At 47.3% G+C, this 43,621-nt stretch carries 31 protein-coding genes (1 of these 31 cut by a window edge); 14 read left to right on the forward strand and 17 right to left on the reverse strand.

The genetic code is table 11. The annotated features are described in order from the left end of the window. The 15 genes from D2V93_RS11310 to D2V93_RS11380 all read right to left on the reverse strand — a co-directional run. Positions 1-901, reverse strand: the 5' portion of a protein-coding gene (locus D2V93_RS11310; protein ID WP_119619572.1) for an alpha-hydroxy acid oxidase. Its footprint begins 257 nt before the window's first position; only the first 901 of its 1,158 coding nucleotides appear in the window; the start codon lies at positions 899-901; the stop codon falls past the left edge of the window. Between the two features lie 4 nt (positions 902-905). Further along, positions 906-1,244 carry an L-rhamnose mutarotase gene (locus D2V93_RS11315; protein ID WP_119619573.1) on the reverse strand — a complete coding sequence of 113 codons (339 nt, stop codon included), beginning with the start codon at positions 1,242-1,244 and terminating at the stop codon, positions 906-908. Beyond that, positions 1,232-2,539, reverse strand: coding sequence for an L-fucose:H+ symporter permease (fucP, locus tag D2V93_RS11320; RefSeq protein WP_119619574.1), 1,308 nt, complete (start codon positions 2,537-2,539; stop codon positions 1,232-1,234). The genes D2V93_RS11315 and fucP overlap by 13 nt, the downstream gene beginning before the upstream one ends. Positions 2,540-2,548: 9 nt before the next feature. After that, positions 2,549-3,328: an L-fucose dehydrogenase gene (locus D2V93_RS11325; RefSeq protein WP_119619575.1), complete on the reverse strand. Its 780-nt coding sequence runs from the start codon at positions 3,326-3,328 to the stop codon at positions 2,549-2,551. Between the two features lie 3 nt (positions 3,329-3,331). Then, positions 3,332-5,428 carry an alpha-L-fucosidase gene (locus D2V93_RS11330; RefSeq protein WP_119619576.1) on the reverse strand — a complete coding sequence of 699 codons (2,097 nt, stop codon included), beginning with the start codon at positions 5,426-5,428 and terminating at the stop codon, positions 3,332-3,334. Positions 5,429-5,599: 171 nt separating this feature from the next. After that, a complete protein-coding gene (locus D2V93_RS11335) occupies positions 5,600-6,988 on the reverse strand; it encodes an alpha-L-fucosidase (protein ID WP_245978199.1) in 1,389 nt (462 codons plus the stop codon). Further along, positions 6,989-9,394, reverse strand: coding sequence for a glycoside hydrolase family 95 protein (locus tag D2V93_RS11340; protein ID WP_119619577.1), 2,406 nt, complete (start codon positions 9,392-9,394; stop codon positions 6,989-6,991). It abuts the gene before it with no gap. Continuing rightward, entirely contained in the window at positions 9,391-10,227 is an 837-nt protein-coding gene (locus D2V93_RS11345) for an amidohydrolase family protein (protein WP_119619578.1), read from the reverse strand. The genes D2V93_RS11340 and D2V93_RS11345 overlap by 4 nt, the downstream gene beginning before the upstream one ends. A 103-nt stretch (positions 10,228-10,330) precedes the next feature. Next, complete coding sequence (locus D2V93_RS11350) at positions 10,331-13,009, reverse strand: glycoside hydrolase family 3 N-terminal domain-containing protein (RefSeq protein WP_245978200.1); 2,679 nt, start codon at positions 13,007-13,009, stop codon at positions 10,331-10,333. Positions 13,010-13,072: 63 nt separating this feature from the next. Continuing rightward, a complete protein-coding gene (locus D2V93_RS11355) occupies positions 13,073-13,930 on the reverse strand; it encodes a fumarylacetoacetate hydrolase family protein (RefSeq protein ID WP_119619579.1) in 858 nt (285 codons plus the stop codon). 38 nt (positions 13,931-13,968) lie between these two features. After that, positions 13,969-15,456: an alpha-L-fucosidase gene (locus D2V93_RS11360; RefSeq protein ID WP_119619580.1), complete on the reverse strand. Its 1,488-nt coding sequence runs from the start codon at positions 15,454-15,456 to the stop codon at positions 13,969-13,971. A 12-nt stretch (positions 15,457-15,468) separates the two neighbouring features. Beyond that, entirely contained in the window at positions 15,469-16,248 is a 780-nt protein-coding gene (locus tag D2V93_RS11365; RefSeq protein WP_119619581.1) for an SDR family NAD(P)-dependent oxidoreductase, read from the reverse strand. A 2-nt stretch (positions 16,249-16,250) separates the two neighbouring features. Further along, on the reverse strand, positions 16,251-17,591 hold the full coding sequence (locus tag D2V93_RS11370; protein WP_245978203.1) for an alpha-L-fucosidase: 1,341 nt from the start codon (positions 17,589-17,591) through the stop codon (positions 16,251-16,253). Further along, positions 17,588-18,904, reverse strand: a complete 1,317-nt coding sequence (locus D2V93_RS11375; RefSeq protein ID WP_119619583.1) for an L-fuconate dehydratase — start codon at positions 18,902-18,904, stop codon at positions 17,588-17,590. The genes D2V93_RS11370 and D2V93_RS11375 overlap by 4 nt, the downstream gene beginning before the upstream one ends. A 102-nt stretch (positions 18,905-19,006) precedes the next feature. Then, positions 19,007-19,876: an AraC family transcriptional regulator gene (locus D2V93_RS11380; RefSeq protein WP_119619584.1), complete on the reverse strand. Its 870-nt coding sequence runs from the start codon at positions 19,874-19,876 to the stop codon at positions 19,007-19,009. 372 nt (positions 19,877-20,248) lie between these two features. Between D2V93_RS11380 and D2V93_RS11385 the strand changes: the two genes are divergently transcribed. The 5 genes from D2V93_RS11385 (at position 20,249) to D2V93_RS11405 (ending at position 28,682) form a co-directional block, all read left to right on the forward strand. Then, the gene (locus D2V93_RS11385) at positions 20,249-23,566 is read left to right on the forward strand and encodes a SusC/RagA family TonB-linked outer membrane protein (protein ID WP_119619585.1); all 3,318 of its coding nucleotides are present in this window, start codon (positions 20,249-20,251) and stop codon (positions 23,564-23,566) included. A gap of 34 nt (positions 23,567-23,600) precedes the next feature. Continuing rightward, on the forward strand, positions 23,601-25,187 hold the full coding sequence (locus D2V93_RS11390; protein WP_119619607.1) for a SusD/RagB family nutrient-binding outer membrane lipoprotein: 1,587 nt from the start codon (positions 23,601-23,603) through the stop codon (positions 25,185-25,187). Between the two features lie 239 nt (positions 25,188-25,426). Next, complete coding sequence (locus D2V93_RS11395; RefSeq protein ID WP_119619586.1) at positions 25,427-26,350, forward strand: hydroxypyruvate isomerase family protein; 924 nt, start codon at positions 25,427-25,429, stop codon at positions 26,348-26,350. Positions 26,351-26,410: 60 nt separating this feature from the next. Next, positions 26,411-27,325 carry a formylglycine-generating enzyme family protein gene (locus D2V93_RS11400; RefSeq protein ID WP_245978204.1) on the forward strand — a complete coding sequence of 305 codons (915 nt, stop codon included), beginning with the start codon at positions 26,411-26,413 and terminating at the stop codon, positions 27,323-27,325. Positions 27,326-27,350: 25 nt separating this feature from the next. Then, positions 27,351-28,682, forward strand: a complete 1,332-nt coding sequence (locus D2V93_RS11405) for a Gfo/Idh/MocA family protein (protein ID WP_119619588.1) — start codon at positions 27,351-27,353, stop codon at positions 28,680-28,682. 363 nt (positions 28,683-29,045) lie between these two features. On the opposite strand, the gene D2V93_RS11410 is transcribed toward D2V93_RS11405, so the two are convergent. Both D2V93_RS11410 and D2V93_RS11415 read right to left on the reverse strand, forming a co-directional pair. After that, positions 29,046-29,624, reverse strand: a complete 579-nt coding sequence (locus D2V93_RS11410) for an AAA family ATPase (RefSeq protein WP_245978206.1) — start codon at positions 29,622-29,624, stop codon at positions 29,046-29,048. 366 nt (positions 29,625-29,990) lie between these two features. Beyond that, positions 29,991-31,022: a GntR family transcriptional regulator gene (locus tag D2V93_RS11415; protein ID WP_119619589.1), complete on the reverse strand. Its 1,032-nt coding sequence runs from the start codon at positions 31,020-31,022 to the stop codon at positions 29,991-29,993. A 171-nt stretch (positions 31,023-31,193) separates the two neighbouring features. On the opposite strand from D2V93_RS11415, the gene D2V93_RS11420 reads away from it, so the two are divergent. From D2V93_RS11420 to D2V93_RS11460, 9 genes are all read left to right on the forward strand, one after another. Next, positions 31,194-34,274 carry a SusC/RagA family TonB-linked outer membrane protein gene (locus D2V93_RS11420; RefSeq protein WP_119619590.1) on the forward strand — a complete coding sequence of 1,027 codons (3,081 nt, stop codon included), beginning with the start codon at positions 31,194-31,196 and terminating at the stop codon, positions 34,272-34,274. An 18-nt stretch (positions 34,275-34,292) separates the two neighbouring features. Beyond that, positions 34,293-35,768: a RagB/SusD family nutrient uptake outer membrane protein gene (locus D2V93_RS11425; protein WP_119619591.1), complete on the forward strand. Its 1,476-nt coding sequence runs from the start codon at positions 34,293-34,295 to the stop codon at positions 35,766-35,768. 63 nt (positions 35,769-35,831) lie between these two features. Beyond that, complete coding sequence (locus tag D2V93_RS11430) at positions 35,832-37,355, forward strand: GH39 family glycosyl hydrolase (RefSeq protein WP_119619592.1); 1,524 nt, start codon at positions 35,832-35,834, stop codon at positions 37,353-37,355. A gap of 87 nt (positions 37,356-37,442) precedes the next feature. After that, entirely contained in the window at positions 37,443-38,699 is a 1,257-nt protein-coding gene (locus D2V93_RS11435; protein ID WP_119619593.1) for an MFS transporter, read from the forward strand. A 25-nt stretch (positions 38,700-38,724) separates the two neighbouring features. Next, positions 38,725-39,501 carry an SDR family NAD(P)-dependent oxidoreductase gene (locus D2V93_RS11440; RefSeq protein ID WP_119619594.1) on the forward strand — a complete coding sequence of 259 codons (777 nt, stop codon included), beginning with the start codon at positions 38,725-38,727 and terminating at the stop codon, positions 39,499-39,501. 3 nt (positions 39,502-39,504) lie between these two features. After that, a complete protein-coding gene (locus D2V93_RS11445) occupies positions 39,505-40,239 on the forward strand; it encodes an MBL fold metallo-hydrolase (RefSeq protein ID WP_119619595.1) in 735 nt (244 codons plus the stop codon). Beyond that, a complete protein-coding gene (gene dgoD, locus D2V93_RS11450) occupies positions 40,236-41,405 on the forward strand; it encodes a galactonate dehydratase (RefSeq protein WP_119619596.1) in 1,170 nt (389 codons plus the stop codon). Before D2V93_RS11445 ends, dgoD begins: the two co-directional genes overlap by 4 nt. Positions 41,406-41,455: 50 nt before the next feature. Then, positions 41,456-42,604, forward strand: coding sequence for an alpha-hydroxy acid oxidase (locus tag D2V93_RS11455; protein WP_119619597.1), 1,149 nt, complete (start codon positions 41,456-41,458; stop codon positions 42,602-42,604). Between the two features lie 19 nt (positions 42,605-42,623). Next, positions 42,624-43,621: sugar kinase (locus D2V93_RS11460; RefSeq protein ID WP_147377402.1), on the forward strand; the 998-nt coding region annotated here is incomplete at its 3' end.

A 43,621-nucleotide genomic window follows, 5' to 3' on the forward strand; every position in this document is an offset into this window, starting at 1 on the left:
CCAATGGCTTTATGGTGGATTCCCCGGCATCCAATTGCCTCCCTCCATGATTGGATACAATGATGCCATCCAGTCCCAGGGATACTGCTTTTTCGGCATCGGCCTCAGTGATCACCCCCTTCAATACCAATTTGCCTTTCCATAGGTCCCTGATGGAAGCAATCTTTTCCATGTCCATACGCTTGCTAAAGGTCTGGTCCATGAACTGTCCCAACTGTTTTAGGTTGAGCCCTTTGGGCATGTACGGTTTAAGCACTTCAAAATTGGGTTGCCCATGCCGTAAAGTCTCAAAGGCCCATTGGGGCTTTCCCAATATCTGAAGGATGTTGGAAAAGCTCATTTTTGGGGGCATGGAAAGTCCGTTCTTTATTTCTTTGGGACGGAAACCAAAAACCGGGGTGTCGCAAAGCAACACGAGAACGGGGCAACCAGCAACTTGGGCCCGATGGATCAGGTCATTTCGAACGGATTCCTTCGTGGGATGGTACAATTGAAACCAAGCATTTCCCTCAGTGATCTCGCTGATACGTTCGATGCTGGAAGTGCCCACGGTACTCAGAATAAAGGGAATATTGTGTTGAAATGCGGCTTTGGCCAGGATTTCGGAAGAGTTGGGCCACATGAGCCCTTGGAGACCAATGGGGGCAATCCCAAAAGGGGCATCGTATCTTTTTCCAAAGATTTCTGTAGTCATGTTGGCCTCTTTGTAGGTATCCAGATATCTGGGCAACAATTCAACCTCTCTGATTTCACCAGTGTTCTTTCGGAGGTTCACCTCTTCATTGCACCCCCCGTCCAGATATTCAAAGGCAAATCTGGGAATACGCTTGCGGGCTTTTTCTCGAAGATCTTCGATGGAGGGGTATTTGGGGTTGAATGTGATTTGTTTTTGGTTGCGCATACGATTACAACTTGAATATTTTTTTCATGGGCAGCCATTTTTCACCTTTTTGGGCAAAGGGAAGTGGTTTTTGGAACGTCCACATAAACTCTTCCCATTCCTGCACCTTGGGATTTTGGGCATCGGCCTGTTGTTTTTTCTCAAAGGAAAACGAATCATCCACCTCCATGATCATGGACAGCCGATTGCCTACTCTATATATTTCCATGTTTTGGATGCCAGATTCCTTGATGCTCTCCAAAATTTCGGGCCATACATTTTTATGATGCTCTTCATAGGCCATGATGCTTTGCTCGTCATCCACAAGATCAAGTGCCAAGCAATATCTTTTTAGATTTCCCATATGCGTTCATTTTTTAAAGTGTCAAAACCGAACCAGGCAATGTAGGCGAAACAGAACAAGGGGAGGGTAAAGGAATAATTCACCTCGGCCACTCCCATGATTTGGGTATCGGCCACCCCATGGCCCCCAATATCAATGATCATTCCCTGTAATTTGGGCATCAGGGCTCCCCCAACAATGGCCATGACCAATCCGGCCGCACCCAATTTGGATTCCTCCTCGGTCAATCCGTTCAAGGCAATTCCATAAATGGTCGGAAACATGGGCGACATGAAGAACGAAATGCCCACTAACGAAAGTAACCCCAAATGGCCTTCAATGAAAATGGCGGCTAAGGAACAGATTCCGGCCATGAGGGAAAACCACATCAATAGTTTGCCCGGACTGAGAAAACGTAACAGATACGTGCCGATGGCCCGACCCACCAAAAACAAAATGAACGCCGCAAACTGGTAATTGGCTGCCATATCGCTTGCCATACCCATGGCTTCGGCATATTGATAGATGTAGGTCCAGCACATGATCTGCGCACCGACATATAGGATCTGTGCCAATACCCCCAACCTGTAACGGGGCCTTTGGAACAGTAGCCTGCCTGTTTCTTTCAAGGACGGAATTGTTCCGTTTCCTTTGGCCTGGGGCATCTTGTTGACCATTATGAGAACGAATACCGCCAGAATGACCAATCCCAGAACCACATACGGGTCCCTGATCACCATGAGATCCGAAGTACGGATCATAGCTTTTTTGACAGGGTCCAAGGATGAATAATCCACGATGTCATCCGATTGTAGTTTTTTGAGCACAAATTGCTGCGCAATGAGCAATCCCAATAGCAACCCTACAGGATTGAACACCTGGGCCAGGTTCAGGCGCTGCGTTGCCGTTTCCCTTGCACCCATGGCCAATATGTAGGGATTGGCCGTTGTTTCCAAAAAAGCAAGTCCAAAGGTAAGCACATATAGGCCAAGGCAAAAAAACCAAAACTTTTCCATGATGGCCGCTGGATAAAACATGAGCGCCCCTACTGCATAAAGGGCCAGCCCTATCAATATCCCTACCTTATAAGAGTATTTCCGGACAAAAAGTGCCGCGGGCAAAGCCATGCAAAAATAACCGCCATAAAAAGCCATTTGGACCCAAGCGGCTTGGGAATTGGAAAGCTCCAATACTTTTTTGAATGCCTGTACCATAGGGTCCGTAACGGCATTGGCAAAACCCCAAAGCGCAAACAGGGAAGTAATCAGGACGAAGGGCAAAAGTGCTTTTTTGGATACAATTTTTGGTCTGGTCATGGCTATAGGTTAAAGTGAACGATCCAGATGGGTGTAGCCCCCATCCACAAAGATCAGTTGGCCAGTAGTATGGCTGGATTTTTCGGAAAGAAGAAAGGCCACCGTGTTGGCAATTTCTTCTGCGGTTGTCATTCTATTCCCCAAGGGGATGTTATCCATAATTTCCTTGAGTTTTTCTTCAGGATTATCAAATGAATTTATCCAATTCTTGTACAATGGGGTATAACATTCAGCGACAATTACGGCATTCACCCGAATGGAATAGGGAAGAAGTTCTAGCGCCCATTCCCTGGTAAGTGAATTTCGGGCCCCGTTCGCTGCCGCATAACCCGAAGTATTGCCCTGGCCTGTCACCGATGTTTTGGAACCGATGTTCACAATGCTGCCTTTGCGTTTCTTCAAGTGGGGCAAGGCATGGTGGGCCATCAGATAATAATGTCCCACATTGCGCTCCAAGGAACGTTTAAAATCGGCATAATTGCCATTTTCGAGCCCCACTCCGTCATTGATCCCGGCATTGTTCACCAATCCATCTATTCTTCCGAGCTCTTGAAAGGTTCTTTCAACGGCATTTTTGCATTGCATAGGGTCGGTAAGTTCTGCAAGGGCGTAAAAGGCTTTGCCTCCCTTGTCCTTGATTTCTCCCACAGTGGAAAGTACGTCGGCCTCATTTCGCCCAATAATGACAGGGACGGCATTTTCTTCGGCCAAAACACAGGAAATCCCTTTCCCAATTCCTTTGTCACCCCCTGTGACCAATATGACCTTGTCCTTCAATCTTAAATCCATATATCATTGATTTGTGGTGAACACACCGATTTCAGCAAAGGAAGTCCTGGTATCACCATTGTGTTTTTCCAAAGCATTCAATTTTATATATCTGGCCAATGTTGGATTGAAATTTATTTTTTGTTCAATGCGATTGTTGGCCACATTGCTGAACTCCCCTTCTGATACTGACTTCCATGTTCGGTTATCCTGACTTACCCAAAATTCATACTTGGTGATGATTCCAAACGGATAGCGTTCTTGGATGGGCCAATAGCTAAATCCAGTAAGTGTATGGGATGCTCCCAAATCTATGGTGATCTCGTTGCTGTTCGAAGAATTTTCATCCGTTGCCCAAAAAGTATTGGGATCATCATCCATAAGTTTAACCATATCGGTATCATTTTGAAGGGCCCCAACCACTTTCCAATCTTTTTTGGCCAGATCAAAGTATTGGCTCACCGTCTGTGTTTGTTGTCCATTGTTCGGGTCCACGGCAATGACCTTTACGTTTGTTGGGGTCAAAACAGAAAATGGGGCGTCATATTTTTTGGAGGTCGTTGTTGGTTCCTTCCCATCGGTGGTCACATAGACATCCACTTCATCGTCCGGTATTTCAATGGAGACCATCCCATCCCTATTTCTGGTGATTTTAGGGTCCACCAAAAGGGGAGGGGCATTATAGAGCTCAAGCGTGGAGAGTGTAATTGGGCCTTTGGCGTCCAAAACATCCACTTTGATTTGGGTAGCGGTAACGGTTTCAAATCTAAGAATACGTTTGTACCCCACAGTGGTCTGTTCATCCAAAACTTGCCATGTTCCATCCACTTCGGCACTTACCGTGAATTTTTTGATGCGTTGTCCCAAAGGAATATACTCTTGGAGCAGTATGCGGTTGACTTTGGTGGGCTTATCCAAACTGATGGTGATGGAAGCCTGTGTTGTTCCGTCATCTGTGGCCCAATAGGTTTCAAAATCCCCATCGATGGCCTTTTCGGCATTGAAGGTGGAACTGTTGCCACGGACATTCGAGGCACTGGCAGTATTTCCCTGTGCCAGTTCTTGGGCAAAATCGGTATCGATTTGTGCTTTCAGGGCCATCAATTGTTGTACATCGTTTTCATGCACCAAACCTCTATCGTCCACCGGAAGGTTCAACAAAAAGTTTCCGTTCCTGCCGATGGATTCGTAATAGGTTTGCACCAAACGGGGCAAAGTTTTTACCTGATGGTCCTCACCGGGATGGTAGTACCACCCAGGACGTATGGAGGTATTTACCTCTGCGGGCAGCCAATGTGTCCCATCTTCATGGCCCGAACGCAACTCCACATATCGCGGCCATCCAGGATGGATCTCATCCCTTCGCATCACGCTCCAGTTGGTCTCGTTGGCCCAACCTTCCTCGTTGCCGACCCAGCGTATATCCGGTCCGCCATCACTGAAAATGACCGCATTGGGCTGTAATTCCCGAATCATCTCGGTGGTCTTTTCCCATTCGTAATAGGTTTTGTTGTCTATTTTTCGGGTTTCGTTGGCACCTCCGTAGTATCCGGAACCTCCATTGGCACCATCAAACCATACCTCGAAGAGTTCCCCGTAATTGGTCAATAGTTCCCGTAACTGTTCATGGAAGATCTTCACATATTCCGGTTTCCCATAATGTTCGTTGTTGCGGTCCCAAGGGGAAAGATATAATCCCAATTTTAGACCATGCTCTTTGCAGGCATCGGCCAATTCTTGGACCACGTCCCCTTTTCCATCTTTCCAAGGTGAATTTTTAACGGAATGTTCCGTGGTCTTGGTGGGCCACAAACAGAATCCATCATGGTGCTTTGCAGTTAAAATGATTCCCTTCATCCCGGCATCTTTGGCCACTTTGGCCCACTGTCGGGTGTCCAGTTGGGTAGGGTTGAAAAGGGCAGGGGATTCTCCTCCTGTGCCCCATTCCATATCGGTAAAGGTGTTCATGTTGAAATGGACAAAGGCATAATATTGCAGTTCATGCCAATCCATTTGCCGTTGTGAAGGGGTTGGGCCAACAGCTTTGGGCGGTTCCACAGTCTGGCAAGCTACAAAGAGCAAGACCAGGGGCAAGGTTAGGATGTAGGCTTTTCGAATCATTTTTTCAAAGGTTTATTTTTAAGAAACACAATCTCCTTCGCTACCCATTTTCAGGTGTGGAGCAGGTTGTTTTCAGGGTTGGATTTTTGATTTTCAAAAGGGTCAAATTGTCGCACAACCCCATTTTCCGAAGTATTGCGCAACATACGATTTCTTGTGACCCTCATCATTTTAATTGCTTTCAATTACTGAACCATCTTCCCGGTACAACTCTATTTCACCATCCAAGAGCACGGCCAGCACGGTCATGTTTTTGTCCAAAACGTAGTCCGGGACCTGGATGTATTTGATGCCTGGATAATGGCTCCAATAAATTTTTCCCACTACTTTGTGGGAGAGTTTGGTGCCATCACCCACAACCCATATCCGATTGATTTTGTTCTTTATTCCACGGAGCACAATTTCCCCGTTCGGATTTCCTTTTACGAAAAGGTACAGGATACTTTTATCTTTTGAAAGCGTAGTGGGACCATAGAAATGTTCTTTTGGGATACCGGCAACAGTACCAAAAATGGCCTCTTTGTGCTTTTGGGTCCAACGTCCCAAACCGGTCAACAGTTCTTCCTGTTCCTTTGGGATGGAACCATCTCCTTTGGGGCCAATGTCCAACAATAAGTTTCCACCCGCAGAAATGACATCGGTGAAAATACCGATCAACTGATCCAGGCTTTTGTAGTCATGGTCATTTTTTTGATACCCCCACGAATTATTCATGGTCATACAGAGTTCCCAATAGTCGTCCTTGGGGCGGGTGACGGGCATGCCTTGCTCGGGAGTGGCATAATCCCCATGTCCCTGTAATCTGGAATTGATGATGGTCTGGGGATTTTGATCAAGCAGCATTTGTCGTACCTTGGGGGCTTCCCACTCTGCAGAAGTGTGCTCCCAATCCCCGTCAAACCACCAAAGGTCTGGATTGTAGGTTTTTGAAAGTTCTGTGAGCTGTCCTTGGTAATAGTGTAAAAAGGTGTTCCATCGTTTGGGGTCGTCCGCGAGTTTGTACCGCATGGAATCCCGGGTGTGGTGGGTGTAGTCTTGATAGGACCAATCGGGAAGCGAATAATAGATGCCCACTTTTATTCCTTCTTTTCTAATGGCATCCACAAAAGGGGAGAGTACGTTCCTTTTGGCCGCCGAGGCCTTTTTGGCATTGAAATCCCCAAATTTGCTGTCCCAAAGGGCAAATCCGTCATGGTGTTTTGAGGTAATGACGGAGTAACGGGCCCCACTTTTTTTGATGAGATCGGCCCAGGCCAAAGGGTCATAGTTTTTGGCCGTAAATCCATCGGTCTGTTTCAGGTAATCGTTATGCGAAATATATCCGTTGAAAAAAGACCAAGACTCATCAATCCCATTTACGGCGTATAGGCCCCAATGGATGAAAATACCCAATTTGGCATCTTGGAACCACTGCATTTTCTCTTCAGTTTGCAAATTATTTTGTGCCGTTCCAGGGACCGATATCAAAAAGAACAAGATGATAAGACCCAATGGGGTCAACTTGTTGACCACTTGTACAATGTTCTTTTGAAATGGCAATGTCATGTTATGTAGGGTCATTTAATCGTTCTGTTTTTTAAGCATTGCATTTAGCTGGATTTCCTCATTGGCTCTTAGTTGTAGGTCAACGAAGGACGAGCCATATTTTACGGAAATGTTTGTGTCTGATGGGGAACGAAAGGCAACTTCCTCCAAGGTACCATTCTTCCAACTCATATCCACTTCAACATTGCCCCTGGCCTTTAGGCCAGTTATTTTTCCGTTCTTCCAGTTGGGAGGGAGGGCAGGCAACAATCGGATGAATCCTTCGTGCGATTGGATCAGCAGTTCTGCCACCCCGGCGGTATAGCCAAAGTTACCATCGATTTGAAAAGGGGGGTGCATATCGAACATATTGTCCGCCAAAGAGATCTGGAAAAATTTTTGGATGTTTTCCTCCGCAGAGGCGCCATCCAGCAAACGGGCGTTCATATTGATCATCCAGACACGGCTCCAACCGGTTCCGGCACCGCCATGCTCCAATCGGTAATCTATGGTTTTTTGGGCAGCGGCAAAGGCTTCGGGATTGTTTTCCGTAATGTCATCACCTGGGTGTAGGGCATAGAGGTGAGACACGTGGCGATGTCCTTTTTCGGGTTCGTCATACGGTTCGTTCCATTCCAAGATACGACCATCTTTTCCAACAACTACCCCGGGATGAAGGGAAGCCTTTTTGGTTTTCACCTCTTCCACAAGTTCGTCTTCGATACCCAATATTTGGGCCGTTTCCAGAAAATTATCGAACACCTCTCCAATAATTTGATGTCCCATGGCACTCCCCATGGAAACCGCGGCAGATTTGCCCTCTTGGTTGTAATAGGAATTTTCCGGGGAGGTTTCCGGTGTGGAAATCCATTTTTGGCTTTTGGTGTCCCAAGTCAACCAATCCAGATAAAAAGAAGCAATGTCCTTAAAGATAGGATAGGCCCTATTCCTTAAAAAATCTTTGTCTTGGGTGAATTGGTAATGCTCCCAATAGTGCTGTGCACACCATCCGCCCCCATGGATCCACGATCCCCAATAGGCTCTTTCGGCCCTCATGAATGGGGTGGCCCAAAGATCTGTGGTATGGTGGGCCATGCTGCCCCGGGTAATGCCATATTGCCCCTTGGCGGTCTTTCGCCCTCTTTCCAATACCCTGTCGATCAGATTGAAAAAGGGTTGGTGGAGCTCACTGAGATTGGTGACCTCGGCCGGCCAATAGTTCATTTGTAGGTTGATGTTGAGGTGGTAATCGGCATTCCAGGGTGCTTCAAGATGTTCGTTCCAAATCCCTTGCAGATTGGCAGGATTGGTATTGGGGCGCGAAGAGGAAATCAGCAAATACCTTCCATATTGAAAGAGCAGGGATTGCAATCCTAAATCAGTGCTTCCTTCTTTGCAGCGTTGTAGGCGTTCATCCGTAGGAAGATGGGCCATGTTGCTTTCATCCAGCTCAAAATCGACCCTATGGTAGAGTTGTTGGTAGTCTGAAATATGTCGCTCCAATAGCGATTCAAATGATTGTTGGGTGATGTTGGAAAGGGTCTCCTTATTTTTTTCAGCAAAGCTGTCCCCATGATAGAAGGAAGTATTGCCCACGATAAAGATCAAAACCTTTCTTGCCCCTTTGACGGAGACCTTGCCTTCCTTGGCTGTGATTTTTCCATCAGGAGCCACAACTTGTAACCGTACCTCAAAACGTACCCCATGATCAATGGGCAAGGGTTTGGAGAACCGCTTACCGCCATATTGGGTCACTTGCCCCACCATGCTGATTTGATTTGGGGAAGGGTTGGAGACACTCACCGTGGGTTTGCCGTGGTCTTCGGGTCTGCTTAGGGAAAGTTCGAGGTTCAAACCTTTCGGGGATGTGGTGGTGAGCTCCATGACCATGGCATCATCGGGTTGGGAAGCAAATACTTTTTGGGTATAATGATCACCGTTAAGGGTATAGGAGGTAGATGCCAACGCTTGGTCGAGGTCGAGTTCCCTTCGGTAGTTGGAAATTTCCCCGGTTTCTTTAAAATCAATGAAAAGGTCGCCCATGGTTTGATGGGAGCGGAGGATGGTCTTGTTGGAGAATTTTTCAACAATCAGGCTATCCACCTCTGTAGTTTTGCCCTCACGCAGTAATTGTCGCAACTCCTCCAGATTTTCGGGGGTTCCCCGTGTGTCTTCCCAATCCGGTCCTCCCGCCCACATGGAGTCCTCGTTGAGTTGAAGGTGTTCCTTGAATGGATTTCCAAAGACCATGGCCCCAAAACGGCCGTTGCCAATAGGAAGGGCCTGCATCCATTCTTTGGCTGGGGCGGAATACCATAAAACTTTTCCGGAATCCTGTGCTTTCAAGCTGGAAAAGATAGTGGCCAAAACGAAGACCAGCACCCATGTCGATTTTGACACAAAGGATTTCGTCGTGAGAGAAGTATTGGGTTTGGCGATCATATTCTATAAAATTTTTGGGCGTTTCCTCCCATGATCTGTTCTTGGGTTTCCTTCGGATATTTGGTCAGATATTGGATCAAAATATCTTTTACTTGTTCGTATTCGGCAGAGAGCAGACAAACGGGCCAATCCGAACCGAACATGATTCGCTCAGCACCAAAGGAATCGAACACCACATCCAGATAGGGGATGAAATCACTTTTGGACCATTTTCCCCAAGCCGCTTCCGTGACCATTCCAGAAGCCTTGCAATACACATTCTTCCGTTTGCCAAGTTCACCCATATAGTGTTCCCAGTTAGGATCTATCTTTCCATTGATATTTGGCTTGGCGATGTGGTCCAAGACAAAAGATTGGTCAGGGAACAGTTTTACAAGTTCCAATGCAGGGGACAAATGCTTCGGATAGATAAGAATGTCATAAGTGAGGTCATATTTTTCCAATAGGGATAGCCCTCTTTGGAATTCGGGGCGGAGCATAAAATAGTCGTCCGGTTCATCCTGGACAACATGCCGTAATCCTTTCAACAATGGATTTTTTGCATACTCCTGTAGTTTTTCCCCGATATCCTCGGCACATAGGTCCAGCCAGCCCACAACTCCCTTTATAAACGGATGTTGCTTTGCAAGGTCCAGCAAAAACAAGGTTTCAGTTTCGGATTGCTGTGCCTGGATGGCAATACAGCCATCCATGGTATTTTTTTGCAGCAAGGGATATAGGTCCGCAGGTAAAAAATCTTTTTTAATGGCCTCCATGGAAGGACCGATCCATTCATGTGTGTTTGGATGGTATTTCCAAAAATGCTGGTGACTGTCGATTTTTACGTTGCTCATAAATTTTCTGTCTTCAAGGTTGACAGCAGTTCCGTTTCGCTGGTGTCGGATGCTCCAACAAGTTGGACCATGACCTATATTGATTGTTCAAGGCACCCACCGATCAGGGCAATACCGTGAAATTGGTTCTGATCAAATCCGTACTGTTTCCTCCGATCATCACCTCAAACTTGCCCGGTTCGACCACATATTCCATTTCCTTGTTCCAGACGGCAAGTTCTTCAGGTGTGAGGGTGAAGGTGACTTTTTTGGTCTCTCCCTTCTTGAGAAAGATCCGTTTAAATCCCTTCAATGTTTTTTCGGGGGTGGTCACACTGCTATATACATCATTGATGTAAAGTTGTACCACCTCTTCTCCGTCTAAATCCCCCGTATTCTTTACGGATACGGAAACCGTGACATTTCCATCTTTTTGTATCTCTGGAGCATCCACTTTGATATCGGAATATTCAAAAGTGGTATAGCTCAAACCATGGCCAAAGACATATAATGGATTTTCACTCTCGCTCACATATCTATGGATGGCAGAGGGTTTTTGATTGTAATAGATGGGCAGTTGTCCCACGGATTTGGGGAAGGTGACAGGTAACTTCCCGCCGGGATTGTACTCCCCAAAAAGCACTTGTGCAACCGCTTTTCCTCCAAGTTCCCCAGGAAACCATGCTTCCACTATGGCCGGAACATTGTTCTGGACCCAGTTGATGGATAGGGGGCGTCCGTTGAGCAGGACACACACGACGGGTTTTCCGGTCTGTTGTATCGCCTGTATGAGTTCGTTTTGCATGCCGTGAAGATCCAAAGTGGCGACATCCCTGTTCTCTTCCACCAATTCCTTGGATTCTCCCAAGACTACGATGGCCACATCGGACTTTTTCACCAGATCCAGGGCAGGTTGAAAATTGACCTTTTCCCTGTTCCAGCGCAAATGTGCCCTAGCTCCCCAGCCTCCTTCCCACATTTCAATGCGGACTTTATAGGTTTTGCCAGCCTCTATTTTTTGGGGTACTGTGACAATGTTTGTGCTTCCCTTTCTCCAATTGTCAATGACCAATTGATCGTCCAACCACATTCGGATGCCATCATCTGAACTCAATCCCAGCCAGCCATCAAATGCCTTGTCACTTTTTATATAACCGGTCCACCGGATGGAAAAGTTATCATCGTCCACACCAATACCGGGCGACCAGGGCCAATCAAAGCCTAGTTGCTTGTCTATCCTTACCAAGTCCGGCTCACCTTCTAGGTTTCTGTTGTTGAAATACTCACCCTTCAGGCCGTTCTGCGATCCATCCGGAACAAACAAATATTCGGATGGAATGACCTGCCCTTTTACAATCAGGGGAACGCCCTCTTCATACTGCACAAGGGTATTGGGGCCAACGGTCTGTTTGATTCCTTCAAGAACGGTTGTTGCCACCTTATTTTTAACAGCGTACCCTCCCAATCTCGATTGGTCCGCATTGGGGCCTATGACAGCTATCGATTTGATGTTTTTGTCCAAAGGCAGAAGACCGTCTTGGTTTTTGAGCAATACAATCGACTTGAGGGCAGCTTCCAAGGCAATTTTTTGATGCTCTTCTGAGTGGAACCTTTCCTGGATCAATTTTTCACTGGTGTACGGATTTTCAAAAAGCCCTAGCATAAATTTAAGTCGAAGTACGCCCCCAACGGCCCTGTCAATAGCTTTCATGCTCAATTGGCCTTCGTTGACCAATGCTATCAAGGTCTCTTGCCAAAACTCATTGCTGAAATCATAAAATTGCATGTCCACTCCAGCCGATACTGCTTGTCGAATGCTCTCTTTTGGGGAATCGGAAACCTTATGTGTGGTCTGAAGGTATTTGATGGCCCCTAGATCAGAAACCACGATGCCCTTAAAACCATATTCATTTCGTAGGACCTCTGTCAACAGCCAATGGTTCGAGGCACAAGGAATACCATCCAACTCGGAATAGGCACACATGGTACCGAGGGCACCCCCTTTCATGAAGGCTTTTTGAAAGGATGGCAGGAAACTTTCCCGCGCCGTACGTTCGCCGACCAGGGCAGGGGAGGAGTTTCCACCAGCCTGAGGTATGCCGTGCACGGCAAAATGCTTGGGTTCGGCAATAATGGAGCGATTGGAGGCCAAACTTTCACCTTGAAGCCCTTGGACCATGGCGGTTCCCAATTCACCGGCCAAATACACATCTTCCCCAAAGGTTTCGGCAATCCTTCCCCAACGGGGTTCCAGACCAATATCCAAGTTTGGGCCAAGACCAAAGTGGACCCCATGTTCCCTTGCTTCCGTAGCGATCACTTCCCCGACCTTCTTCAAGAGTTCCGTGTCCCATGTGGCCCCTAAGCCAATGTTCATGGGAAAGGCGGTACTTCCCTCCGCCATATAGCCATGGAGCATTTCTTCCATGATAAGGGCCGGTATGCCCCATCTGTTGCTTTCGATCACAAATTTTTGAAGGTCGTTAATGGTCTGCGCGGATTCTGGATAAAGGTCATGGATGGCGCCCACGCCCAAACTGCCTATTTTATTTTTTGCCTTATCCACGGAAAAATTCTGTCCGTCCACGAAAAATTCCCCCTTGTACATATCCATTTGGCGGACTTTTTCTTCAAGGCTCATTTTGGACAACAGATCGGTCACACGCTCTTCCACAGAAAGTTCAGGGTTTTTGTAGCGATTCCCCGTCTGTCCGAAAAGGTTTGGGGACAGAACAGAGGTCAATAAGCAAAGGGTGACGATTGTTTTCCTAATGTTGGCCTTATCCATAATTGAAATGATCACTATTGATTTTTTACTGGACATTTTTGAAAAATGTGTTGGATAACTCTTGAGATGTCCAAGTTCCTATTTTTTATATGCAATACAGGTTTGTTTTGATTTTCCCAGACCTTCAATCCCCAGCTCCATACGATCTCCTGGTTTGAGATATCTGGGAGGGGTAAAGCCAAGACCAACACCAAAAGGGGTCCCGGTGGAAATAACATCCCCTGGTAATAGGGTCATATATTGGCTGATGTAGGAAACCACTTCTTGGACATTGAAAACAAAATCAGATGTGGATGAATGTTGCAAACGCTCCCCATTGACGTCCAGCCACAGTTCCAAATTGTTCGGGTCCTTGATCTCATCGGTGGTGGCAATGTAGGGACCAAGTGGCGCGAATGTGTCACAGCCCTTTCCTTTGCACCATTGTCCCCCCTTCTCGATCTGGAAGGTTCTTTCACTGATATCGTTGTGAAGCACGTAACCGGCAATATGATCAAAGGCTTCCGATTCTTCAATATAGGAAGCTTTTTTGCCCATTACGATGGCCAGTTCCACTTCCCAATCGGTCTTTACACTGTTTTTGGGGATGATGACCTCGTCATAGGGGCCGCATATGGCGGTTGTCGATTTAAAAAAAAGTACAGGTTCCGTCGGAACGGCCATCCCTGACTCTTCGGCATGCTTTGCATAGTTCAATCCCACACACACAAGCTTGGAAGGTCTGGCCAATGGCGGTCCCAATCGGGTTTCCTTTGGAATTTCGGGACAATGGGCGGCATTTTTTCCGAGCCATTCCCTCAAATGGGCAATGCCATCATCCCCGAAGAATGCTTCGTCATAATCCTGGACAAAGGCCGAGACATCCAACCATTTTCCATCTTCGGTCTGTATCCCCGGTTTTTCTTTTCCTGTTTCTCCAAATCGTATCAGTTTCATATATCTTTTCTGGCTTTGGTTATTATTTTATTTTTGACTTAGTTCAACTTGATCGTAAATGCCACGGTTCCCTTCAGGCTGTTCTTGGCCGATGATGGAATGATGAAAACTGTGGTGTCGCCTTCTTTTTTCCATTTGACCTTCCCAGAGCTTCCCAAGATGGTGGCCTTTCTGATGCTTTCCTTGGGAAGACCCACAAATTCAATGGTATCGGGAAGCGTCTCCTCATTCTCATCCATCAAATAGATCAGATAAAGGGTGTCGTCCGGTTTTGAGGTGAGACAGACCTTTTCATATTTATAGGGAGCGATGGCCTCCGTGCTGTAGACTGCCTCGCTATTGGTGTCCATCCAGTTCCCAATGCCCTGTAGGAGGTTATAGGCCCCCTGGTCCCATTCGCCTTCTGGGCTAGGGGCAATGTTCAACAGCAGGTTGCCCCCTTTGGCCACAATATCGACCAAGGTGTGAACGGCCTTTTTGGTGCTCATATAGTTGGCATTGAAGGCATAGGACCAACCACCACCGGCAATCATACACGATTCCCAAGGGTAGGGAAGGGCCTTTTCGGGTACACGGTTCTCCGGGGTCAAGTAGTTTTGGTTTTTTCCGTGCACGGCCCTGTCCACTACGATAAGACCGGGCTGTTTTTCGCGGGCCTTTTCCACCAACTCGTCCATATGGATGTCCTGGTTCACGATACGGTGTTTGAGATACCCATTGTGATTGTTCACAAGTTGTTGGTCGTACCAGCTGGTGATCTCGGATTTGGGTGTTTGTGCCACCCAACCCCCATCGAGCCATAAAATGTCCACTTTACCGTAATCCGTGAGCAGTTCCAAGATCTGGTTGTGGGTAAACTCCACGAATTTGTTCCATTTTTCGGGATTGGCCTCTGGTTCGTAATTCACGTTCCGGTCCCTTGGAGGATAGTAGGGATCCCAATAATTGGGATTGTGCCAATCAGGTTTTGAAAAATAGGCGCCGGCCCAAAGCCCCTCTCCCCGAAAGGCATCAAAGACCTCCTTGGTTATATTGGCCCTGGGATTTTTACTGAAAGGGGTCTTGGGGTCGGTGATTTTATAATCCGTGTATTTTGAATCGAACATGCTGAAGCCATCGTGGTGCTTGGTGGTAAAGACCACGTATTTCATGCCGGCATTTTTGGCGGCCTTGGCCCATTTTTCGGGATTGAACTTGACCGGGTCGAAAGTGGACTGCAAACCTTCATACTCTTTTTTGTACGCAAAGTAATTAGTGGGATTGGAACCTTTTTTTCGTTCACACCAACCATATTCCTCTGGACAAATCGACCAAGATTCCACGATACCCCACTGACTGTAGGGCCCCCAGTGCATGAGCAATCCAAATTTCAGGTCCTGCCATTCCTCCAATTTTTCAAGGACCAAAGGATCGGTCTCAGGAACATAGCGTTCGTCCTCATAAACGGCTTGGGCCGAAAGTTGCCCAAAAATCATCAAAAGGAGTAGGATCAAAGAGCTGTTGAATGTTGCTCTGCTATGGGTCATATTCTTCTTGTTTTATGCATTCAATTTGATGAATCCCCCGTCTATCGGAAAGTCGGTGCCTGTTATGAACGAAGCTTCATCCGAACAGAGGTAAAGGGCCAGATTGGCCACTTCCTCTGGTTTTCCCATACGGCCAATGGGTTGGGTCTTGGAGAGTTTTTCAAACATCTCCTGTTCCTTGCCTGGATAGTTTTTGGAAATGAAACCATCCACAAAAGGGGTATGCACGCGAGCAGGGGAGATACTGTTGCAGCGGATGCCATGTCCCACATAGTCCTTGGCCACGGAATAGGTCATGGTCAATACGGCACCCTTGGTCATGGAGTAGGCAAACCTCTCCGGAATACCCACTGAGGCAGCAATCGATGCCATGTTGAGGATGACCCCCGAGTCCCGTTCTTTCATTTTTCCAATAACGGCATACATGCAATTAAAGACCCCTTTGATGTTCACTTCATACAGTCGGTCGAGGTCAGATTCCGAGGTGTCTTCAATGTTGCCCACATGGGCAATGCCTGCATTGTTGATGAGTACGTCCAATGAATGGTCGGCGGCAATGTAGTCGATTACCTTTTGGACCTGACCATGATTGGAAACATCGCATAGATGCGCTTGGGCCTTATGGCCCAAGTTGGTTATTTCTTCAACGACGTGTTGGGCCCTTTCCCATTGAAAGTCCAAAATATGTACGTTGGCCCCATTGATGGCAAACTGTTTGGAGAGGGCTTCGCCTATTCCGCTGCCGCCCCCTGTGATCAATACCGTTTTATTGTTATAGTTGAAGGATGCCATTTTTATTTCAAGGTGATTTCTATGATAGTGTCCAAGGGATCTAACTTGTCTTTTGGGATTTGGACCAGCAATCCAAAACCGTTTTTTTGATGCACCAAGGTACTTTTGTCCTTGTAGAGTTTGACCGTTTTGATGTTGAGGTCAAAATCCTTCACGAACACTTTGTCGTCCTGCTCCAGTAGGTGCAGGTATATTGTTTTTTCTTTTTGGGTAGAGGCCATTTCTTCGGTAGGAGGGACAGGTCCTGCTGATGTGGCATAGATGGTTTCCCCGTTTTCACGCATCCATTGCCCCATTTTTTTGAGGGATTCCTTGTGCTCTTCCTGAATTTTCCCATTGGGCATGGGGCCAACATTGAGCAACAAGTTGCTTCCATGACCTGCGGCCTTTACCATATAGTGAACCAACTCTTTTTCCGATTTATGGCTTCTGTCCTGAAGGTTAAAGCCCCATGATCCGTTGATGGTCTCGCAGACTTCCAAGGGCAACTGCCCAATATCCGATGCCGGGGTGCCAAAGCCGGTAGTGTTCTTTCCGGGCAGGTCTTTTTCGAACATCTGGAAATCCTCTCCTTCTATCGGGGCCAAATGATGGTTGTTTCCGATAAGACACTGGGGCTGAAGATCATGGATCAATTTATAGATTTCATCATAATGCCAATCCACTTGGAGTTTTCCAAATTTTTTGCCGTCCCATTCTTTTTGGTCCCAATGCCCATCGAACCAAATGCCGGCAATGTCCCCATAATTGGTCAAAAGCTCTGTGAGCTGGGCCTTCATAAAGTTGATGTACTTGTCCCAATCGCCCGTACCCCTGCCGGGAATATTGGTCCCTGTCCTTCCCCTTGGATAGTAATCATCTTCGTGCCAGTCCAGCAGGGAATAGTAAAAGAACAGTTTGATTCCCTCTTTATGGCAAGCATCGGCCAACTGTTTCAAAACATCCTTTCCATAAGGAGTGCTGTCCACAATATCGTAAGAACTGGCCTTGGTGTCGAACATGGAGAAGCCATCGTGGTGCCTACTGGTAATGGTAATGTATTTCATGCCCGCATCCTTGGCCATTTTTACCCATTCCTCCGCATCAAAGGCTACTGGATTGAAGAACGTGGGCAACTTTTCATAGGCATCAATGGAAATGTTCTGGTTGTTCATGACCCATTCGCCATCACCCAAAATACTGTACACGCCCCAATGGATGAACAGCCCGAACCTGGCCTCTTGAAACCAATGCCTTGTTTCCAGGTTTTCTGGGGAAGGGCTATAATCCTTCTGTCCTTGGCCATGTGCCAATGTGCTGAGGAAAAGTAACAGAACCACGGAATTTTTCATTATATACCTCATAAGGTTGCTGTTTGATGGGAGGACCACACTTTTCCCTGCGGGAAGGTGTGGTCCTTCAAGGATTCTTTTTTCATTTGGATGCTATACCCAGGCATGAGCGGGAGCATGTATGCTCCATTTTTAATGGTCACCGGGTCCAAAAAATGTTCGTGGAGGTGGTCCACATACTCAATGACGCGACCCTCCATGCTGCCACTGATGCTTATATAATCCACCATGGACAGGTGCTGTACGTATTCGCAGAGACCAACACCTCCGGCATGGGGGCATATGGGAATTTGGAACTTGGCAGCCATGAGCATTATGGCCAAGTTTTCATTTACACCGCCCACCCTACAGCTGTCTATCTGGCAGATTTCAAAGGATTTTGCCTGCATCAATTGTTTGAAGATGACACGGTTTTGGCAATGCTCACCCGTGGCCACTTTAATGGGGGCAATGGCTTTGGCGATTCTGGCATGCCCTAGGACATCGTCTGGGCTTGTGGGTTCCTCGATCCACCATGGGTCAAATTTTTTCAATTGTGCAAGATTGTCAATGGCCTCCTGGACATCCCATTTTTGGTTGGCATCCATCATCAATTTGATGTCATGGCCAATTTCTTCCCGAATTAGGGCAGCCCGGCGCATATCGTCCTCAAGGCTGGAGCCCACTTTCATTTTGAGGTGTTTGAAACCTTCTTCCTTTGCCTCGCGGCACAATCGCCTCACTTTCTCGTCCGAATATCCCAACCAACCAGCTGAGGTGGTGTAGGCAGGATACCCGTGTGCCATGAGATGGTCGATACGTTCTTGCTTGGTCGCCTCAATTTTTTTGAGGAGATTCAAAGCCTCATCGGGGGTAATGGCATCGGTGATGTAGGTGAAATCCACGCAGGATACCAATTCTTCAGGTGTCATATCGGCCAAAAGTCTCCAAAGGGGTTTTTCCTCTATTTTGGCATATAGGTCCCAAACGGCATTGACCAAGGCCCCGGTCGCCAGATGGATGACCCCTTTTTCTGGTCCAAGCCATCTCAATTGACTATCGCTGGTCATCATTTTCCAAAAGGCACCCATGTCCGAGGTGAAACTTTCGAGACTTTTTCCCACAACTAAATGCGACATTGCCTTGATGGCAGCCACACATACCTCATTGCCACGGCCTATGGTAAAGGTGAGCCCATGACCTTCAATCTGTTGGGGATGGTCTGTCTGTAGGATAACGTAGGCGGCAGAATAATCGGGATCGGGATTTGTTGCATCCGACCCATCCAGTGTCAGGCTGGTGGGAAAACGGATGTCTTTTACTTTAATGTCTGTAATTGTGGTCATAGTTTTGGTATGGGAAAATTCCCGCATAAAATTAGAAGTACATTTGATGATGGGCTACCAAAAAAAACACCAAAAACGGTACTTTTTTTGCCTTTTTATCATTTATTCTGATTTTTTGTAAGATTTAATATAGTCTTTTGGGGACATCTTCTTTATGGTCCTGAACTGACGGTTAAAATTTGAAATGTTGTTAAAACCTGATTCATAAGCGGTTCCCGTGATATTGTTTTCGTTTTCCAGTAATAGTTTGCAGGCATACCCTATCCTGACCTCATTAAGGTACCGCGTGAAGGTTTTTCGGTGTGTCCTTTTAAAAAAACGACTGAAAGCAGATGGATTCATTCCTATGAGTTGGGCCACCTCACCTAAATTGACCTCATTTTTAAAGTTATCAAAAATATATCCATAGACCTTGCGGAGCTTTTTGTTTTCATTTTGTTCAAAATTGTCCATGTACCCTATACTGGACAAGAATTCATGGTCTTTATGCTTGGTCAATTTGTTCAATAGTTCAATCAAGGCAATGGTCTTTGAAAATGAATCCATGACGGGCATGTTTTCAAAGTATTTTTGGATGTCTGTACCTGTTGATTGGAACTTAATGCCCCTTATGGCTGTCTCCAGCATGAGGCCAATATGGGAAAGTTCAACAGACTTGAAAAAGGCTTCCCCCAAAAAGTCTTCTGTAAAATGGATGGCCACGGCTTCGGCGGCATTGGGGTCTTCGGCTTCAAAATAGTGGTCATCGTTCAGCCACATATGGGGAAGGTTCTTGCCCAAGAGCACCACTTCCCCTGGCTGGAACTTTTGGATGCTGTCCCCAATAAATCTTGTGCCTGTACTCTTTTTGATAAAGACCAATTCAAGCTCAGGATGGTAATGCCAAACTTTTAAAAAGTAGGGGTAACTATTTTGGGTGACGGAAAACGATGAACTGGCATCACTTTTACGGTTCAATAAATGAAGCTTCATACCATTCTGCTTTTAAACCAATTTATAAACATATTGAATAGCTGCTTTTTCTGTTTCTATGCCCATATGGCACCTTTCAAAAACCGGGGACTTGGAATCTTGTTTGGGGTCTTGTCCAAAGCTTTGATTCAAAACTTCTTAGACTCGTTTTACATGCTATATTTCCAAAAATAAAGGTAATGAGGTATAATGGGCAAAAAAAGTATCATTTTATGTCAAATAAGAGGTGGTGAATGTTTTTTTTTAACAATTCATTTGCATTAATCATCGGAAGGACACGATGAATTTGATGTATAAAATCATCAAAATATACAATTAAAATTCACTAACAACTCAAAATTTTAACCAGTACACTAAACAACTCGCAATCTTATGAAAAAAAAGCTAATCTTGATTTTAATGCTTGCGCTAAGCTCAGGGTATGTGTTTGGCCAGAGCATTACAGTGACGGGATCGATAGTCGATGCCGAGACGAACCAACCCGTACCAGGCGTTACTGTCTTGCAAATGGGAGCCGCCAATGGCGCTTCGTCCGATTTTGATGGGAACTATTCCATAGAAGTGCCCTCGAATGCCACGTTGAGGTTCACCGCCATTGGGTACGAATCCCAAGAAATAGTGGTCAATGGAAGAACCGTTATCAATGTGGTGATGTCCATAAATACGGAACAACTAAATGAAGTAGTGGTGACGGGTTTGGGCATTACCAGGGAGAAAAAAGCCTTGGGCTATGCAACGGCAACCGTAGAGGCCGAGGCCCTTACAGAGGTGGCCACTCCCAACATTGCTGCAGCGCTTTATGGTAGGGCCCCAGGGGTGCAGATCTCAGCAACTCCGGGAGGCGCCACCAGTGCCGTCAATATCACGATTCGCGGTGCACAGTCCATTACAGGGACCAGTACTCCCTTGATCATTAAAGATGGTATCCCGATCAGGAATGGGGACGTGAACAACGGTAACTATTGGGACGATCAACGGATACGTGGAAACGGCCTTAATGACATCAACCCAGAAGATATTGAAAGCATTTCCATTCTAAAAGGGGCTTCGGCAGCTGCGCTTTATGGGTCTGAAGCCACCAACGGGGTAGTGCTCATTACCACAAAGAAAGGAAAAGGAAGAGGCTGGAGCGCTGATTTCAACACGGCCTACAATTTTGACAGGGTGGCGTATCTGCCAGAATTTCAAAATGAAAGAGGGCCGGGCTACCCCTTAAGCATTTCAGATGCTGGACAGGATGAGAACTTGTTCCTGTACTACGATCTGGATGGAGATAATGTGAACGAGACCAGGGGCCTCATAGGCACCACGTTGAACTTTGGTCCTCGGTTCGATGGACAACCCACTTTGGCCTGGGATGGAAAAATACGTCCCTATTTGCCCCAGGACAGTTACTCTGGATTGTTCAATACGGCACATACCACAAGGTACAATACATCGGTATCGAACGTTACCGAAAATTCGAATACACGTTTTTCCTTTACACGCTCGGACAATGGTTCCATTGTTCCCAATTCAAGCAGCTACAAGAACATATTTAACTTGAATACCACGATCAATTGGACAGAGGGGTTCCGATCTACGTTGGTTGTTGATTATATCAATGGCAGAGTGAACAACCGTCCTTACAAAATTGATCGGCTTATGAACAATTTTGGCGGGATGATGAGCCGTTTTGACAGTGCCGAATGGTACAAGGACAGATACCAAACCAGTTTGGGATATCGTTGGGTCACCGGGGCCAACCAAAGTCTTACACCCGATGAAAACATTATTTATGGTGGCTATAAGGAGCCTGTGCTGGAATACTTGTACAGAGCGAACAGGTTCCAATCCGAAGAAAGGAGCGATAGGGTGATCGGTAACTTGACCCTGGAGTGGGACCTGGCCGATAACCTTACCCTAAGGGGAAGGGTCTCCAATGATTTTACTACGGAATACATTGAGAACAGAAATCCAAACGAGGTACCCATCGCTTTTGGCAACTCGGGCTATTTTAGCATGTCCACCCGAACCAATTCCATCAAATATGGGGAGCTTTTGTTGAGCTATACCGCCCAAATCAATGATGACTTTTCCCTTTTGGCACGCTTGGGCTATAATGCAACAGAACAAAAAATGAGATATACCAGCGCCTTCACGGATGGAGGGTTGAGTGTTGAAAATTGGTTCGATGTTGCTGCCAGTGTCAATCAAGCCAGACAGGACAATGATAGGGAAAACCTGATCAAGGATGCCATGATCGGTCTGCTCAATCTGGACTATAAGGGTATTTTTTATGTTGAAGGAACGATAAGAAGGGATAGGACCTCTACCATGTCACCACAGAACAACAGCTTTATCTACCCGTCGGTGAACAGTAGTTTCATCCTTTCTGACGCGTTCGCAATGCCCGAAGCGATCAATCTTTTGAAAATACGCGGTTCTTGGGGAATTGTGGGTAACTATCCCAGCATTTATAGCGCCAATATTGCCTATAATCAAAACAACCTTGGCGTACAGGGCGGTGGTTCCTCCATACTCTACACCACCTTGCCCACCGATTTTGGGAATGATAACATAAAGCCCGAGGAAAAGCACGAATATGAGTTTGGAGTGGAAGCCAATTTGTTCGACAATAGGTTCATTTTTGAAACGACCTATTACAATGCTCAGATCCAAGACCAGATTTTGGGGCTCACCATTCCCATAACCGCTGGGGGCTCATCAGTCCTCTCAAATGTGGGGACCTTGCGAAACTCGGGTATTGAAGTGGGATTGACATATTTTCCCATACGCGGCCAAAACGTGAACTGGGAATTGGGGATCACAGGTTCCAGACAATGGAACAAGGTAGAAAAATTGGCGCCCGGGCTCGATGAGATCATCCATGCGGATTATGATGGAAATGCGGCCCAATTGGTTTCAAGGGTAGGGCAGCCCATGGGAGATCTGTTGGCCCACCCGGTAGCTACAGACAGCCAGGGCAGAAAGATTGTTGACCCCAACGGGATGTATAAAGTAGATCCAGATACCCTTGTGACGGTTGGAAATGCCCAACCCAAAGTGATTGGAGGTATCCGTTCTGGGTTGACCATCAAGAATTTCAGCCTGAATGTATTGGCCGATTATAGGATTGGGGGGCATGTGATGCCCACGGCCCTTAATTGGATGACATCACGCGGTCTAACCGAAGAAAGTTTGAACTACAGTACATCGGAAAGAGGGGGACTCAGCTATTATGAAACCAACGATGGCACCCGTGTCCAGATAGCGGCCAATGCCACTTCCGGGCCTAACGGGGAGCAGGTATTCCATGATGGTATCCTTTTGGAAGGGGTACAGGCCGATGGCTCTGAGAACGATGTGATCGTTTCAAATCCTGAGTACTATTTTACAGTCTATAATTGGGGAGGACCACAGTATAGCCCCAATACGCGCTACGAACTGTACATACAAGAGAACAATTATCTGAAACTAAGAGAGATATCATTGGGGTATTCGCTAGCAAGGAAAGTGGTGGATAAAATAGGATTGAAGTCCCTTGATCTTTCCCTATTTGGCAGAAACCTCTTTTATATCTATAGGAGTATAAAGAATATGGATGCCGAGCAGACCACCGCCGGTTCAAATTGGTTCCAGAACGTGAACAATGTGGGGAACGGTTTTTCTACCCGTTCATTTGGACTCCAAGTAAGGGCGAGATTATAATATAAAGTTGAACAACTGAATTATGAAAAATTTTATGAAACAGATATCAAAAACAATCGTTTCGATGTTGGTGTTGGTTGTGCTTGTCTCTTGTACCGAGGACAAATTTGCAAACTACTACCCAGATCCGTCAAAATTATCACAGGGTACTGTGGACAAGCAGTTCACAGGATTTCTTCAGACCAATAGGGAATATGTATTGCCTGCCTATTGGAACTATTTTGTTGTGTTGCGCAATACCTTACAATATTACAACCAAGCCGTAGGGTGGATAAACGCCAATAACCAATATGTGCCCGGGGCCGCTTCGATCAGTGATCGATGGAGCAACTATTATCAGCTGTTGTCCCAGTACAGGGAATTGGAGAAGATATACAACAATCTTTCGCCGGAAGAGCAGGCGTTGAACGAAATCTATATGATCACGGCAACGATTTACCTGTATGACTTTACCCAAGTGACCATCGACCTCCATGGGGACATCCCTTTCACCGAAGCGGGCAAACTGAGCCAGAACGGTGGCGATTATATCGCTTCCTTGGCCCCTTACGATAGTGCGGAAGACCTCTATACCATGATGCTGGATGATTTGAGTGACTTTTCCCGAAAGTTGGGAACCATAAATGTCAACCCAGGCATCTTGGTGGGTTTCGGGGCCCAGGACTATATCAACAAAGGAGATATTGAAAAATGGCAAAAATTCTGCAATTCGTTACGGTTGCGGATGTTGACAAGGGTTTCCGGAGCAGGGGAGTTTTCAAGCAGGGCGCAGGCAGAGATCAATGAGATCCTGAACGATCCCACTACTTATCCAATTGTGGAGACGAATGATGAAAACATCCAGATCACCGTCTATGACTTGAGTACCCCATTGGATTCCGAAGGCTTCCAGACCGGTTTGGAGGATTGGAACGGAAACATTGCAGGAAAAGCAATGATTGACCACATGCTGGCCAATGGTGACCCAAGACTACGTGCCATGTTCGAGCCGGGCGAGAACAATGCCGAGGAGGAATATATCGGATTGGACCCCTTGCTGAATCCGGGCACCCAGGAAACCTTGATCAACTCTGGTGAATTGACCATTTACAATCGGTCCACCCTCAGTAGGAACGATTATTTCCCTGGATTGATCATCACGGCATGGGAAGTGAACTTCTTGAAGGCCGAAGCCTATATGGGTGTGAACGATGCCATGGCAAAAGAGGCTTATGAAAGAGGAATCACGGAATCCATCAATTTTTACTATCAGGTAAGGGAGTTGAGCAATGATGCAACCTCACCCGAACTGGTGGCCCTAGGGGATACCGAAATATCGGATTACCTCGCATCCGCGGCGGTCAGTTGGGACAATGCCACAAGTGAAGAGGAAAAAATGAACCTTATTGCAACCCAAAAATGGCTCAGTTTCAATGTTATCCAACCCTATGAAAACTGGGCAGAACTTAGAAGGCTGAACGCCCCTGAACTGGATTTTTGGGTCGACCCGGCCAATGCCCAATCCCTTCCACCCAATCGCTGGATCTATCCGAACAGCGAATTGGTGTACAACACTGAAAATTACAATGCCGTCAAGAGCAACGATAACCTATCCACTAAAATATTTTGGGACATAGATTGATGAGTTTAGTTTTTTTGATTTAGTTTTTTTAATTCATGCCCGGTGGTAAATCTCCCTTACTGCCGGGCATTTTTAATAAGATAGCGACTATGGTAGGGACAGTCCGATCGATATTTGAAAATACCTGCTCTTATGATCCGATACGGGGAGATGCTTATTGTGAAAATCCAGAAATGTAACGTATAAGTCAGATGAAGGTTGTAATATAGATGTAAATAAAGGTGAAAGACCATCCAAATATGAAACGAAGAGATTTTGTAAAGAACAAGATGATTGCTTCCACTGCTTTGGGTTTGGGAGGAATCGGGGTACTGTCAGCTTTTAGGGAGAGTCCCGAACAGGTGAAGACAGGGTTCAAGCTCAAGTATGCCCCACACCTCGGAATGTTCAAGGAATCGGCAGGGGAAGACCCTATTGACCAGTTGAATTTTATGGCCGATATCGGCTTTACCGCCTTTGAGGACAATGGCATGAAGGGCAGGCCCCAACACCTGCAAGAAAAAATGGCCGCTACCATGGCCAAACGGGGCATTTCAATGGGTGTGTTTGTGGCACATACAATTTCTTGGGACAAGCCCAATCTTGCCAATGGCGATGCTTCACTTCGTGAAAAGTTTCTTGCGGAGATAAAGGAATCCATTGAGGTTGCCAAAAGAGTGAATGCCACATGGATGACCGTGGTCCCAGGCCATGTGGACCTAAGGTTGAGAAAAGAGTTTCAAACGGCCCATGTGGTGGAAACCCTCAAACGGGCCAGTACCCTTTTGGAACCCCATGGCTTGGTAATGGTACTGGAACCGTTGAATTTCCGTGACCATCCCGGCCTGTTTTTAACGGATAGCCCTCAGGCATATGAGGTATGCAAAGCCGTGGACAGCCCTTCGTGCAAGATTCTCTTCGATATTTACCATCAACAGATCCAAGAGGGAAACCTTATTCCCAATATCGATGCATGCTGGGACGAAATTGCCTATTTTCAAGTTGGGGACAACCCCGGAAGAAATGAGCCCACCACAGGTGAGATCAATTATAGGAATGTCTTCAAACATATCCATTCCAAAGGGTTTGAAGGTATCGTGGGTATGGAGCATGGCAATTCCAGGAAAGGCAAGGAAGGGGAACAGGCCGTGATCGAGGCTTATAAAAGCAGTGATACATTTTGATTTGTTTTAGATGAGATGAAGCAATCGATCATTACACCCCTATTTTGGCTATTGTGCGCCATGGGCACCCTATATTCCCAGAGCGAATCAAACTATACCCAGGGCATTCCGGGTGTGGATATAGGTCTGGAAATGGTGGCCATACCATCGGGTACATTTGAAATGGGCAGTGCCTTGGATGAGGAGGGAAGAAAAAGTGATGAAGGCCCCGTCCGCGAAATTGAGATGAACGGTTTCTGGATTTCCAAATATGAGATCACATGGGAACTGTATAATCTTTTCATCGAACGGGCCATCGACCAACTCGAAAATGAACACAAGGCCGTGGATGTTGACCTGGACGTTGATGCAGTGTCGGGAGCTACCACACCCTATGTAGATATGAGCCTTGGTATGGGAAGGGGAGAAGGTTTTCCAGTGGTGAACATCACGCAAAAAGCAGCTTCTACCTTCTGTGAATGGCTTTCTGCCTTAACGGGCCATTTTTACCGTCTTCCCACAGAGGCGGAATGGGAATATGCCGCACGGGCGGGAAGTGATGGACCGTATTATTTTGGGGAAGATCTCTCAAAATTGGAAGATCATGCATGGTTTGAGAAGAACAGTGAAGGAAAGTATCATAAAGTTGGCCTCAAAAATCCAAACCCATGGGGACTGTACGATATCTACGGAAACGTTGCGGAATGGACACTGGACCAATATAGTGAGGAAGGTTATACCGATACCACTTTACCCTTTGAGCCTACAGTGAGAGAATATCCTGTGGCTGTTAGGGGCGGTTCCTTCAACAGTACATCCGATGAATTGCGCAGTGCTTCCCGAATGGCATCAGATCCCGTGTGGAAGGAGCGTGACCCACAATTCCCCCGGAGTAAATGGTGGTTTACCGATGCCGGATTTGTGGGATTTAGGGTAGTAAGGCCAATGGAGACCCCTTCCCCTGACGAATATTCCCGTTATTGGGGAAAAGAATAAAATGAGTATTCAAACAAATAGATAGATGAAACCAAAAAACCAATCCAAGATCAAAGCAAGACGAGAGTTCATAAAAAAAGCCTCATTGGTATCAGGGGCTATGGTTCTTCCCTCACTGGGCACAAGTGCCATGGCAAATGTGTTCAACGAAAAAAAATTGAAGATAGCCCTTGTGGGCTGTGGAGGCCGGGGCACTGGTGCGGCCAACCAAGCGTTGGAGGCCGATAATCATGTAGAGCTGGTTGCCATGGCAGACCTGTTTGAAGACCAATTGAATTCCAGCTATGGACACCTTTATGAAAAATATAAGGATACTGAAAAGATGCAGGTAAAACAGGAACACAAATTTATCGGCTTTGATGGTTACAAGAAAGCCATAGATCTTGCCGATGTGGTCATCCTTGCCACACCACCTGGATTCAGACCCTATCATTTTGCCTATGCCATTGAAAACGACAAGCACGTATTCATGGAAAAACCAGTAGCAACGGATGTTCCTGGAATAAGAAAAGTGCTTGAGGCTGCCAAATTGGCCGATCAAAAAAAAATGAACGTAGTGGTCGGCCTGCAGCGCCATTACCAAGAAAATTATATAAAGACCCATGAGCTCATCAAAAGTGGAAGTTTGGGTAAAATAGTGGCAGGACAGGTATATTGGAACAGTGAAGGGGTATGGGTACGACCCAGAAAATCTGGACAATCGGAGTTGGAATACCAAATGAGGAACTGGTATTATTTTAACTGGATATGTGGAGACCATATTCTCGAACAGCATATACACAATATTGATGTTGCCAATTGGTTTATTGGGGAATACCCGCTGTCGGCACAGGGTATGGGAGGAAGAATGGTAAGGACCGGGCCGGACCATGGCGAAATATTTGACCATCATTTTGTTGAATTTACATATCCGAGCGGAGCGGTCATATCAAGTCAGTGCCGCCACCAGCCCAACACCATGTACAAGGTCGGTGAAGCTTTTCAGTTGACCAATGGTACCGTGGTGACCAACGATGCCGGTGCGGCCAAGATATATGACCTCTCTGGTAAGGAAATGGAATCCATAAGCAATCCAAAAGGGCACAATCCTTATCAAGAAGAGCACAACAGATTGTTTGCATCCATTCGAGAGAAGGGTGCCATCAATGATGCAGAGAATGGGGCGAAAAGCACCATGAGCGCAATTTTGGGACGAATGGCCACCTACAGTGGAAAAGTAATCAGATGGGAGGAGGCCATGAACTCCAACCTTCAACTTATGCCTGAGGCTTTGACATGGGATTCTCCCACGCCAACAAAACCAGATCATGAGGGAAAATATCCCATACCTATACCAGGCAAGGCCATTATCCTTTGAAAAAGCATTCTAAAGATTGGGGAATCTACATCCAAAATGTCAATGAAGAGATAAAACCCTCGTAAATGCTATATATACGAGGGTGTTTCAGTGGAGCCGGAGGCACCAGAACCTACCTTTTAAAAACCTAGTAAATAAGGGGTTTCAAGCCTTTCGAAATTTTATGCTCACCGAATAGGTACTTTACGCGAAAACCCGTGTTATTTTACCACCTAGAATAATTTTGGTCAAAATTTATTTTAAATATTCGGTTTTGATAAAAAGACGGCAGGTCTGACTCTAAATGAACCCTTTTCTTTCTCAAGTTTTTGTAAAATTCAATATTCTTTTTGGTGTCCCAAAGGGCAATAAAAGGATGAGGGATTACATAGGATTGTTCTTTATGAAACCCATGATAAAGTCGCCTCTTTCTTGAACCGACATTTTTGGTACTTCAACGAGGTCGTATTGATAACTTCGATAGGTTTCGATCATTTTGTTATAGGTAAAGACAGCCTCGTTCCAATCCTGCTTCCTCTGCTCATCGGTCCGATAAATTTCCCTCCAAGGCGGTAAGATGAACACATTGGGATTGTACCTTAATATTTCACATAAGGTTTTCATTTCCTGACCAATGGGAATGCCCTCGAGGGCAGCATAACAAATGGCATCCAAGAAACCACGGTCAAAGAATATTGGAGTACTGCCCTTTGAACTTTGGATAGTTGTTTCAAAACTTTCCACGGAACGGTGGAACATCAATTCCATGTACAATTTTTTGTCTCTCCATGGTAGTGCGGAGCCATCAATATCCTGTTGTTCCTTGATCAGTTCCCGTGCAATTTCGGGAACCACGGTCATGCCCCTACTATGTAGTTCATCCAGCAGGGTTGTTTTACCAACTCCAGGCCCGCCAGTGATAATATAAAATGATGTATGGCCTTTGTTACTTTTCAATGGCAATTGGAAATGGTTTTGTCGGGTAAGTATTCAATGGTCGGCAATATTACAAACTTATTGGGAATCGAAGGGGTCATATCTGTGGCTAAGCCAACTGTTCTGATGTTTTACCAGAGCTATATTTTAGTATTCATGTCCTTGTGTTAGAATAAAACCGTTTTGCAATTTTTAGACTGAGTGTAGATACTCCGATCTTTAGGGCAGATTTTCCACAAAACTGATATTAATATCTACCCGCTCTTTTAAATAGATAGATTGGTCTTTCATGGTCAATGGACTGGAGTCTTCTTTCAAAGATTGTTTTGGAAAAGGGAACTAGCAGTATAAGTACACAGTATAAAGATCAAACGGATTTTTTCCAAAACTCCGCTAAAAACTGTTCCTGCGGACCAATTTGTAGTCACACTTGATTTTCTTCAAGGATTTTTCCAAGATCATCTTTCCAGCCAGTTCCCCCATCTGTTGGAAGTTGGTGGAAAGGGCGGTCAGGCCATCAAGGATGATCTCATTGATCGGGGAGTCGTTATAGGAGATGATCCCTATGTTCTTCCCGATGACATAGTCCTTGGATTTGGCCACCCGTGCCAGTTCGATCAATTCCTCGTCCAACTGTCCATTGAGGATAAGGAAGGCCTCATTCTCTCGGATTTTGGAGGGAACGATCTCTTGGTGCATTTCATAGGGGACCCCATAATCTTGGCAAAACTTTTTGATGCCCTTCTGGATCTGCGGGGCATAGAGACTTCCCGCCATGGAGATGACATTGAGTTTTTTGAATTTCTTGAGGGTGTCCAGCCCCTGTAAAAGACCCAAATAGGTATCCTCTTCATAGTCTTGGTAAATGGAACCAAAATTACCGGGCAGGTGCTCCAGATTGTGGTCCAATAGGATGAGCTTTCGGTTCGGTATCCTGCCCACTATGGACAGTACTTTTTTTTGGATCTTGTCCGTTAAGGGGAAGTGGGGGGTGATCACATAGTAGTCGTAATGATCAAGCCCATCCTCCAAAAGCTCTTCGAAGGCCACAATGTCCTGGTTATGTAGCCTGATGACAATTTCTGCGGTAGTGCCCAATTCCTTGACAAAGGCATTGAACATTTCCTGTTTGTAGGTACCCAATTTATCAAACAACAGGAGAATCTTGATCTTGCCGTTCCCGTTGTTGGTGACATAGTAGCCCTTTCCGTGTGCGGATTCCAAAACCCCTCTTTTCCGCAATAGGGAATAGGCTTTTTTTACGGTTTCCTTGGAGATGTCCAGTTCGGCGGCCAAATCGTTCAGGGAGGGCAAAAAGTCGCCCGATTTATAGATGCCGCTCTCGATTAAGTACTGAATGTTGTTGACCAGCTGTTTGTAAAAGGGTTCATTGGAATCTAAAAGGATTTCTATCTGAGACTTCATATTATCGATTGTTGCATTTTGATGCTCATATTATCAATATCAAGCAAATTATGACTTTAATATTTGAATAATTAATATTTTCATTTATATTTGACACCACACTACACCACAGCACTGGTATAGTACAAATTAACTAAAGGTCTTGGACCGACCATTACAAACACAAAAAGTATGAAAAAATTAGTAGAACTATCAAACACAATCGGTTTTATTGGCTGTTGCCGGACCGTTGTGTCTTGTCTTGTTGTTGTACTGTTCTCCAGTTGGAGCCTTGTTGCCCAGGCACAGGTGAGCGGTACGGTGACCGACAACACTGGCTTACCCATGATCGGTGCCACCGTTCTGGTCAAGGGTACCACCCAAGGGACCGTCACCGATTTTGATGGAAAGTACAGCATCCAAGCAGGACCGGCCGATGTTTTGGTCTTCAGTTTTGTGGGCTTCCTTAAAACGGAAAGGACTGTCGGTGACCAAACTGTGGTCGATGTGGTCTTGGAAGTGGACTCACAACAACTCGATGAAGTGGTGTTGGTAGGTTATGGAACCCAAAAGAAGAGTGATCTTTCAGGAAGTGTGGCCTCCATCAAGGAGGACGAGATCAAAAGTTTTCCGGTGGCATCCGCAGAACAGACCCTTCAGGGTAAGGTATCCGGAGTACAGATCATCCAATCCAATGCCGCTCCCGGTGGGGCGGCCACGGTACGTATCCGGGGCGGGAACTCGGTATTGGGCAGCAGTGAGCCCCTCTATGTCATTGATGGGTATCCTGTCAGTACCACAGGCTCCGATGCAGGTGGAGTCCAGCCTCCCAGTATCCTTTCCTCCATCAACCCGGAGGATATCACCTCCATTGAGGTGCTCAAGGATGCTTCCGCTACCGCTATATATGGGGCTAGGGGTGCCAATGGGGTAATCATCATTTCCACCAAGCGTGGTACGATGGGCAAACCTTCGGTTTCCTTTCAGACCTATGCGGGCATGCAGACCGTTCGGGAAAAGCTCGACCTGATGAATGCCCAGGAATATATGGCCCTCTATAATGAAAAGGCAACCAATTTGGGCCAGACCCTTCCCTATCCTACAGGGGTGGACTATGTGGCCACCGATTGGCAGGACGAGATCTTTCGCACTGCGCCCATTCAAAACTATGCCCTATCCATCAATGGTGGAGGGGAGAGCAATAAGTATTTTGTTTCCATGAACTATTTTGATCAGGCAGGGATTGTCAAGAATACCGGTTTTGATCGTGGTTCCATCCGTTTGAACCTGGACAACCAGATCAATGACTTTTTCAAGTTGTCCACCAGTGTGACCGTCAGCAAATCCAACAACAATAGGTCACGCAACGATTTGGGCTATGCCTCCGGAGTCATTCTCAATGCTTTGGTGGCACCGCCAACGGCGCCGGTGTACAATCCCGATGGATCTTATTATGACCTGGCCGGTAACCCGACCGCGGATCCGGCACTGGACAATCCCGTGGCCGTGGTCAATGAATATTCCAATCTGTCCACGACCAAGCGATTCTTGGGAAATGTGAACGCGGAACTTTCCCTTCTGGAAGGGCTTAAGTTCAATTTACGGATGGGGACCGATATGTTGGGCACCAAGGTATCCACCTATGTGGGGTCGGCCCTGAAGACCAGCCCCGGGGGGATTGCCTCCCTGTACCATCAGGACATTGAAAACTATCTCTTGGAAGGTATATTTTCCTATAGCAAGACCTTTAATGAGAGCCACAACCTCTCCGCTACGGTGGGGTATACCTATCAGAATGAGATCATGGAATCCTCATCCCAACGCAGTGAGACCTTTATCACCGATTTTTTTGGGACGGACAACCTAGGGGCAGGCAGTGTTACTGCACCCAATTCAAGCTATAAGGAAGAAAGCGAATTGCTCTCGTATCTGGCCAGGGTCAACTATGGGTACAAGGGCAGGTACCTGCTGACAGCGACCTTTAGGGCCGATGGGTCTTCCCGGTTCGGGGCAGGGAACAAATGGGGCTACTTCCCATCCTTTGCCGCGGCCTGGCGTATTTCCTCAGAACCCTTTATGCAAGGGCAAGAGCTTTTTTCGGAACTTAAGCTACGCAGCAGTTATGGCCTCACAGGAAACCAGGAAATCGGGTCGTACAATTCCTTGGCCCGATTGAACACCACCCGTTCCATCTTGGGAGAGGGACAAAACCTGGTGATCGGGTTCAAGCCCGGAAACATTGCAAATCCCGATCTGAAGTGGGAGACCACCTACCAATTTGATGCGGGACTGGACATGGGCTTCCTTCAGGGAAGGATCGATCTGACTCTGGATTACTATCGCAAGGATACCAAGGATTTACTTTCCCTGGTCCCCATTGCTGCTTCCTCCGGGTTTTCGGAGATTCTTCTCAATAGCGGGCAGATCCGTAACGAAGGCTTTGAAGTGGGCTTCAATTTCAAGGATATCCTCAAATCGGACTTTCAATGGGACCTTGGGGGCAATGTCTCCTATAATAAGAACACGGTGGTGCAGTTGGCATTGCCCAATGGTGAGTTTCTTTCCCCTAGTTTGGGTAGTCCCATTTCGGCCTCGGTCAATATCATCAGGGAAGGTGAACCCCTTGCGGCATTTTATGGATACGTGGAGGATGGCCTATGGGATGCCGATCAAGGTAGTGGGAGCATACAGCCCGGAGCCTCGGCCGGTAGTATTCGGTACAAGGACCTGAACGGGGATGGAACGATCAATGACCTGGACAGAACCATATTGGGCAGTCCCTTTCCCAGTTATTCCTTTGGACTGAACAGTAATATGAACTACAAGAACTTTGATTTTTCCTTGCAGTTCCAAGGCGTGGCCGATGTGGAGCTCTTCAATGGGATGCAGTTCTGGATTGCTGATGTAGGGGCCAGGAACGGGAATCAATTGCAGGAAGTCACTGATAGGTGGTCACCGGACAATCCCAATGTAGATGCCCGTTATCCGAGGGCGTCCAATACGGCCCTAAGGGTTTCCGACCGTCATGTGGAGGATGCCTCCTATGTCCGATTGCGAAATGTAGTGCTGGGGTATACCGTGCCCTTGGATAAGGCCATTGTCAATTCCCTCAGGATCTATGTCAGTGGACAGAACCTCTGGACCTTGACCGATTACAAAGGGTATGATCCCGAGATCAGCTCCACCTCCGGGTTGGACCTGCGCAAAGGCATCGATTATGGGGCCTATCCCAATAGCAAGACCATCTTGGTCGGGATGAACATTAATTTCTAAGAAGATAAAACAGCAGTTATGAAACAATACAAAAGCTATTTCCGTACATGCCAGATCATTGTGGCTACCCTGGTAGTGGGGCTGGTCGCGAGCTGTTCCGATTTGGAGGAAAAACCCTATTCCTTTATCAGTAGTGAGAACTTTTACCAAACTGAGGAAGATGCCCTTGCGGCACTCAATGCTGCATATGCGGTATATCCGGTACTCTATGAGGCATCCACCATGTTCACCGTTACCGAATTGCCGGCGGACAATGTGACCATCCATAGGAATGCGACCTTTATCGGTCTGGACGATTGGACCATTCCGGCGGATCATCCCTTTGTGACCAATTTCTGGAATGCCAACTATAGGCTGATCAGTGCCGCCAATATCGTCTTGGGAAGGGTACCCCAGATCGAAATGGACCAAGGGACCAGGAACGAGATCTTGGCAGAGGCCCATTTTATCCGTGCCCATGCCTATTTCACCTTGGTGCGCCTTTTTGGTTCCGTCCCCATGCATACCGAAGAGTTGCAGGGACAGGATGGCATCTCCAAGCCAAAATCCCCCGTGGATGACATCTATGGGTTGATCATCGATGACCTGACCACGGCCTCTGCTGGGCTACCGGTGTCCAGGGATGCCTCGCAGTTCGGAAGGGCGACCCGAGGGGCTGCCCTGGCCATGCTTTCCTGGGTGCATTTGACCACCAACGAATTTGAGCTGGCAAGGGATTATGCCAATGATGTGATGGAATTGGGCCGTTACGAGCTATTGGATGATTTTGTCCAAGTGTTCGATCAAAACAATGAGACCAATAATGAGATCATATTCAGTGTACAATATGATGGGGCCATTGTCGGGAGTAACCTTGCTTCTTTCTGTCATGCCTTTGGTCCTTCCAATCCGTTGTGTTTTAGTGGAGTGCAAGTCTTTCAGGTAGATGAACAATCGCCCATGTGGACCGAAAGGGACTTTGGCGTCTATCGTACCGCAAATACTGTTTACGACGAATTGGTGCTGGAAGATGGGGAACTGCACAGTGTCTATGATACCAGCAGGCCGTACCCCGCATTCAGGAAATACATAGCCATAGGAGAGACTGGCCAGTCAAACTGTCCGTTGAACCCTATTGTACTGAGATATGCGGATATATTGTTTATGTATGCGGAGGCTGATAATGAATTGAATGGCCCTACCACGGAGACCTTGGAGATGGTCAACCAGATCATACGTCGTGCCCATAACCTACCCTTGGACCAAGCTTCGGCATTCGATATCGATCCAGGCATAAGCCAAACGGATTTCAAGCAGGTCATTGTGGAGCAACGGAACCTTGAGTTTGTGATGGAAGGAAAACGCATCTATGACCTCTTGCGTCTCAATATCTTTAAATCTACCTTACAGGACCTTGGCAAACCGGCCACGGCAGGGGACCTATTCCCCATACCACAAGCTGAGATTAATGCCAATGACGCCCTGACCCAGGAAGATCAAAATCCGGGGTATTGATTTGGGACGTAAAACAATGGGCCTAAGGGTAAAACATAACTATAATTACGAAAAACAATTTTCATGAAGACACATATCCTAGTAGCACTAACCTTTCTGTTCAGTCCTTTCTTCCCCTTGGATTCCGGGGAAGTTAAGGACGGGACGGAACCTTTGGAAAAGGAGTCCCCCATCATCACCAGGACTATCGATGTGACCAAGACCTTTCGGGAATTTCCCGATTTGGCCGGCTATTGGAACACCTCGGTCCAAAAGGCACCTGCCCCCGTGGTGGCCCAAGTGGCCGAAAAACACCTGGGCAAGGCCAAGATTACCCGATGCTGGTTGAACTTGGATGAAATGTGGGATTACCGGGACCGGGAATTCGAATACGATTTCAAACTGGGTGTGGACAAATACAAGGAAATAGGGGAAAAGTTCCGCGAATCCTGGGACTGGCAGGTGGAATCCCCATCTACTTTTTATCAGTATATGGATGCCTTTTCCGGGAGCAGTGAGGAGATCATGCTCACGATCCGCAGGTATGAAAGGGATGTGCTGGACGGAAAGCTTCCCATTTCCCTGGAGGATTGGAAAATGGTCTTTAAGAAGGGCCTCAAGCACTACAAACAGAAATACCCCAATATCCGCTATGTGGAAGTAGGGAACGAATATGCAGGAAAGTCCTTTATGGACGGTACGGCTGAGGAATATTTCACTTTTTATCGATTGGGGAGCCAGGCGGTTGCCGAGATCAATAGCGAACTCGGCCTTACAGGGGACGACCGAATACTGGTCGGTGGACCTGTGGTGACGGGCCATATCTTGGACAAGATCGATAAGTTTTTGGGATTCTATGCCCAAGAGCCCAAATCCAATAGGGTCCTAGACTTTATAGCATGGCATGACTACCATAAGAACATAGAGACTTCATATGACCGACAGGCCGAGCTGGAAGGATTGTTGGAAAAGCATGGGCTACCCACAGACCTTCCCCTTTTTATGACGGAGCACGACCCTTACCATTACAGCGACGATAAACCGGAATACCATTTCCAGAATGCGGCCTATTTGCCCAAGTCCCTGTATTTCACCAGTCTTAAAAGCCCAAGGGTGAAGATCTTTCCATGGGTGCTGTTCCATAACCGTGAGATCCAGACCAAGTTCATGTGGTTTTCCGGTCCCAACGAAGTGGATACCAAGGAAGCAGAGATATCAACACTGCCCTTGGGCTATTCCATGCAGTTCTTAAGCATGTTGAAGGGCAGGGAAGTGGAAGTGAACAATATCGTGGATGGTAAGGACATGGTTCTTGCCACGGTGGAGAAGGACCGCATGGTCGTGGAAGCGATCAACTATGCGGGGGAGCGCAAGGTGGACTTAAGGCTGAAAAATCTGTTCGCTGCATTTCCCGATAAGAAGGGAAAACAGGTGCAGCTCAAGACCTATGTGATCGACAGTGTCCATAACAATACCTTGGAAAAGGATGCCAAAGGCGTTTCCCTTCAACCACTGAGTGTACAGGAAATCACCCTTACCGATGAACTGGCCCTGACCTATGAGGGCTTAGAAGATAAGGGTATGGTCCTTTGGGAATTGGTATACTAAAAGTAGACCAATCCCATTACGGATGGAAATGGGATTGGTCATGAAGGATTTCCATCCAGGGTCTATGGACCACTAATTCGTAGGAAGATGGTTTTTGGAAAAGGAAAAAACTATAAATGGGAAGTGTTGGGATTGCTATGGATGGCCTTCCTGCTCAACCAAGCCGATCGTCAGGTCTTCAATGTACTGTTGCCCCTGATCAAATCCGATCTTGGACTTTCCGATGTACAGGTGGGGACCATTGCAACGGTGTTCAATCTGGTCTATGCTTTTCTGGTACCCTTCGCTGGCTACGCTGGAGATGTGTTCAGCCGAAAGTGGATTGTGACCATTAGCATTGTGTTTTGGAGCATTGCCACCATGTTCACGGGATTGACTAGTACAGTCTTCATGTTGATCATCATGAGGAGCATAGCCACGGGAGGGGGAGAGGCCTTTTTTGGTCCCGCAAATTACACCCTGCTCGCGGCCTATCATACCAAGACCAGGGCCTTGGCGATGTCCATCCACCAAACCTCCTATTATGTTGGCATCATCCTATGTGGTTATGTGGCCGGTTATTTGGGAGAACACTACGGTTGGCGCAGTGCGTTTTACCTGTTCGGAGGCCTTGGTGTGGTTCATGGACTGGTCATGGCCTTTCGGTTGAAGGATAAAAAACCGGTCCCCAAACCTGGGGAGGTGAAAGAGAAAATCAAATTCCTTGAAGGGCTACGAGTGTTGTTCCGTACCCCTACCGCCCTGATCTTGACCATTGGGTTCAGTGGGTTGATATTTGTTTTGGTAGGCTATTTGACCTGGACGCCAACCTATCTCTACGAAAGGTTCAGTATGAGTTTGACCAATGCCGGGTTCCATTCCATGTTCTACACCCATTTGTTCGCCTTCATCGGTATCTTGGTAGCTGGTAGGTTGTCCGATGCCGTATCCCGAAAGAACCCTGCCAATCGTTTATTGCTACAGGCTTTGGGACTTTTGGTGGCGGCACCCTTTATCCTGATGATGGGAGTGTCCTCCAGTCTGCCGCTGATCTATATCGGCTTTGCCGGTTTTGGGTTTGGAAGGGCCTTTTTTGATGCCAATACCTATGCGGTGCTCTACGATGTAATCCCGGAAAAATACCAATCCTCGGCATCGGGGGTAATGATGATGACGGGATTTGGAGTGGGTTCCTTGTCCTCCATCCTTTTGGGGTACCTCAAACCCATCATAGGCCTATCAATGGGAATTTCTTCCTTGGCCATCATATGGGTAGCCTGCGGCATCCTATTCCTGGTAGGCTATAAATACTATTACATGAAAGATTATAATCGAATTCATAATACGGAGGTAACCCCCGATTAAGGGTACCATTACAAACAGCATATTAATGAGATTTAAAGATAAAGTGGTCCTGGTGACCGGGGCAACAAAGAACACAGGGGTCGGTATTGCTGCCTTCTTCATAAAGGAAGGGGCCAAGGTCTGTATCAACGGGCATTCCCCCAAAAGTTTGGAAAGAGGGGCAGACGAACTAAGGGCCATGGGACTCGAAGGTTTTGACCAGTTTGCCGCTGATATATCCAAGGAGGAGCAGGTGTCTGCAATGTTCGACTATATCAAGGTGACCTTTGGGAGACTAGATATTTTGATCAACAATGCGGCACAGCAAGGCCTTGGATCGACCTTTGATTCCATGACCTCCGATGACTTTTTAAAGGTGATCATGGTCAATGTGTTTGGCACTTTCCAAGTATCCCAACAGGCTGCCCAGCTGATGGAACGCCAAGAGGGGAAAGGGGTGATCATCAATCTGGGCTCCAATGTGTCCACAAGGGCTATCCATAACCGTACGGCCTATGTGACCAGTAAGGGGGCCATCGACGCCCTTACCCGTTCCATGGCCATCGATTTGGCCGGGAAAGGGATTCGGGTCAATACAGTGGCCCCTGGCTATATCCATACCGACCGCTGGAAGGTGTTGCCCAATGCCGAGGCCACACGAAGACGGATGAACGTACCCCTCCATCAAGAGGCTACCATGACGGACATTTCCGCTGCTGTGGCTTTCCTGGCCTCCGATGAGGCCAAGAACATCACGGGGGAGCGATTGGTTGTGGACGGTGGATGCAGTGCACAGCATCTGCCCATGGATATTGATGTGTAGGCCATGCAGACCGACACTTCCATATGGGCAAGCTGGTTGGGACAGGCCGGGTTTATCCTGGAGTTCCAAGGGACACGTTTGTTGATAGATCCCTTCCTGAGCGATATAGTTGAAATTCGTCAGGGGCTCAAAAGGTTAATGCCCCCGCCCCTGGAAATCCATGAGCTACGACCAGATCATATCTTTATCACCCATGACCATTTGGACCATTTGGATCCCAAGGCCCTGCCCGAGATCCATGAACACTATCCCGAGGCAATGATCATTGGTCCTTCAAGTGTGGTATTGAAGGCCAAGGAATTGGGTATGGATGCTTCCAAACTTTTTGAAGTGTTCCCAGGGGAGCGACACCGCTTTGGAGCCATGGAACTGAAAATAGTGCCGGCCTATCACTCGGATCCCTTTTCTGTGGGGTGTATCCTCGGACTGGGGAACAAACAACTCTATATCAGTGGGGATACCTTGTCCCCGATGGGGTTTTGTGAGGAAATCCAAGGGTTGGCCGACGGTGCTGTGCATGGGGTGATGATCTGCATCAACGGAAAGCTTGGAAACATGGACTGGACAGCGGCCGCCGCACTGGTCCAGTGTTTGCAACCGACCTTGGCCTTGCCCATGCACTATGGCATGTTCAAGGAAAACACGGTGGACCCCCAGCCCTTTATCGAAAGCTGTAGGGATATGGGTGTAGGTTCCTTTGAACTATTGCCCGGCAAACGAACAAAATTGATTTTATGAAGATTACCAAAATTAATACCTATATCTGCCATGCCTATCGGACCAATTGGGTGTTCGTCCGCGTGGAAACCAATGTGCCCGGGCTCTACGGTGTGGGGGAGGCCACTCTGGAATATAAAGAGCATACCGTAGCCATGGCCTGTCAGGAACTGGAGCGCGATTTTGTGGGCCATGACCCCCATAACATAGAAGCGTTCTTCCATTTGGCCTATCGCAATGCCTATTGGCGTGGTGGTCCTGTATTGATGAGTGCGATTTCTGCCATTGAAATGGCCCTTTGGGACATCAAAGGTAAGGATTTGGGAGTGCCGGTCTACCAGTTGTTGGGTGGCAAGCTAAGGGACGCCGTTCCCTGTTATGCCAATGGTTGGTTTGCGTCGGCCAAAAGCCCGGATGAGTTTGCGGAGATGGCCAAGAAAGCCGTTGAACAAGGCTTCACCGCGCTCAAATGGGATCCCTTTGGTTCCGCCTATCTCCAGATAGATAGAAAAGGAATGGACCATGCCCTGTCCTGTGTCGCAGCAGTATGTGATGCCATACAGGACAAGGCGGATGTCATTATCGAGGCCCATGGGCGTTTTGATGTGCCCACGGCCATACGGTTGGGACATGCCTTGGAAGCCTTTGATGTCCTTTGGTTCGAGGAGCCCATACCTCCCCAGAACCTGGAAGGGTTGGCCGAAGTAAAAAGGCGTATCAAAGTCCCGATCTCTGGAGGGGAACGCTTGTACAACAAATGGGAGTACAAAACCCTGTTCGACCTTAAGGCAGTGGACTATATCCAACCCGATGTTAGCCATGCAGGAGGGATCATGGAACTCAAGAAAATTGCGGCCATGGCCGAGGCGAACCATATTCCCTTTTGCCCGCACAATCCAAGTGGACCGGTGGCCAATGCGGCCACCTTGCAATTGGCGGCCTGTGTGCCCAATTTCTTTTTGTTGGAGACCATGAGTAGTGATGTCCCTTGGCGAAGGGAAATCTGTGACGAGGAAGTGGTCTTTACCGAAGGAAAGATGGGAATCCCTGACAAACCAGGACTTGGGATTGATATTTTCCCGGAGCAGATGGAAAAGTATCCCTACAAGGCGGTGGGCTTACGACATTATAAGAACACTTTGACCGATATCAGACCGGAAGGTGCCATATCCTATTTTAAAAATTGAACCGAAACCAATGTTTTGTAATCTTCAAATTCGCTTGAAAGCAATCTAACATGGCCCAAAGTTTCGATACCCGATACCCCTCTGTTGACGATCTAAGGGAAAAAGCCAAAAAAAGAATTCCCCGTTTTGCTTTTGAATATTTGGACGGAGGCTGTAATGAGGATATTAATATTAAAAGGAATACCATCGAGATACGGGACATTACCTTAAAACCCACCTACATCAAGGATTTTAAGTCGGCATCCATAAAAACGACACTGTTCGGGGAAACATACGATGCCCCTTTTGGGGTGGCACCCGTGGGCCTGCAGGGCTTAATGTGGCCCAATTCCCCCGAGATCTTGGCCAAGGCCGCCAATAAGCACAATGTGCCCTTCATTCTGAGTACAGTGACCACCATGGACATCGAACGGGCCAGTGAACTTACCGAGGGCAAGGCCTGGTTCCAACTGTACAACCCGGCAGAGGATGCAGTAAGAAATGATATTTTGGACAGAGCAGGGGCCGCTGGTTGTCCTGTATTGGTGTTACTATGCGATGTACCTACTTTTGGTTACAGACCTTGGGATTTTAAAAATGGTCTGGCCCTCCCGCCAAAAATGACGCTGGCAAACATGCTACAGGTCTTGGGCAGGCCCAGTTGGGCCATGCAGACCTTGAAATATGGCATTCCTACCTTTGAAACCCTGCGCCCCTATACCCCAGAGGGCCTCAACCTGAAACAATTGGGCAAGTTCATGGACAAGACCTTTTCTGGTCGATTGAACGAGGAGCGCATCAAACCCATTCGTGATAAATGGAAGGGGAAATTGGTGCTTAAAGGAGTGGCATCTGAAGAAGATACCGAACAGGCCATCCGTTTGGGATTTGATGGTATTATCGTCTCCAACCACGGAGGAAGGCAATTGGATGCAGGGGAATCCACCATAGCACCTTTAACTAGAATCGCCGCCAAATACAAAGATCAAATTACAATAATGATGGACAGTGGTATGCGTTCAGGGCCGGATATGGCACGTTCCCTTGCTCGGGGAGCGGAATTCACCTTTATGGGCCGCTCCTTCATGTACGGGGCAGCTGCCTTGGGAAAGAAGGGTGGCGACCATACTATGACCATCCTCAAGGTACAGCTCCAACAGATCATGGATCAATTGGGTTGTACGCAGATTAAAGATTTACAACAACATCTAACGAACTAGGAAATTGAAAAATACAGAAATGAAAAGAGTGGTAACGTTCGGGGAGATCATGCTGCGCCTTTCGCCGGAGGGCTTCCTGCGCTTCTCCCAGGCCAACAGTTTTGAAGTGGTGTATGGAGGAGGGGAATCCAATGTGGCAGTCTCCTTGGCCAATTATGGGGTCCCGGTGGACTTTGTGACCCGTCTCCCGAAGAACGACATCGGGGAATGCGCACTGATGGAGCTGCGCAAGCGCGGTGTGGGCACGGACAAGATCATCCATGGGGGCGACCGATTGGGAATCTATTTTTTGGAGACCGGGGCAGTGAGCCGTGGCAGCAAGGTGGTCTATGACCGGGCACACTCCGCCATGGCGGAGATCGGTCCGGGCATGGTGGACTGGGAAAAGGTGTTCGAAGGTGCCGGATGGTTCCACTGGACGGGGATCACCCCCGCAATATCACAGGGAGCGGCAGATGCCTGTCTGGAGGCCGTGAAGGCGGCCAGCGAGAAAGGGATCACCATCTCGACGGACCTGAACTACCGTGCCAAGCTCTGGAAGTACTGTGACGATGCGAAGCGTGAGCAGATCATGTCGGAATTAACCTCATACTGCGATGTGGTACTGGGCAATGAGGAAGATGCGGAGAAGCACTTTGGCATCAAGCCGGCGGGACTGGACATCACCACCCAGGGCGACCATGTGGAAGCGGCGGCGTTCCTGTCGGTCTGCAAGCAGATGATGGAAAAATTTCCCAGGGCAAAGAAGGTGATCACCACCCTGAGAGGATCCATAAGCGCCTCGCACAACACCTGGGCAGGGGTACTGTACGATGGCAAGAAGATGTACGAGACCCGCCAGTACCAGATCACGGACATCGTGGACCGAGTGGGCGGAGGGGACAGCTTCATGGGCGGCCTCATCTATGGATTGATGGAATACGAGGGGGACGACCAAAAGGCACTCGACTTTGCAGTGGCGGCCTCCTGTCTGAAGCATACCATCAAAGGGGATGCGAACCTGGTGACGGTGGACGA

Source organism: Flagellimonas taeanensis, from assembly GCF_003584105.1.
Classification (GTDB): Bacteria; Bacteroidota; Bacteroidia; order Flavobacteriales; family Flavobacteriaceae; genus Flagellimonas; species Flagellimonas taeanensis.

Bases quoted from the DNA above. Each gene is read 5' to 3' on its own strand.
- D2V93_RS11395 (WP_119619586.1), top strand. From the start codon at position 25,427: ATGAAACGAAGAGATTTTGTAAAGAACAAGATGATTGCTTCCACTGCT.
- D2V93_RS11380 (WP_119619584.1), bottom strand. From the start codon at position 19,876: ATGAAGCTTCATTTATTGAACCGTAAAAGTGATGCCAGTTCATCGTTT.
- D2V93_RS11325 (WP_119619575.1), bottom strand. From the start codon at position 3,328: ATGGATTTAAGATTGAAGGACAAGGTCATATTGGTCACAGGGGGTGAC.
- D2V93_RS11365 (WP_119619581.1), bottom strand. From the start codon at position 16,248: ATGGCATCCTTCAACTATAACAATAAAACGGTATTGATCACAGGGGGC.
- D2V93_RS11435 (WP_119619593.1), top strand. From the start codon at position 37,443: ATGGTTTTTGGAAAAGGAAAAAACTATAAATGGGAAGTGTTGGGATTG.
- D2V93_RS11430 (WP_119619592.1), top strand. From the start codon at position 35,832: ATGAAGACACATATCCTAGTAGCACTAACCTTTCTGTTCAGTCCTTTC.
- D2V93_RS11335 (WP_245978199.1), bottom strand. From the start codon at position 6,988: ATGACCCTACATAACATGACATTGCCATTTCAAAAGAACATTGTACAA.
- D2V93_RS11400 (WP_245978204.1), top strand. From the start codon at position 26,411: ATGGGCACCCTATATTCCCAGAGCGAATCAAACTATACCCAGGGCATT.
- D2V93_RS11355 (WP_119619579.1), bottom strand. From the start codon at position 13,930: ATGAAACTGATACGATTTGGAGAAACAGGAAAAGAAAAACCGGGGATA.
- D2V93_RS11425 (WP_119619591.1), top strand. From the start codon at position 34,293: ATGAAACAATACAAAAGCTATTTCCGTACATGCCAGATCATTGTGGCT.
- D2V93_RS11440 (WP_119619594.1), top strand. From the start codon at position 38,725: ATGAGATTTAAAGATAAAGTGGTCCTGGTGACCGGGGCAACAAAGAAC.
- D2V93_RS11330 (WP_119619576.1), bottom strand. From the start codon at position 5,428: ATGATTCGAAAAGCCTACATCCTAACCTTGCCCCTGGTCTTGCTCTTT.
- D2V93_RS11315 (WP_119619573.1), bottom strand. From the start codon at position 1,244: ATGGGAAATCTAAAAAGATATTGCTTGGCACTTGATCTTGTGGATGAC.
- D2V93_RS11385 (WP_119619585.1), top strand. From the start codon at position 20,249: ATGAAAAAAAAGCTAATCTTGATTTTAATGCTTGCGCTAAGCTCAGGG.
- D2V93_RS11420 (WP_119619590.1), top strand. From the start codon at position 31,194: ATGAAAAAATTAGTAGAACTATCAAACACAATCGGTTTTATTGGCTGT.
- dgoD (WP_119619596.1), top strand. From the start codon at position 40,236: ATGAAGATTACCAAAATTAATACCTATATCTGCCATGCCTATCGGACC.
- D2V93_RS11405 (WP_119619588.1), top strand. From the start codon at position 27,351: ATGAAACCAAAAAACCAATCCAAGATCAAAGCAAGACGAGAGTTCATA.
- D2V93_RS11390 (WP_119619607.1), top strand. From the start codon at position 23,601: ATGAAACAGATATCAAAAACAATCGTTTCGATGTTGGTGTTGGTTGTG.
- D2V93_RS11445 (WP_119619595.1), top strand. From the start codon at position 39,505: ATGCAGACCGACACTTCCATATGGGCAAGCTGGTTGGGACAGGCCGGG.
- D2V93_RS11375 (WP_119619583.1), bottom strand. From the start codon at position 18,904: ATGACCACAATTACAGACATTAAAGTAAAAGACATCCGTTTTCCCACC.
- D2V93_RS11455 (WP_119619597.1), top strand. From the start codon at position 41,456: ATGGCCCAAAGTTTCGATACCCGATACCCCTCTGTTGACGATCTAAGG.
- D2V93_RS11370 (WP_245978203.1), bottom strand. From the start codon at position 17,591: ATGAGGTATATAATGAAAAATTCCGTGGTTCTGTTACTTTTCCTCAGC.
- D2V93_RS11340 (WP_119619577.1), bottom strand. From the start codon at position 9,394: ATGATCGCCAAACCCAATACTTCTCTCACGACGAAATCCTTTGTGTCA.
- D2V93_RS11360 (WP_119619580.1), bottom strand. From the start codon at position 15,456: ATGACCCATAGCAGAGCAACATTCAACAGCTCTTTGATCCTACTCCTT.
- D2V93_RS11345 (WP_119619578.1), bottom strand. From the start codon at position 10,227: ATGAGCAACGTAAAAATCGACAGTCACCAGCATTTTTGGAAATACCAT.
- fucP (WP_119619574.1), bottom strand. From the start codon at position 2,539: ATGACCAGACCAAAAATTGTATCCAAAAAAGCACTTTTGCCCTTCGTC.
- D2V93_RS11415 (WP_119619589.1), bottom strand. From the start codon at position 31,022: ATGAAGTCTCAGATAGAAATCCTTTTAGATTCCAATGAACCCTTTTAC.